At 64.5% G+C, this 57,671-nt stretch carries 36 protein-coding genes and 4 pseudogenes (1 of these 40 running past the window's edge); 20 read left to right on the top strand and 20 right to left on the bottom strand.

Annotated elements, in window-relative coordinates; genetic code table 11:
• The first annotated feature begins 281 nt into the window (after nucleotides 1–281).
• Both rhtA and M1B35_RS06595 read left to right on the top strand, forming a co-directional pair.
• A complete protein-coding gene (gene rhtA, locus M1B35_RS06590; RefSeq protein WP_268261537.1) occupies nucleotides 282–1,169 on the top strand; it encodes a threonine/homoserine exporter RhtA in 888 nt (295 codons plus the stop codon).
• A gap of 167 nt (nucleotides 1,170–1,336) precedes the next feature.
• Nucleotides 1,337–1,618, top strand: coding sequence for a hypothetical protein (locus M1B35_RS06595; protein WP_123328133.1), 282 nt, complete (start codon nucleotides 1,337–1,339; stop codon nucleotides 1,616–1,618).
• A gap of 13 nt (nucleotides 1,619–1,631) precedes the next feature.
• On the opposite strand, the gene M1B35_RS06600 is transcribed toward M1B35_RS06595, so the two are convergent.
• Complete coding sequence (locus M1B35_RS06600) at nucleotides 1,632–2,201, bottom strand: TetR/AcrR family transcriptional regulator (RefSeq protein WP_268261538.1); 570 nt, start codon at nucleotides 2,199–2,201, stop codon at nucleotides 1,632–1,634.
• A 92-nt stretch (nucleotides 2,202–2,293) separates the two neighbouring features.
• Between M1B35_RS06600 and M1B35_RS06605 the strand changes: the two genes are divergently transcribed.
• Entirely contained in the window at nucleotides 2,294–3,034 is a 741-nt protein-coding gene (locus M1B35_RS06605; RefSeq protein ID WP_268261539.1) for an SDR family oxidoreductase, read from the top strand.
• 31 nt (nucleotides 3,035–3,065) lie between these two features.
• The gene (locus M1B35_RS06610; protein WP_268261540.1) at nucleotides 3,066–3,659 is read left to right on the top strand and encodes a 2-hydroxychromene-2-carboxylate isomerase; all 594 of its coding nucleotides are present in this window, start codon (nucleotides 3,066–3,068) and stop codon (nucleotides 3,657–3,659) included.
• Nucleotides 3,660–3,707: 48 nt separating this feature from the next.
• Here the strand turns inward: M1B35_RS06610 and M1B35_RS06615 are convergent, their stop codons facing one another.
• The 4 genes from M1B35_RS06615 to M1B35_RS06630 all read right to left on the bottom strand — a co-directional run bounded on the left by M1B35_RS06615 (nucleotide 3,708) and on the right by M1B35_RS06630 (nucleotide 7,932).
• On the bottom strand, nucleotides 3,708–5,510 hold the full coding sequence (locus tag M1B35_RS06615) for an aminopeptidase P family protein (protein ID WP_268261541.1): 1,803 nt from the start codon (nucleotides 5,508–5,510) through the stop codon (nucleotides 3,708–3,710).
• A 60-nt stretch (nucleotides 5,511–5,570) separates the two neighbouring features.
• Nucleotides 5,571–6,734, bottom strand: a complete 1,164-nt coding sequence (locus M1B35_RS06620) for a cysteine desulfurase family protein (RefSeq protein WP_268261542.1) — start codon at nucleotides 6,732–6,734, stop codon at nucleotides 5,571–5,573.
• A 212-nt stretch (nucleotides 6,735–6,946) separates the two neighbouring features.
• Nucleotides 6,947–7,561 (bottom strand): LysE family translocator, encoded by a 615-nt coding sequence (locus M1B35_RS06625; RefSeq protein WP_268261543.1) that lies wholly within the window; start codon nucleotides 7,559–7,561, stop codon nucleotides 6,947–6,949.
• A 101-nt stretch (nucleotides 7,562–7,662) separates the two neighbouring features.
• Nucleotides 7,663–7,932: a hypothetical protein gene (locus tag M1B35_RS06630; RefSeq protein WP_268261544.1), complete on the bottom strand. Its 270-nt coding sequence runs from the start codon at nucleotides 7,930–7,932 to the stop codon at nucleotides 7,663–7,665.
• 389 nt (nucleotides 7,933–8,321) lie between these two features.
• On the opposite strand from M1B35_RS06630, the gene msuE reads away from it, so the two are divergent.
• From msuE to M1B35_RS06650, 4 genes are all read left to right on the top strand, one after another.
• Complete coding sequence (msuE, locus tag M1B35_RS06635) at nucleotides 8,322–8,885, top strand: FMN reductase (protein ID WP_123328140.1); 564 nt, start codon at nucleotides 8,322–8,324, stop codon at nucleotides 8,883–8,885.
• A 9-nt stretch (nucleotides 8,886–8,894) separates the two neighbouring features.
• Entirely contained in the window at nucleotides 8,895–10,043 is a 1,149-nt protein-coding gene (gene ssuD, locus M1B35_RS06640) for an FMNH2-dependent alkanesulfonate monooxygenase (protein ID WP_268261545.1), read from the top strand.
• Between the two features lie 136 nt (nucleotides 10,044–10,179).
• Nucleotides 10,180–11,367 carry an acyl-CoA dehydrogenase family protein gene (locus M1B35_RS06645; protein WP_268261546.1) on the top strand — a complete coding sequence of 396 codons (1,188 nt, stop codon included), beginning with the start codon at nucleotides 10,180–10,182 and terminating at the stop codon, nucleotides 11,365–11,367.
• Between the two features lie 23 nt (nucleotides 11,368–11,390).
• Complete coding sequence (locus tag M1B35_RS06650) at nucleotides 11,391–12,491, top strand: sigma-54 interaction domain-containing protein (RefSeq protein ID WP_123328143.1); 1,101 nt, start codon at nucleotides 11,391–11,393, stop codon at nucleotides 12,489–12,491.
• Nucleotides 12,492–12,493: 2 nt separating this feature from the next.
• Here M1B35_RS06650 and M1B35_RS06655 read toward each other — a convergent pair whose 3' ends face one another.
• Nucleotides 12,494–12,889 (bottom strand): antibiotic biosynthesis monooxygenase, encoded by a 396-nt coding sequence (locus M1B35_RS06655; RefSeq protein WP_268261547.1) that lies wholly within the window; start codon nucleotides 12,887–12,889, stop codon nucleotides 12,494–12,496.
• 106 nt (nucleotides 12,890–12,995) lie between these two features.
• Here M1B35_RS06655 and soxR point away from each other — a divergent pair, with 106 nt between their 5' ends.
• From soxR to M1B35_RS06680, 5 genes and pseudogenes are all read left to right on the top strand, one after another.
• Nucleotides 12,996–13,442: a redox-sensitive transcriptional activator SoxR gene (soxR, locus tag M1B35_RS06660; protein ID WP_268261548.1), complete on the top strand. Its 447-nt coding sequence runs from the start codon at nucleotides 12,996–12,998 to the stop codon at nucleotides 13,440–13,442.
• 179 nt (nucleotides 13,443–13,621) lie between these two features.
• Nucleotides 13,622–15,460 carry an AAA family ATPase gene (locus M1B35_RS06665; protein WP_123328146.1) on the top strand — a complete coding sequence of 613 codons (1,839 nt, stop codon included), beginning with the start codon at nucleotides 13,622–13,624 and terminating at the stop codon, nucleotides 15,458–15,460.
• Nucleotides 15,457–16,100: pseudogene (locus M1B35_RS06670) on the top strand (4Fe-4S cluster-binding domain-containing protein). The gene M1B35_RS06665 and the pseudogene M1B35_RS06670 overlap by 4 nt, the downstream one beginning before the upstream one ends.
• A gap of 15 nt (nucleotides 16,101–16,115) precedes the next feature.
• Nucleotides 16,116–22,468, top strand: a pseudogene (locus M1B35_RS06675) (AAA domain-containing protein).
• On the top strand, nucleotides 22,465–23,799 hold the full coding sequence (locus tag M1B35_RS06680; RefSeq protein WP_268261549.1) for a coiled-coil domain-containing protein: 1,335 nt from the start codon (nucleotides 22,465–22,467) through the stop codon (nucleotides 23,797–23,799). Before M1B35_RS06675 ends, M1B35_RS06680 begins: the two are co-directional and overlap by 4 nt.
• A gap of 36 nt (nucleotides 23,800–23,835) precedes the next feature.
• Here the strand turns inward: M1B35_RS06680 and M1B35_RS06685 are convergent, their stop codons facing one another.
• The 3 genes from M1B35_RS06685 to M1B35_RS06695 form a co-directional block, all read right to left on the bottom strand.
• Complete coding sequence (locus M1B35_RS06685) at nucleotides 23,836–24,606, bottom strand: MetQ/NlpA family ABC transporter substrate-binding protein (RefSeq protein ID WP_123328150.1); 771 nt, start codon at nucleotides 24,604–24,606, stop codon at nucleotides 23,836–23,838.
• Nucleotides 24,607–24,684: 78 nt separating this feature from the next.
• Entirely contained in the window at nucleotides 24,685–25,350 is a 666-nt protein-coding gene (locus M1B35_RS06690) for a methionine ABC transporter permease (protein WP_268261550.1), read from the bottom strand.
• Nucleotides 25,351–25,353: 3 nt separating this feature from the next.
• Nucleotides 25,354–26,577: an SfnB family sulfur acquisition oxidoreductase gene (locus M1B35_RS06695; RefSeq protein ID WP_123328152.1), complete on the bottom strand. Its 1,224-nt coding sequence runs from the start codon at nucleotides 26,575–26,577 to the stop codon at nucleotides 25,354–25,356.
• 242 nt (nucleotides 26,578–26,819) lie between these two features.
• Between M1B35_RS06695 and M1B35_RS06700 the strand changes: the two genes are divergently transcribed.
• Nucleotides 26,820–27,647: a class I SAM-dependent methyltransferase gene (locus tag M1B35_RS06700; protein ID WP_268261551.1), complete on the top strand. Its 828-nt coding sequence runs from the start codon at nucleotides 26,820–26,822 to the stop codon at nucleotides 27,645–27,647.
• Between the two features lie 66 nt (nucleotides 27,648–27,713).
• On the opposite strand, the gene M1B35_RS06705 is transcribed toward M1B35_RS06700, so the two are convergent.
• The 4 genes from M1B35_RS06705 to M1B35_RS06720 all read right to left on the bottom strand — a co-directional run bounded on the left by M1B35_RS06705 (nucleotide 27,714) and on the right by M1B35_RS06720 (nucleotide 31,700).
• Nucleotides 27,714–27,938: an MbtH family protein gene (locus tag M1B35_RS06705; protein WP_123328163.1), complete on the bottom strand. Its 225-nt coding sequence runs from the start codon at nucleotides 27,936–27,938 to the stop codon at nucleotides 27,714–27,716.
• 81 nt (nucleotides 27,939–28,019) lie between these two features.
• Complete coding sequence (locus M1B35_RS06710; protein ID WP_268261552.1) at nucleotides 28,020–29,432, bottom strand: aspartate aminotransferase family protein; 1,413 nt, start codon at nucleotides 29,430–29,432, stop codon at nucleotides 28,020–28,022.
• A gap of 264 nt (nucleotides 29,433–29,696) precedes the next feature.
• Nucleotides 29,697–31,022: an ATP-binding protein gene (locus tag M1B35_RS06715; protein ID WP_341870140.1), complete on the bottom strand. Its 1,326-nt coding sequence runs from the start codon at nucleotides 31,020–31,022 to the stop codon at nucleotides 29,697–29,699.
• The gene (locus tag M1B35_RS06720) at nucleotides 31,023–31,700 is read right to left on the bottom strand and encodes a response regulator (RefSeq protein ID WP_123328165.1); all 678 of its coding nucleotides are present in this window, start codon (nucleotides 31,698–31,700) and stop codon (nucleotides 31,023–31,025) included.
• Nucleotides 31,701–31,853: 153 nt separating this feature from the next.
• Here M1B35_RS06720 and dsbD point away from each other — a divergent pair, with 153 nt between their 5' ends.
• The 3 genes from dsbD to dsbG are packed head-to-tail and all read left to right on the top strand — an operon-like array spanning nucleotide 31,854 to nucleotide 35,196.
• Nucleotides 31,854–33,590, top strand: a complete 1,737-nt coding sequence (gene dsbD, locus M1B35_RS06725) for a protein-disulfide reductase DsbD (RefSeq protein WP_268261554.1) — start codon at nucleotides 31,854–31,856, stop codon at nucleotides 33,588–33,590.
• A complete protein-coding gene (locus M1B35_RS06730) occupies nucleotides 33,590–34,453 on the top strand; it encodes a TlpA disulfide reductase family protein (protein WP_268261555.1) in 864 nt (287 codons plus the stop codon). Before dsbD ends, M1B35_RS06730 begins: the two co-directional genes overlap by 1 nt.
• Nucleotides 34,429–35,196: a thiol:disulfide interchange protein DsbG gene (gene dsbG, locus M1B35_RS06735; RefSeq protein WP_123328168.1), complete on the top strand. Its 768-nt coding sequence runs from the start codon at nucleotides 34,429–34,431 to the stop codon at nucleotides 35,194–35,196. The genes M1B35_RS06730 and dsbG overlap by 25 nt, the downstream gene beginning before the upstream one ends.
• 652 nt (nucleotides 35,197–35,848) lie before the next feature.
• Here the strand turns inward: dsbG and M1B35_RS06740 are convergent.
• From M1B35_RS06740 to M1B35_RS06755, 4 genes are all read right to left on the bottom strand, one after another.
• Entirely contained in the window at nucleotides 35,849–36,898 is a 1,050-nt protein-coding gene (locus M1B35_RS06740; protein ID WP_268261556.1) for a hypothetical protein, read from the bottom strand.
• Between the two features lie 67 nt (nucleotides 36,899–36,965).
• Nucleotides 36,966–38,012 carry a hypothetical protein gene (locus M1B35_RS06745; RefSeq protein WP_268261557.1) on the bottom strand — a complete coding sequence of 349 codons (1,047 nt, stop codon included), beginning with the start codon at nucleotides 38,010–38,012 and terminating at the stop codon, nucleotides 36,966–36,968.
• A 49-nt stretch (nucleotides 38,013–38,061) separates the two neighbouring features.
• Entirely contained in the window at nucleotides 38,062–39,099 is a 1,038-nt protein-coding gene (locus tag M1B35_RS06750; RefSeq protein WP_268261558.1) for a hypothetical protein, read from the bottom strand.
• A gap of 110 nt (nucleotides 39,100–39,209) precedes the next feature.
• Nucleotides 39,210–52,238, bottom strand: a complete 13,029-nt coding sequence (locus M1B35_RS06755; protein ID WP_268261559.1) for a non-ribosomal peptide synthetase — start codon at nucleotides 52,236–52,238, stop codon at nucleotides 39,210–39,212.
• Nucleotides 52,239–52,612: 374 nt separating this feature from the next.
• On the opposite strand from M1B35_RS06755, the pseudogene M1B35_RS06760 reads away from it, so the two are divergent.
• Nucleotides 52,613–53,160, top strand: a pseudogene (locus M1B35_RS06760) (RNA polymerase factor sigma-70).
• Nucleotides 53,161–53,170: 10 nt separating this feature from the next.
• Here M1B35_RS06760 and M1B35_RS06765 read toward each other — a convergent pair.
• The 3 genes from M1B35_RS06765 to M1B35_RS06775 form a co-directional block, all read right to left on the bottom strand.
• Entirely contained in the window at nucleotides 53,171–53,524 is a 354-nt protein-coding gene (locus M1B35_RS06765) for a hypothetical protein (protein WP_268261560.1), read from the bottom strand.
• Between the two features lie 10 nt (nucleotides 53,525–53,534).
• Nucleotides 53,535–54,329, bottom strand: coding sequence for a substrate-binding periplasmic protein (locus tag M1B35_RS06770; RefSeq protein WP_123328175.1), 795 nt, complete (start codon nucleotides 54,327–54,329; stop codon nucleotides 53,535–53,537).
• A gap of 121 nt (nucleotides 54,330–54,450) precedes the next feature.
• Nucleotides 54,451–55,074 carry a TetR/AcrR family transcriptional regulator gene (locus M1B35_RS06775; protein ID WP_123328176.1) on the bottom strand — a complete coding sequence of 208 codons (624 nt, stop codon included), beginning with the start codon at nucleotides 55,072–55,074 and terminating at the stop codon, nucleotides 54,451–54,453.
• A 185-nt stretch (nucleotides 55,075–55,259) separates the two neighbouring features.
• Here M1B35_RS06775 and M1B35_RS06780 point away from each other — a divergent pair.
• Nucleotides 55,260–57,046: pseudogene (locus tag M1B35_RS06780) on the top strand (acyclic terpene utilization AtuA family protein).
• A 12-nt stretch (nucleotides 57,047–57,058) separates the two neighbouring features.
• Nucleotides 57,059–57,671 carry the 5' portion of an SDR family oxidoreductase gene (locus tag M1B35_RS06785; RefSeq protein WP_123328178.1) on the top strand. Its footprint extends 257 nt past the window's final position, so 613 of the gene's 870 nt are visible here — the first part of the coding sequence; it begins with the start codon at nucleotides 57,059–57,061; its stop codon lies beyond the right edge, outside the window.

A 57,671-nucleotide genomic window follows, 5' to 3' on the forward strand; every position in this document is an offset into this window, starting at 1 on the left:
CTTCGATGAACTGAAGCAAGTCACTGTCGAAAACTGCGTAACTCGTTGAGTTTCAAGGAGTTTTCCGTTTCGACTGCGCCGGAAGTGGGGCGAATTATAGGCCCATAGAATCTGCCGTCAACCCTTAATTCAAAATTTCTATGGCCGGGCCAAAATTCCACCTGAATCCCGGCCCTATATAGAAGAACCACAAAGAATTGAGCAATATATTGCTCAATCCGGTTTAGTTAAGCATCATATCCAGACTCACCCTCCTGACATTGCCCTGGATGACACCCTGCATGAACACCCCACCTCGCAGCCTTGCCTCGACGTTGTTCCCGGTAGGCCTGCTGCTGATTGCCATGGCCTCGATCCAGTCTGGAGCCTCCCTGGCCAAGAGCATGTTCCCAATCGTGGGGGCTCAGGGCACAACAACACTGCGCTTGATCTTCGCCAGCATCATCATGCTGCTGCTATTACGCCCTTGGCGCGCCAAGCTCAGCGCCAAGTCATTGCGCACGGTAGTCGTTTACGGGCTGGCCTTGGGCGGCATGAACTTCCTCTTCTATATGTCACTGAGAACCGTCCCCCTGGGAATCGCCGTTGCGCTGGAGTTCACAGGCCCCCTGGCAGTGGCGATCTACGCTTCTCGGCGAGCCATCGACTTTCTATGGATCGGACTGGCGATCATCGGACTCCTGCTACTCATCCCAACCGGCTCGACCAGCACGGGCATCGACCTGACCGGTGCAGCTTATGCACTCGGCGCCGGAGTCTGCTGGGCGCTGTACATTCTCTTCGGGCAAAAGGCCGGCGCCGAGAACGGTATTCAAACCGCAGCGCTGGGCGTGATGATCGCCGCCTTGTTTATCGCCCCGATCGGCATTGTCCATGCCGGCGCCGCTCTGCTGACCACCTCCTTGATTCCAATCGCCCTGGGCGTCGCTGTCTTGTCCACCGCCCTCCCTTACAGCCTGGAAATGGTCGCGTTGACCCGGATGCCAGCACGCACCTTTGGCACCCTGATGAGCATCGAGCCGGCTTTCGGTGCGCTCTCCGGCCTGTTGTTCCTCCATGAGTACCTTTCGCTTGCACAGTGGATGGCAATTGCCTGCATCATCTTCGCCTCCGTCGGCGCCACCATGACCATGGGCAACCAATCCCACCCACCGGTCGCAGCTGATTGATTAAGATTCAACTCAACTCTGGTATTTGACGCTCAATTAGGCCATGTTTAGCCGGCTACTCGACGTCGGCCATGGACATGTCGGACAGGGATATCGCAAACACTAAAGGCGACAGTTAATGCAGTCACACTCGGGCATAAGATCCGAGGTTAGCGATAAGGACGGGGATGAAACGATTTTTGATACTGTTGGCCGTACTTGCGATTGCAGGCTGCGCAGCGACCGCGGAGACCAAGGTTAAACGCGGTAAAAAAGGACTCCACATCAACTGCTCCGGCCTGTCTTCTTCCTGGGACAAGTGCTACGCCCGCGCCAACAAGTCCTGTGGCCCAGGCGGCTACAAGGTAATCGCCAAATCAGGCGATGGCACCGAGGAACCAGGGGACTACCCCTTCGGCTTGAATCCGGCGGGTTACACCAGCCGAAGCATGATCGTCATGTGCAAGTAAGCGTCCCCCGTAATCAAACTCCGGGCGGATGCTCAAGCTGTTGAACAAGCTCATCGTGACTGGCCTTCAACACCTGGCGCTGGATGCCTGGGCTCACCAGCATTCGCGCGATCACCAGGGCGCCGACACATTGCGAGAGAATCGACCAGGCCAGACTGTCGCTGCCTAGCGTCTCGGCCCAAGCCTGTTGTAAACGACAAATCCAATCCTCGGCCTGCTGGCGAACAGCCGGGCTCCCCCGGGAAATTTCCGCGCCCAACGCAGGCAATGCACACCCAGCCCCCGGCTGTTCAAGATGCGCCATGCTCAAGTACTGCTTGAGGCAACGCCGCAGTTGCGCCTGACTCTGCTCTCCCTGCCCGCCCAAACGCTCCAGGCTCTGGCTCAGCTCGCGCTCGACGATCGCGCTGAACAACTCATCCTTGGAGGCGAAGTGACTGTAGAACGCCCCACCACTGAGCCCGATCGCCTTCATCAATGCATCCACACCCACGCTGGAGAAACCTTCTTCCTTGGCGGACACCGCACTGCTTTTTAGCAAGCGCTCCCGGGTTTCCCGCTTGTGATCGGCTGAATAACGCATCCCGCTCCCCCTCGATTCATCACCTTGACGCGTGGCGGATCGTAGCATAACGTTCGTTTAGTTAACGACCGTTTACTAAAGAGCGATTCCCCATGACCCATACTGCCAACAATAAAAAAGTCGTACTGGTGGTCGGCGCCGGTGACGCCACTGGCGGCGCCATTGCCAAGCGCTTTGCCGCTGAAGGCTTTTTCGCCTGTGTTACCCGCCGCAGCGCCGAGAAGCTGCAACCCCTGGTGGACGCCATCCAGGCCGTAGGAGGTGAAGCCCAGGGCTTTGCCTGTGACGCGCGCAAGGAAGAAGAGGTGGTCGCGCTGATTGAGCAGATCGAAACCCAGATCGGCCCCATCGAAGCCATGGTGTTCAACATCGGCGCCAATGTGCCGTGCAGCATCCTTGAAGAGACCGCGCGCAAATACTTCAAGATCTGGGAAATGGCGTGCTTTTCAGGCTTCCTCAATGCCCGGGAAGTGGCCAAACGCATGGTCACCCGCCAGCGTGGCAGCATTCTGTTTACCGGTGCCACCGCTGGCCTGCGCGGTGCGGCAGGTTTCGCCGCCTTCGCCGGGGCCAAGCACGGCATCCGAGCCTTGGCGCAAAGCATGGCCAGGGAGCTGGGCCCCTTGAACATCCACGTCGCCCACGTGGTGGTCGACGGCGCCATCGATACCGACTTTATCCGCGACAATTTCCCGGAAAAGTACGCCCTCAAGGATCAGGACGGCATCCTCAACCCCGAACACATTGCCGAAAACTACTGGTACCTGCACAGCCAGCCCCGGGATGCCTGGACCTTCGAGCTCGACCTGCGGCCCTGGAACGAACGCTGGTAAGCCCCTCCCCGATCACGACAAGGAGTTTGCCATGCGCAAATCCGTGGAGTTTTTCTTCGACCTCGGCAGTCCCACCTCGTACCTGGCCTACACCCAATTGCCCGGGATCTGCGCCGCCACCGACAGCCAACTGATCTACCAGCCGATGCTGCTGGGCGGCGTCTTCAAGACCACCGGCAATGCCTCGCCGATCACCATCCCCGCCAAGGGGCGCTACATGCTCCAGGACCTGGCTCGCTACGCCAAACGCTACCGGGTGACGCTTAATTTCAACCCGCACTTCCCCATCAATACCTTGCTGCTGATGCGCGCCGTCACCGGCATGCAGATGCACCACCCGGAACGCCTGACGGCATTTTTGGACTGTCTGTTCCAGGCGCTCTGGGTCGACCAGCGCAACCTCAACGATCTGGCAGTGGTCAGCGAGGTGCTGGAGGCGGCCGGTTTCGAGCCCCATGCGGTGCTCGATCTGTGCAACAACGAGGCGGTTAAGAGCGCGCTTAAGGACAAGACCGAGCACGCCCTGCAGCGTGGCGTATTCGGTGCGCCCAGCCTGTTTGTGGGTGACCAGTTGTTTTTCGGCCAAGACCGGCTGGACTTCGTGCGCGAAGCCCTGGAGGGCTAAGCGCAGCGGCGCGCCATCCAGCCGAAAGCTAGCGGCGCGCCGTCTCCCTCAGATCGCCGACGTGCGGACCTGCAACCACTCCAGCGCGGCGCCCTGCAACAGTGGGCTCAACCGCTCCCGAACCTCGGCGTGATAGGCGTTGAACCAAGCCCGCTCATCCTCGGTCAGCAAGCTCGGCTCCAGACACCGCGTGTCAATCGGGCAGAGGGTCAAGGTTTCAAAACGCAGGAACTCACCGAACTCGGTCTGCCCCGCCTCACGGTTCAACACCAGGTTCTCGATTCGCACGCCCCAGCGCCCGGGACGATAAGTCCCTGGCTCGATGGAGGTAATCATTCCCGGCTGCATGGCCGTCTGTGGCGCCACCGCCGCCTGATAGGCGATCACCTGCGGACCCTCGTGGACATTGAGGAAATACCCCACGCCATGCCCGGTGCCATGCCCGTAATCCACACCCTCGGCCCAGATCGGCGCGCGCGCGATGGCGTCCAGCAACGGCGACAGAATGCCCCGCGGAAACTGTGCCCGGGACAAGGCAATCACGCCCTTGAGCACCCGGGTGCAATCGTGTTTCTGCTCGGCAGTCGGCGTGCCGATGGGCACCATGCGCGTGATATCGGTGGTGCCGCCCAGGTACTGGCCTCCGGAATCGATCAACAACAAACCATCACCTTCGATCAGCGCGTGCTCGGCCGGCGTGGCGTGGTAATGGGGCATGGCGCCATTGGCATTGAACGCTGCAATGGTATTGAAACTCAGCGATACAAACCCCGGGCGTCGGGCACGAGCAGCACTCAGGTGCTCATCGATGGTCAGCTCGGTGATGCGCTCCGTGCCCAGGGCCGTCTCCAGCCAGGCAAAAAACTCGCACAGCGCTGCGCCGTCCTGCTCCATGGCCTGACGGATGTGCTCAGCATCCGCCAGGCTTTTCTGCGACTTGGCCAACGTACTGGGGTTCAAGCCCTCCACCAACCGGACGCCATCCTGCACATTGTTCAGCAGCCCGGCGGTGACCCGTGCCGGGTCGATCTGCAGGCTCGCGCCCACCGGCACCGCACCCAAGGCCGCCGCCACCTCGTGGTAGTCACTCAGGGTAACGCCGTCCCGCTCCAGCACCGCGCGCAAGGCGTCATCCACTTTGCTCAGGGCCACAAACAAGGTGGCCTGCTCCTGGCTGATCAGGGCGAAGGACACAAACACCGGGTTGAACGAAACATCTGCACCCCGCAGGTTAAACAGCCAGGCGATGTCATCCAGGGTGGCGATAAAGTGCCAATCAGCTCCCCGCTCCTTGAGGCTTTCCCGAACCCGGGCCAGCTTCTCCACCCGGCTGACCGTGGCCTGGGGTGGCAAGTGTTGATAGATCGGTTGGTCCGGCAAGGCCGGGCGGTCGCTCCAAAGCTCATTCAACAGGTCCAGATCCGTGCGCAACTGCGCCCCGCGTTCCTGCAACTTGGCGCCCAGGGTCCGCGCGGCGGCCACCGCCATCACCGCTCCATCCACCGCCACCACCCCAGCGGACGGTGTGTGCTCGGCCAACCAGTCCAGCGGGCCGGGTTGGCCCGGACGCAGCTTGACCAACTCGATGCCACTGCCATCCAGCTCTTTCGCCGCCTGCTCCCAGTAACGGCTATCGGCCCAGACTCCGGCAAAGTCGCCGGTGATGATCAGGGTACCCACCGAGCCGTGGAACCCCGACAACCACTGGCGCCCCTGCCAGTAACCCGGCAAGTACTCCGACAGATGCGGGTCCGCCGACGGCACCAGCAAGGCATGAATGCCCTCGCGGCGCATCAGCTCACGGGTCTGCGCCAGGCGCTGGGGAACCACGGGCAAAGGCTGGGTAGTCATTGTTTCTCCTGCTAACCGCTTGAATCGTTCTGATAGAAGGGCGATCCGCCGCCCTCAAGGCTAAGGCTGGGCCCAGAATGCCGGCGCAGCGGCCACGGCATCCTTGAGCAGACGCGCAGCCTGGTCGATGTCCTGTTCAGTGGTAAAACGCCCCAGGCTCAAACGAATGGTGCGCCCGGCACTTCGAGCGTCGAGCCCCAGAGCCAGCAATACATGGGAAGGCGCATTGCTTGCCGAGTTACAGGCCGAAGTGGCGGAAAAAGCCATGGAAGCGCTGAGGGCCAAAGGGTCGAAATTGCCTTCATTAAAGGTCAGGCTCAAGGTGTGCGGAATACGCTGGCTAACGCTGCCATTCAAACGCACGCCTGGCACATCGGCCAACTGCTCCAACAAACGCTCGCGCAGTCGGGCAACCGTCGCCGCCTCTTCGTCGAAATGCTCCTGGGCCAAGGCAAAGGCCTCGCCCATGGCCACGATCTGATGAGTGGCCAAAGTTCCGGAACGCAAGCCGCCTTCATGGCCACCGCCATGGATCTGCGCCTGCAAGCGCTGCTGCGCCCGCGGCCCGACATACAGCGCGCCAATACCCTTGGGGCCATAGATCTTATGGGCGGAAAACGACATCAAGTCCACCGGCCACTGAGCCAGGTCGATCGCCACCTTGCCCGCCCCCTGAGCCGCATCCACATGCAGCAAGGCGCCATGCTCACGCACCACCTGGCCGATACCGGGGATGTCGTTGACCGTGCCCAGTTCGTTGTTGACCAGCATCAGCGACACCAGAAAGGTGTCTTCACGCAGGGCTTCGCTGACCGCTTGCGCCGTGATCAGCCCTTCGGCGTCCGGCACCAGATAAGTCACCGCCACCCCGGCGTCCTGCAGTTGCCGAGCGGTGTCGAGGATCGCTTTGTGTTCGATCTGGCTGGTAATCAAGTGGCCGCCGGCAATCCCGCGCGCCTGGGCGACGCCCTTGAGGGCCAGGTTGTTCGACTCGGTGGCGCCAGAGGTCCAGACAATCTGTTCGGCACGGGCGCCCAGCAAATCGGCGACCTGCTGCCGCGCACGCTCAACGCTGCGCCGGGCCTGCTGGCCGAAGGCGTGGGAACTGGAGGCCGGGTTGCCGAAATTACCGGAAAACCCCAAGCACTCCACCATCACCCGGATGACTCGCTCATCCACCGGAGTGGTGGCCGCGTAGTCGAAATAAAGAGGACGTTCATTCATGGCAAAAACCCGCAGAGCCTATTCCAGAATCGAAGTGTGCACAGAGATCACCCCGCCTGGCCGAGTCACCACGCCGGGTAACGTCATATCAGGACAGGCTCCGGGCAAGACCCGATCAAATGCAGTTAAAGAAGGACAACTTCATTTAATAGTGCGTAGGAACGCTCCTGGCGCGAGCTTAACAGGCTGCGGGCACCGGCATGAAGCCCAGATCAACCCAGGCTTTCCAGCAACAATGGATACAGGGAAATGACCAGCAAGGCCGCCATGCCCAGATTGAACAGGCGCAGCCAGCGCGGGTTACGCAGCACATTGCGCAACAAGCTGCCACAGGCCGCCCAAAGGCTGACGGTCGGGGCGTTGATCAAGGCAAAGACCGCAGAAATCACCAGCACATTGGTGAAATAACCCTGCAACGGCGTGTAGGTGCTGATGGCCCCCACCGCCATGACCCACGCCTTGGGGTTGACCCACTGGAACGCCGCTGCCCCCCAATACCCCAGGGGCTGGCCCCGGCCGTCCTGGTTCTCGGCCATGGGGCCCGAGCGGGCGATTTTCCACGCCAGGTACAGCAGGTAAGCCGCGCCGACATAGCGCAACACGCTGTACAGCAACGGGTAGGCCTCGAACACCGCGCCCAGCCCCAGCCCAACCGCCAGCACCAAGACAAAGAAACCGCAGCTGATACCGAGAATATGGGGAATGGAGCGGTTGAACCCGAAGTTCACACCGGATGCCAGGAGCATGGTGTTGTTCGGTCCGGGGGTGATGGAAGTGACCAGGGCAAACAAGGCGAAAGCCAACAACAGGTCAGGCGAGAGCGTCATAAAAGTCTATCCGGAGGCAGGGTCAGTCAGGCCTTGACCCTATCCCAGGCACCACCGGAAACCCACGGACAGTTGGGGAAAACTTTCAGCCATACAGTGCCTCAGCTGGGCCGGCCCAACAGGCTGATACCGCGCTGCACACTCATTTCGCCCTGCTGATCAAAAGCCCCGGGGCGTTGCGGCTGGCCGAGCAAACGAGCTTTTTGCTGCTGGTAGTCGTCGAACGACAACCCGCGCCGGCTCAAGGCCTCAAGCGCCAATTGGCGACTTTCCTCGGCCGTATAAGGGCGCAATTCGGGGCTGACGTGGCTCGCACAGCCGGCGAGAACGGAAACGGCAAGCAGCAAACAAACAGTGAGAAAACGGTTCATGGCTCAGTCCTGGGAAGCGGGTTGCGAACAATGGACACAGGCTACTCGCGGCCCTCGCAGGTGAAAAATCAACACGCTCGATAGTCGCTATTGACCGCCCAGCCCAGCCCTTCATATTCATTAAAGTTCTATAAATATGGAAACAAGCTCTTTTGAGGAATAACAACAACCCTTTATAACAGGGCCATCCCGTTGCCTGACTGTTGCCAGGGCAACTGTTCACCAGGCAACAGCCGATCAACAAAACACCGCTCAACCAACAGCAGCGCCGCCCCCAAAAAACCGCCACAAGCCCCGCACTACAAGGCCTTGACGGTTTGGTACAGCTCTTGCTCAAGCACTGACACTTCTCACTGCTCGTTGAGCCACTGTTTAAAAAGGAACTGATCATGTCGCGTCCATTGCAAGTCGTTGCGGTATCCGGCGGTACCTGGCGTCCATCCCGCACCCTGGTGCTGACCCAAGCCGTACTCGCCGAACTGGCGACCCAGTTGCCGATCGAAAGCAAGCTGATCGAACTGGGGGATATCGCCCGGCCATTGGGCGCCTCGCTGTCGCGCCAGGAATTGCCGGACGAGATCGAAGCCGAACTCAAGGCCATCGAAAACGCCGACCTGCTGATCGTCGCGGCACCGGTGTACCGCGGTTCCTACCCGGGCCTGCTCAAGCACCTGTTCGACCTGATCGACCTCAACGCCCTGATCGACACCCCGGTATTACTGGCCGCCACCGGTGGCAGCGAGCGCCACGCCCTGGTTCTGGATCACCAATTGCGGCCGCTGCTGAGTTTCTTCCAGGCCCTGACCCTGCCCATCGGCGTGTACGCCACCGAAGCCGACTTCACCCACTACCAAATAACCAGTGAGCCCTTGAAGGCCCGCATTCGCCTTGCTGCAGAACGCGCCGCGCCCCTGTTCGGCGTGCATCCAAAAAATCTGCTGAAAATCGCTTAAGGACCTGTCATGGATGTTTTCTGGTTTCTCCCCACCCACGGCGACGGCCATTACCTGGGCACCACCCAGGGCGCCCGCCCGGTGACCCTCAACTACCTCAAGCAAGTGGCTCAGGCCGCGGACAACCTCGGTTACCACGGCGTGCTGATTCCCACGGGTCGCTCCTGCGAAGACTCCTGGGTCATCGCCTCGGCCCTGGTGCCGCTGACTGAACGCTTGCGCTACCTGGTGGCGATTCGTCCGGGGATCATCTCCCCCACCGTCTCGGCACGCATGGCCGCGACCCTCGATCGCCTGTCCAACGGCCGCCTGCTGATCAACGTGGTCACCGGTGGCGACCCCGATGAAAACCGTGGCGACGGCAGCTTCCTCGACCACAGCGAACGCTACGAAGTCACCGACGAGTTCCTGCAAATCTGGCGCCGGGTGCTGCAAGGCGAGGCCGTGGATTTCGAAGGCAAGCACTTACGCGTGCAAAACGCCAAGGCCCTGTATCCGCCAGTGCAGAAGCCCTACCCGCCGCTGTACTTCGGTGGTTCTTCCGAAGCGGCCCACGACCTGGCTGCCGATCAGGTCGATGTCTACCTGACCTGGGGCGAACCGCCGGCCGCCGTCGCGCAAAAGCTCGCCGATGTGCGTGAGCGCGCGGCCCGCAAAGGCCGCACGGTGAAGTTCGGCATTCGCCTGCACGTGATCGTCCGCGAAACCGAAGAAGACGCCTGGAAAGCCGCGGGCAAACTGATCGAGCACATCAGCGACGAAACCATCGCCGCCGCGCAAAAATCCTTTTCACGCTTCGACTCCGAAGGCCAGCGGCGCATGGCTGCCCTGCACGACGGGCGTCGCGACAACCTGGAAATTGCCCCCAACCTCTGGGCCGGTGTCGGCCTGGTGCGCGGTGGCGCCGGCACGGCCCTGGTGGGCAACCCCGAGCAAGTGGCGGCACGCATCAAGGAATACGCGGACCTGGGCATCGAAAGCTTCATCTTCTCCGGCTACCCGCACCTGGAAGAGGCCTATCGCTTCGCCGAACTGGTGTTCCCGTTGTTGCCCGAACCCTACGCCAGCCTGGCCGGACGCGGCATCACCAACCTGACCGGGCCGTTCGGCGAAATGATCGCCAACGACGTACTGCCCAACACCACGAAGGCCGGCTAAAGCGCCCTCTGCACGCCCGCTAGCGCCGCTGCCCGGCGCCGACCCAGTACGAGGTCGCGCGCCCGGCTGGCGATCAGCGCAACGCGCTTGCCCCTATCCCCTGGTCGCCCCAACGACCACGAACGAGGAACACCGCGTGACTGCCAAGCCGCAAAGCGCCCTGTTGTCCCCCCTGCAGACCGCCCGCCAACTGGCCGCCGAGTTTGCCCTGACCGCTGCCGAACGCGACGAGCGCGGCGGCACCCCCAAAGCCCAGCGCGATGCCCTGCGCCAAAGCGGGCTGCTGGCCCTGAGCATTCCGACCCAATATGGCGGCCTCGGCGCCAGTTGGAGCGACACCCTGAACATCGTTCGCGAGTTCGCCAAGGTCGACAGTTCCATCGCCCACGTCTTCGGCTTTCATCACCTGATGCTGGCCACGGTGCGTCTGTTCGCCAAGCCCGAGCAATGGCAGCCCTGGTTCGAGCAAACCGCGCGCAAGAACTGGTTCTGGGGCAACGCCCTCAACCCGCTGGACACCCGCACCCTGGTCAAGAATCTGGGTGGCTGGCGCGAGTTCTCCGGCAAGAAGAGTTTCTGCTCCGGCGCCAGCGACTCGGAAATGCTCATCGCCTCGGCGGTGGATGAAAACAACGGCGGCAAATTGCTGATCGCCGCCATCCCCAGCGGGCGCAGCGGCATCACCCTGCACAACGACTGGAACAACATGGGCCAGCGCCAGACCGACAGCGGCAGCGCCAGCTTCGAGCGGGTGCGGGTCGAAGAATCGGAGCTGCTTCTGGACCCGGGCCCACTGAGCACGCCGTTCGCCTGCCTGCGCCCATTGATCGCCCAGCTGACCTTCACCCATATGTTCCTCGGCATCGCCGAAGGGGCCTTTGAGGAAGCCCGGCAATACACCCTCACCGAAACCCGGGCCTGGCATAAATCCAGCGCCCAGGAAGCCCACCAAGACCCTTATGTGCTCAGTCACTATGGCGATTTCTGGGTGGCCCTGGAAGGCATGCGCTTGCTGGTGGAACGGGCAGCCGACCTGCTGGACAAGGCCTGGGACAAGGGGCCGAGCCTGAGCGCCGAAGAGCGCGGGCACCTGGCCACCGCCATCGCCGCCGCCAAGGTCGCCACCAGCCGCCAGGGCCTGGACCTGTGCAGCCGCCTGTTCGAAGTCACCGGCGCCCGTTCCACCCATGCGTCCCTGCGCCTGGACCGCCACTGGCGCAACCTGCGCACGCAAACCCTGCACGACCCGCTGGATTACAAACTCCATGAACTGGGCGACTGGGCGCTGAACCAGTCGCTGCCGACGCCGACCTTCTACTCCTAGCCTTCTATTCATAGAGCGTGCCCATGCAACTTTTGACGTTACCGCCCTCGCCCGCGCTGGCCACCTCGATCCGGGCCACCGCCCAGGTCTTCGAAGACCCGAAATCCCAGGCCTTGCTCGCGCATTTGCAGCAGGTCGCGCCCAGTGAAGCCAGCGTGCTGATCATCGGCGAGACCGGCACCGGTAAAGAGCTGGTGGCGCGGCACATCCACAACCTCAGCGCCCGGCGCAACCGGCCCTTTGTCGCGGTGAACTGCGGTGCGTTCTCCGAATCCCTGGTGGAAGCCGAACTCTTCGGCCATGAAAAAGGTGCCTTCACCGGCGCCCTCAGCGCCAAGGCCGGGTGGTTCGAGGAGGCCAACGGCGGCACCCTGTTCCTCGATGAAATCGGCGACCTGCCGATGGCCATCCAGGTCAAATTGTTGCGGGTGCTGCAAGAGCGGGAAGTGGTGCGCCTGGGCTCGCGCAAAAGCATCCCCATTGATGTGCGGGTGCTGGCCGCTACTAACGTGCAACTGGAAAAAGCCATCAACGCCGGGCATTTCCGCGAGGACCTGTACTACCGCCTGGACGTGGTCAGCCTGGAACTCAGCCCGCTGCGCGATCGCCCCGGCGACATCCTGCCCCTGACCCGGCACTTTATCGAGGCCTACAGCCAGCGCCTGGGCTACGGCACCATCAGCATCAGCAAGGAGGCCGAGCACAAGCTCAAGGGCTACAGCTGGCCGGGCAATATCCGCGAGCTGGAAAACGTCATTCACCACACCCTGTTGATCTGCCGCAACGGGATCATCGAGCGCGACGACCTGCGCCTGTCAAACATGCGCATCGAACGCCAGGACGACGGCCATGGCGGCCACGACGACTCGGCGGAAGCCCTGCTCGACCGGGCCTTTCAAAAGCTCTTCGAAGAACAGGCCGGCGCCCTGCATGAAAAAGTCGAGGACGCTCTGCTGCGTGCGGCCTATCGCTTCAGCCATTACAACCAGGTGCACACCGCCAACCTGCTGGGCCTGAGCCGCAACGTCACGCGCACCCGGCTGATCAAGATCGGCGAACTGGCGGTGAATAAACGGCGGCCGATCGAGGGCCCCAGCGAACGCACCCTGCAGTTGTCGATCTAGCCTCAATTGACCCGGTGCTGGGCGTCCAGTCGCGGCTCCACCAGCAGGCAGTGCAGCGCGTTGTCCGGGCTGCGCTCGATGCTGCGCAGCACCTGGAACGAACCGAAGGTCACGGTCCTGGCCTGATGGGCGTGAATCAGGTACCAGAAGTCCTGCTCGCCGTTTTCAAAACTGCGAAAGGCCGCTTCGCCGGCCTCCCGTGATTGCCACTGCAGGTAATTGAGCACGCGCCGGCCATCATCGCTGGCCTGTACGCTGGCACTCAAAAAGCCCCGGTACGAACGGGCCAGGCGCTCGGTCTGCTCGGACAACGCCGCCACCAGCGCGGGCTGTTGATGGGGCTCGATTTCAAATTCGATCAATTGCGTAAAGCTGCGGTTCTTCTCGGGCGCGTGCATGGCTCATCCCCACTGACCAGTAAATCTCAAAGATTGCGATTCGACGGTGCGCAGGGTAAAACCTTGAGTTAACTAGAGGTCAAGCAACTTTTACCCGGGGCCGGCGATGATCAGCAAAGACAACATCCACAAGGAATTGACCGTCGGCCAGCTCGCCCAGCGCAGCGGCGTGGCGGTTACGGCCCTGCACTTCTACGAGTCCAAGGGGCTGATCAGCAGCAATCGCAACGCGGGCAACCAGCGCCGCTACCATCGAGAAGTACTGCGCCGGGTGGCCTTGATCAAAATCGCCCAGCGCCTGGGTATTCCGCTGGCCACCATCGGCGAAGCCCTGCGAGCCTTGCCCGACGGCCGCGCGCCTACCGCTGCGGACTGGAAAAACCTCTCGGCCCAATGGCGCAATGGCCTGGACAACCGCATCAACCAACTGATCTGGCTACGTGATCAACTCAACGGTTGCATCGGCTGCGGTTGCCTGTCCATGGAAGCCTGCCCGCTGCGCAACTTTGGCGACGTGCTGGGCGAGCGTGGGCCGGGGATTCATTTGGATTGAAGATGGGCAGGTGCCCTGTCGCTGCCAAGCCAGCGCCCACAACGCCCCTCCCTCCTGTAGGAGCCGGCGTGCCGGCGATAGCGCCCTCAAACCAAGACAAGAAAACTCCGAGGGCATCGTCAGCAAAATCGCCCCTATGCTAAGGTCGGCGCCTGCCTCCTACGACGAGTCTCGCCTCCATGCCACGGACTGCTTCCTTCGAAAAGCCACGCTGGCTTCGCGACCTGCTGCGTTTCCTGCCCCTGAAAAGTCAATTCGTGCTGTCCGGCAACGTCCGCGACCTGCAGGCCAGTGAAGTGGCGCCCGGGGTCATCACGCCCCAGGCCTTCAACCTCAACCTGCGCGACGAATTGCTGGCGGCCGGCTACAGCCAGGTCATCAGTTGGGACCCACTGGCCGGCTTTCGAGTGCTGCAGCCACCAGGCGCCGACCTGGCAATCGCCGACACCCTGCTGCGCGAACTCGGCCTGACCCCGGTGGAAGGCAGCGCGCCAGCCGGCACCGACCTGCTCAGCGCCACCCTACAACGGCTGGTCAATCGCACCGGCGAGCCGCTGGCGCTGATTGTCGATTTCGCCTCGCGCCTGGTCATCCGCAACGACGCCCTGACCGCCGCCGAGCACCAGCTCTTCACCCAGGCCCTGGTGCTGTCCCACCAGGCCCGTGGGCGCCCGGCCGGCGAGCAGCGCAAACCGTTTTTCAACAGCATTCTCTGGGTGGTGGAAAAAGAAGGCGACCTGCCGGACTGGATGCTGATCGACAACCCTCGGCTGCGCCATATTCCCGTCTCCAAACCCGACCAGCAGGCCCGCCTGGCCCTGGCGCCGGCGTTGTTACGTGGCCTGGCCGGCAGCCAGGACGCCAGTGAAGAAACCCAGCAAAAAGCTGCCCAGGCCTTTGCCGAGAACACCGAAGGCCTGTTGCTGCTCGACCTCAATGCCATCGCCCAACTGGCCCGGGTCGAAGGCCTGGCCCTGGAGCGCATCGGCGATGCGGTGCGGCGCTACAAGGTGGGGGTCACCGAAGACCCATGGCTGAAGATCGACCGTCAGCGGATTCGCCAGGCCGATGACTTCATCCGCCAGCGGGTCAAGGGCCAAAGCCACGCCGTGACCCACATGCTGGATATCGTCAAGCGCGCCATGACCGGGGTCGGTGCCAGCCGCAAGGGCAACCGCCCCCGGGGCGTGGCCTTCCTCGCCGGCCCGACCGGGGTGGGCAAGACCGAGCTGGCGAAAACCATCACCAGCCTGCTGTTCGGTGATGAAAGCGCGTACATCCGCTTCGATATGTCGGAATTCAGTGCCGAACACGCCGACCAGCGTCTGGTCGGTGCGCCACCCGGCTATGTCGGCTACGACGTGGGCGGCGAACTGACCAACGCCATTCGCGAAAAACCCTTCAGCGTGGTGCTGTTCGATGAAATCGAAAAAGCTCACCCGCGCATCCTCGACAAGTTTTTGCAGATCCTCGACGACGGCGTGCTCACCTCGGGCCGGGGCGACCGGGTGTATTTTTCCGAGGCGCTGATTGTCTTCACCTCCAACCTCGGTATCTACCGCCAGGGCGACAACGGCGAACGGGTGGCCAACGTGTTGCCCGGGGAAACCTTCCCGGTGGTCCAGGGCAAGGTCCTGAGCGAAATCGAGCGCTACTTCAAACTGGTGCTCAACCGCCCGGAGATCCTCAACCGGATCGGCGAAAACATCATCGTCTTCGACTTCATCCGCGAGGACGTGGCGGGGGAAATCTTCCACCAGATGGTCGGCAACACCCTGGCCGACCTCACCGCCCAGGCGCTGCACATCGAGCTGGAAGCCAGCTCCCTGCAAAGCCTGCGCGCCCTGTGCCTGCATGACCTGTCCAACGGCGGCCGGGGCATCCGCAACCAGCTCGAAGCGCACCTGATCAACCCGCTGGCCAGGGCCCTGTTCGACCAGGACGCCCAACCCGGCGAGCACTTCCTGATCAGCCAGTTGAACGCTGAAGGCCTGCTGCTGGAACGCCGTACGCTGTGAACATCAGCCTGTCGCGGGTGCATTTCCCAGTCACCACCCTCGGCCCGGGTCGGCGCCTGGGCATCTGGTTCCAGGGTTGCAGCATCCGCTGCGAGGGCTGTATTTCCGCCGACACCTGGGGCCCCGGCAAACAGCCGCTGGCCCTGGAACAGTTGCTGGAGGACATCCAGCCCTGGCTGGTCGAGGCCGAGGGCATCACCCTTTCGGGCGGCGAACCCTTCGACCAGCCCGAGGCCCTGCTGGCCTTGCTCGGCGCCCTGCGCCAACGCACCCGGGCGACATCCTGGTCTACAGCGGGCACACCCTGGAGACCCTGCAACCCCTGCTGCAACGCGCCGACGGTTTGCTCGATGCATTGATTTGCGACCCCTTCGAGCAACAACAGGCGCAAACGCGGGTCCTACGCGGCAGCGATAACCAACGCCTGATTTTTTTCACCGAGCTGGGTCGTCAACGCCTGGGCGCCTACGAGCGTCCCTTGCAGGCTGACGACCGAGCCCTGGACCTGATGTTCGATGACGATGGCAGCGTCTGGATGGCCGGCATCCCTCGCCGTGACGACTTGTTGCACCTGCGCGACCTGTTGCACGACCAGGGCCACCAACTCCAGATCAGCGCCCATACCTCACGCCGCCGTTAACCGGAATTGCCCTCGATGATACGTTTTTGCCCCAACTGCCAGACCGCACGCCCGCTGGCGGAAATCTTCTGCGAAGGCCAACTGGCGGATCACCGCCCCTGTGGCTGGGAACTGTCCGCCGAGGCCATTCACCCCGATGGCTGGCACCCGCAACCGGTGATCACCCAGGAACTGTTGGCGCAGCAACAGCAGGCCCTGGAAGCCGTCCCCATTGGCCTGCATTGCAGCGCCGGCCACCCCATGGACCCGGGCGACATGATGTGCCTGGTCTGCGGCGCCGACCCGGTCAGCGCCGAACCTGCCCCCCCGGACAGTGAGCCCGTACCGGCCAGCACCAGCCCGGAACCGGCGGCCGCCAGCGGCGAAACCGTGATCGATGGCTGGCGCCTGCTGCGCCAGATCAGCAGCACCGGGGTCCGCGAACGCTTTATGGCCGAGCACCTGGACAACGCCCACCAGGCGGTGCTGACCCTCTACCAGGCCGGTGCCGAACCCGACCCGGCGGTCTACGAAGTGCTCAAGCGCCTGCCCCGCGAGCACGTGCCGGACATCATCATCACCGGCCGTTGGGACGAACGCGCCTATGAAGTGGCCGAAGAACTCACCGGCGGCACCCTGGCCGACCTGGGGATGGTGGTCACCGACGTGAGCGCGGTGCAGCACATCGTCCGCGAACTGGGCCAGGCCCTGCATGCCTTCAGCGAAGCCGGCCTGCGCCACCGCGACCTGCGCCCGGCAACCCTGCTGGTGCGCAGCCGCGAACCGCTGGACCTGGTGATCAGCGGCTTCGGTTCGGCGCGCCTGTCAGAGTTCGACCTGGACATCGTCTCGCCCCTGGAAACCAGCCGCTACATGGCCCCCGAAGCGATTGCCGGCGGCGTGGCCGCAGCGTCGGACTGGTGGAGCCTGGGCATGATCCTGCTCGAACAGCTGACCCAGGGCGCCTGCTTTGCCGGCATCAATGCCAATGCCTACCTGATCCATATCCTCGCCAACGGCGTGCTGTTGCCCGAGACCTGGACCCGCAACTCGACCTGCTGCTGCGCGGCCTGCTGGCCCGGGACCGCCACCAACGCTGGCAATGGCCGCAGGTCCAGGCCTGGCTCAACGGCGAGGCGGTCAGCGCCCCCGCCGCCATGGCCGCCGAAGAAGACAACGCCGAAGGCGCGACCCTGGCCCTGGGCGACCGGCGCTTTCGCAAACCCCGGCTGTTTGCCCTGGCCGCCGCCGAAGCCCAGCACTGGGCCCAAGCCCTGGATCACCTGCTGCGCGGGGTGATCGTGACCTGGGCCGAGCAGGCCGGCCTGGCCCCCAAGTTGCTGGCCGGCCTGCGCCAGGTGGCCCAGCACGAAGGCCTGGAAGACGACGTGCGGCTGATGCTCGCGCTCAAGCTGCTGAACCCGGAAATGCCCTTGATCCAGCGCGGCGACATCGTCACTCCGGGCTGGCTGCTGGAACACCCCCTGGACGGTTATCGCCTGATCAGCGGCCCGGCCCCCGACCTGCTGGAACGCCTGGAAACCGAACACTGGCTGACCCGGCTCAAGGTGCGCGCCGAGCAAGTGCGTCAGCGCGCCCAGCATCAGTCCATCGAGCTGGACGAAGACCAGTTGCGCATCTACCTGCTCTCTACCTCCCGGGCACGCCTCGCGGCGCAGTGGGAAGAGCGCCAGCGCCTGCTGCCCGACAGTGAGCACCACGGCGTGCTGTCGCTGTCGGACCGCCGGTTGATCAGCGAAGAAGACCTGATCGTGCTGCTCAGCGCCGCCATCGGCCAGTTCCGCTCGGTGGACGCGATCCTCGAAGAAGCCGCGCAACTGGCCCGCGACGCCGTGGTGCTGAGCTTCGAAACCGACGCCGCACAGGCTTTGCTGGAACAGCCACGGCCGCAGATTTACCGCGATGTCGACGAGCGCATCAGTGGTTTCGCCCGCTGCGGCGTGCCGGCAATCGACGACTGGGCCGAGCAGTTCCGCTTGGAGCGGCGCATGCCATTGGCCCGGGCCCTGGTGCTGTTGGCGATCCCAGCCGAGCAATGGCTGGAGCCGCAAAAACAGCACTATGTGTCGCAGATTCTGGATTTCTTCGAGAAGAAGGTCGCCAGCGTGGTGATGCGCGGGCCCCTGGTGCGCATGAGCATCGGCAAAACCACGGCCCGGGTCGACCTGCACGAACTGCACAGCGAGCGCAGCGCCGCGCCAGCGCTGCTCGATCACTTGGTGGCGCGTAACGCCCAGCCGATTGCCCTGGACCCGGGCTGCTTCGCTGGCAACGACGGGCTGGAGGGGCGCTTGAACAGCCTGTACCGGCAAAGCTCGCTGTACAAACGCGACACCGGCATCGACGGCCTGTACCTGGGCTTCCCCTTCCTCCTGACCCGCGACCCGCGCGGCACCACCCGCACCCGCATCGCCCCGCTGCTGCTGTGGCCGGTCAAGCTGCTGCTGGAAGTCGGCAGCCGGGGCCAGGTGTCCCTGGTGTTCGACAGCGAACGCGAAGAAGTGCGGCTCAACCCCGGCCTGGAAACCCTGCTCGGCATCGACGCCAGCAAGGTCTGGCGCAAGACCGCCGACGAACTACTGGGACGTTCGGCACTCAAGGCCGCTGACGTGATGGACGCCTTCGGCATGCTCGCCACCGCCCGCTCGCGAGTCCTGGGCGCACTGCCGCCAGCGACCACCGAGGTGCTGGCCTACCAGGACCAGTTGGCCTGCGCCGCAGTGCTGTTCCACGTGGCCTTTATGGGCCAGGCCATTGGTGAAGACCTGCGCCAGCTCAAGGCCCTGCCGCCCGGTGGCACCGGCCTGGAAACCGCCCTGCGCCTGAATGAAGGCAGCACCCAGGCACCGCCCATGGAGGTGGTGCCAGAGCTGCAGCGCTTCTTTACCGTGGCCAGCGACCCGTCCCAGGAAGCCGCCGTGCTCCAGGCCCGGCAAGCCCCCGGGCTGCTGGTGGAAGGCCCGCCCGGCACCGGCAAGAGCCAGACCATCGTCAACATGGTGGCCGACGCCATCGGCCGCCAGCGCAGCCTGTTGATCGTCTGCCAGAAGCACGCTGCCCTGGAGGTGGTGCACAAGCGCCTGGTGGCCGAAGGCCTGGGCAACCGTATCGTCATGCTCAATGACATCAACCGCGACCGCGAACCGGTGATCCGCAGCGTGCGCGAACAACTGGAAGCCCTGTTCAAGGTCGAAGTGCTGGAGCAACCCTGGCTGCGCCAGCGTGAACGCCTGGCGGCGCGCATCGAAGCCCTGGAAGGCGAGCTGGACCGTTTCCACCAGAGCCTGCACCGCCTCGATGAACACACAGGCTTGAGTTACCGGACCCTGCTCGGCGAACTGATCGGCCTGGAGCAAGGGGCTCCGCCCCTGGACATGCCGGTGCTGCGCCAGCGCCTGGCAATCCTGGACATCGCCGACCTGACCCGCCTGGAAGAAGCCTGCGCCCCCCTGGCCCGGCTGTGGTTGCCGGCGCGTTATGAACACAGCGTGCTGGCCCAAGTCCAGGCCTTCCCCACCGACAAGGCCAGCCTGCAAGCCTTCGACAGCAGCCTGCGGGCGTTCCAGGCCGCCGAAAGCACGCGCCTGCAGACCCTGCAAGCGCACCCGGCAAGCTTCGAGGTCGAGGACCCGGCGCCTTACCGCGCCTGGCTCGACGGCCATGTGCAAAGCCTGCTCGGCCTTGATGACAACCATCGCCACCTGCTGGCTCGCTGGCTGCCGCTGTTTCGCAGCCATGGCGGCGAAACGCCTCAGGGCGACGGCCTGATCCAGGCACTGGAACAGCTTGACCTGCAATTGCAACAGTGCGACCCGGCCCATTACCTGGCCAACCTGTCCCCGGCCCTCAGCGCCTTGCCGGCGGCCGAACTGCGCGCACTGCAACAGCGCACCCGCAGCCTGATCCAAGGCCAGTCGTGGTGGGCCCGGCTCAACCCACTGCGCCTGCTGCGGCGGAGCAAAGTCCTGGGGTTCCTTAGCGAACACGGTGACAACGCCGGCGAACAACGGCTGCCGGCCTTGCTTAACGCCGCGTTGCTGGAAAACCAATGGCGCCCACTGCGCAACCAGCTCGGCCAGTTGCATCAACAGCTGGACCTGGCTGACGTCACCGCCGACATCGGCCTGAGCCTGCACCCGCTGGTGCGCAACGACCTGCGGCAACTGCGGGAAATCGGCGCCCTGGCCCAGGGCCTGGCCGAAGCGCCACGGGTCGACCAGGTGGACGCCGCCATCCTCACCGGTGAGCGTCAATCCCTGGACGCCCTGCTGGCCGGCTACGACGCCGCCTTTATCCGTTGCAATGTGCGCCAGCTCAGCCTCGCCGCCCTGCAACGCCTGGGCGACTGGCTGGAGCCACCGCTGCTGGCGCAACTGCACACTGCAGTGAGCCAGAACCAGAGCAACCTGCTGGTGCTGAACCGCCTGGACGATGCCCTGCCCACGCTGGCGGCCTATCAGCAATTCCGCAGCCGGGTCGGCCAACTGTCAGCCGCCGACCTTGAGCTGTTCGCCGTGCTGCGCGAACAACAGGCGTCTCTGGATGTCGTGCCGCCCGAGCAACTGGAAGCGCTGGTCCGCCGCCTGCTCAATCGCGAAGCGCGCCTGGGCTGGAAGCGTCGCATGGAACAACAACTGCCGGAGCTGATGCTGGAGCAAAGCGAAACCGCAGCGAAAATCGCCAGCCTGGCCGAAGCCGATGCGCAGATGCGCCTGCTCAACCGCCAGTTGCTCAGCGAAGGCATCGACGCCGCGCGCTTGGGCACCCGCAAACAGTGGGAAGACGTGACGCGCCTGACCGGTCGCCGCTCGCGACGCCTGCGGGAATTCATCGAGATGGGGTCGAGCCTGGGCCTGATGAGCCTGCGCCCGGTGTGGCTGATGAACCCCGATGTGGCCAGCCGGGTGCTGCCCCTCAAGCCCGGCCTGTTCGACATCGTGATCTACGACGAAGCCTCGCAGATGCCCGTGGAGTTCGCCCTGCCAACCCTGTATCGCGGGCGGGTCACGGTGGTCAGTGGCGATGAAAAGCAAATGCCGCCGACGGCGTTTTTCTCCAGCCGGGTCGAGAGCGACGAGGCCGAACTGTTCGACGGCGACCTGCCCGACGACCAGGACAACGAAGAACAACGCGAGCAATTCGAAGACACCTGGAACCGTCGCGAGATCAAGGACTGCCCGGACCTGCTGCAACTGGCCCGCAGCTCGCTGCCGGCCACCACCTTGCAGATCCACTACCGCTCGGCCTACCGCGAGCTGATTGGCTTTTCCAACGCCTCGTTCTATGGCAACCGCCTGAGCATTCCGGTGCGCCACCCAGAGGCCAACATCCTCAGCATCAAGCCCCTGGAGCTGATCCGCGTCGACGGCCTCTACCAGCAACAGACCAACGCCCTGGAAGCCGAGCGCGTGGTCGAGCACCTGGCCCAACTGTGGCTGACACCTTACGAGGCGCGGCCGTCGGTGGGCGTGGTGACCTTCAACCGCAAGCAGGCCGACCTGATCGAGGAATGCCTGGAACGCCGCGCCGAGCAAGACCCGGTGTTCCGCGCCGCCTACAGCCAGGAGCGGGAACGCAGTGAAGACGGCGAAGACATGTCGGTGTTCGTCAAAAACGTGGAAAACGTCCAGGGTGACGAGCGCGACATCATCGTCTTCTCCTCGACCTTCGGCCGTAACAGCCAGGGCAGCTTCCGCCGCAACTTCGGCGTGCTCGGGCAGACCGGCGGCGAGCGGCGGCTCAATGTGGCGGTGACCCGGGCGCGGAAAAAGGTGGTGATGATCACCTCGATGCCAATCGCCGACATCTCCGACATGCTCAGCACCCAGCGCCCGCCGGCCAGCCCCCGGGACTACCTGCAGGGCTACCTGGAATACGCAAGGGCGCTGTCCGCCGGGGAGTTCAGCACCAGCCAGAACGTGCTCGGCCGCTTGCTCACCGAGCGCCCGGAAGTGCGCCTGCAACACAGCGCCCACAGCGACGGCTTTACCCAGGCCGTAGCGGCCTTTGTGCAAAGCCTGGGCTGGACCGCCGCGCCGGCCAACGAAGGCGATGCCTTCGGCCTGGATTTCGCCATCGAGAACCCGGCCACCGGGCTCTACGCCATCGGCATCGAGTGCGACACCCCACGCCACGCCCTGCTCAGCCGCGCCCGCTCGCGGGAAATCTGGCGGCCGTCGGTGTTGCGCCGGGCCATTCCCCATATCCATCGGGTTTCGTCCCAGGGCTGGTACCAAGATGGCGACGCCGAGCGCGCACGCCTGCAAGCCGCCATCGAGCGCGCCTTGAGCCTGGCAGTGGTGACCCCGGTCACCGTCACCGAGCCCGAAACAGCGCAGCCCCTCCTCGACACGGAAGACACCCCATGAGCGGCCCCAAAGTCGTACGCATCGTCACCCGCGAAGAAATCCTCGCGATCTGCGCCGGCCACCTGCGCCGCCTGGAAACAGCCATCGCCCGCTGGGAACAGCACGCCACGCGGATCGGAGAACTCAACGCCAGCGAACAGGCCGCCACCTACGCCCGTCGCGACCAGCTACAGCGCTTGATCGACGCCGACCAACTGCGCGAGCTGCAAACCCGAGTGCCCATCGAGATCGAGTTTCTTCAGCGGGACCTGGCACAGCGTGAAGCGCGGGCGGTGCAGCGCGCCACCGAGCAGCGGCAATGGCAGCGGCGCCTGCGGGAGAATGCCGCGACCCTGCTCAAGGCCCTGCACGACAAGGACGCGCCAGCCGCACTGCTGGAGCAACTGCAAGCCCTGGCGGACGGCCAAGGCAGCGAGCAGGCCGAACGCATTCTGGCTCAGGGCTTTGCTGCCTTGAGCACGGCACCGGCGGAAAGTCGCCTGAGCGAAGCGCAACAGCAATTGGCCCGCCGCCTGCAAACCGACAGCGCACCGCTGACCCTGGCCCAATGGCGCGCGGCCCATGAACAACGTGAACCCCGCTTGCTGGACATCGACCGCCATATCGCCCACCTGCAAACCCTCGACAGCCACGCCAGCGCCGAACCGTACCTGGCCAAGCTGACGTTGATCGAAGAGGAACACCGGCCCCAGCAACGCAACCTGCTGCTCGACAGCCTGGTCCTGGAATTGGCCGCAGCCACCCGTGCCTGCAACGAGCGCCGGGCGCGCTGGGCGCAGTTGCAGGACCTGGCGGCGGAAGTCGAGACCCTGCTGGGCGAGACCGCGGAGGCCTTGCTGAAGCAGGTGCAACAGTGCACGGCCGAGGATCTGGAAACAGTCAGCGCGCTGAGCGAGCAATGCACCGCCCTGATCGCCGAGCATCTGCAACAGCAAGCCGCCCTGGCTCGCCGCCAGGCGGTATTGGAAGGCCTGAGCAGCCTGGGTTATGAAGTGCGCGAAGGCATGGCCACCGCCTGGGCGGAAAAGGGCCGGGTGGTACTGCGCAAGACCGCGACCCCGGGCTACGGCGTTGAAGTCGGCGGCAGCGCCGACAATGGCCGCCTGCAAGTGCGTGCGGTGGCCCTGACGGCCAACCACGACACCCAGCGCGACAAGGACATCGAAACCATATGGTGCAGCGAATTCCAGCGTTTGCAGGCACTGCTCGCCGCCCAGGGCGATGAACTGAGCATCGAAAAAGCCCTGGCGGTCGGCGCCGTGCCACTTAAGGAAGTGGCGCTGGACGCCGCTCTGGAACAGCAGGACGTGCGTCAGCTGCGGACCTTGTAACAGCGCCCGGCGAGCACCGGGCGCTGAGTTTCCCCATCAGAAGCCCGGTGCAATCTGCCCTTTGTAGCGGGTCAGGATGAACTGGCGCACCGCATCGGAATTCAACGCCTTGGCCAGTTTCTGAATCCGCGGATCGTTGATGTTGTCCGGACGCGCCACCAGGAATTCGATGTACAGGTCCTTGCCCTTCTCCACGATCAGCGCGCTGTTGGTGTCGATCCCGGCTTCCAGGGCGTAGTTGGCAAACACAAAGGCCAGATCCACCTGACTCACCGAACGGGCCAGCAAGGCCCCTTCCAGCTCACGGATTTTCAGGTGCTTGGGGTTCTCTGCGATATCGCGCTGGGTGGCCAGGGTGTTGCTCGGGTCTTTGAGTTTGATCAGGCCGGCTTCGTGCAGCAGCACCAGGGCGCGACCGGTGTTCACCGGGTCATTGGGGATAGACACCGTGGCGCCGTCCTTCAATTCGGCAATGTTCTTGATCCTGGTCGAGTAGGCACCGAAGGGTTCGATGTGCACGCCCACCACCGGCACCAGGTCGGTGTGCCGGGTCTTGTTGAAGTCATCGAGAAACGGCCGGTACTGGTAATAGTTGGCGTCCAGGTTCTTCAGCGCCAACTGCTGGTTGGGCTGGATAAAGTCGGTGAAGACCTTGATGTCCAGGTCAACGCCTTCCTTGGCCAACTCGGGTTTGACGAATTCAAGAATCTCCGCGTGGGGCACCGGGGTGGCACCGACGATCAGTTTTTCATTGGCGTGAGCGCTCAACGACAAGACGGCGGCCAGGATGGCCAGGGACTTTTTCATGCGGTGCTCCTAAGGCAGATACAAGTGACCGTCGTGGGGCGCACGTGGGGCCGTTGTTTGGTTTAAAAAAAGGGGGGGTCAACGTCGGCTGTAGTGCGCCACCAAACGGTCGCCGGTCATCTGCAGGGCCTGTACCAGCACCAGCAACAGCACCACGGTGACCACCATCACATCGGTCTGGAAGCGTTGATAACCGTAGCGGATCGCCAGGTCGCCCAAGCCCCCGCCGCCGATCACCCCGGCCATGGCGGTGTAGTCCACCAGCACAATGGCCGTCACGGTGACCGCCGCGAGCAAGCCACCACGGGCTTCGGGCAATAAGGTGTGGCGAATGATCTGCCAGGTGCTGCCACCCATGGCCTGGGTCGCCTCGACCACCCCGCGATCCACTTCCCGCAGGGCGGTTTCCACCAGGCGGGCGAAGAACGGCGTGCACCCCACCACCAGGGGCGGGATGGTCCCGGGCACACCGAGGGAGGTGCCCACCAGCAAGGTGGTCAGGGGGATCAGCACGATCAGCAGAATGATGAAAGGTAACGAGCGCAGCATGTTGACGATCACCGACAGCACCCGATACACGCCCAGCGCTTCGTGCAACTGGCGCTTGCCGGTGAGAAACAGCAACACGCCCAGGGGCAACCCCAGCACCACGGTAAACGCCAGCGCCGCGCCGAGCATGCTCAGGGTGTCCAGACAGGCCTGGCCGATGTCGGCCCAATAGATGTTCTTGAATAACTCGGCCATGGCTCAGGACCAGTCGTGACGTGGCGGCTTGACGCCGTTGAGCAGCCAGTTGCCGACCACGTGGTACTTCCAGCGCACCGGGTCATGCAGGGTGTGGACCCGGGCATTGCGCCAGTGGCGATCGAAATTATGCGTCTTCAGGGTCGAGCGGGTGCCGCCCAGTTCGAACAGCTTGTTGCTGGCTTCGATGGCGATTTCAGTGGTCAGCACCTTGGCCTTGGCCACCGCCAGGGAGGCCCGAGCGACGTTGTCTTCATCAGGCGCCGGACGCGCCGCATCCAGGGCCAGGCCGGCCCTTTCCAGCAAGGCTTCGGCCGCCTCCAGGCGAATCTCCAGGGCACCGACCTGGATGATGGTCAGCGGGTCCTCACTGGCCTTGTCCACCCCGGCGTCGATCCATGGCCGGGCGTGCTGCTGGACGAACGCAATGGTGTCGCGCAACGCAGCCCGGGCAATCCCGGCGTCGATAGCGGCAGTGGTCAATTGGGCAAAGGGCCCGGCCAGGGTCGGGTGCTCGTAGGAGCGGTAAGTGGGGAACAGGTTGAACGCCGGAACCTGGAGGTTTTCCGCCAGCACCGTGCCGCTTGAGGTGGTGCGCTGGCCGATGCTGTCCCAGTCGTCGATCACCACCAGCCCCGGCGTCCCCCGCGGGACAAACGCCAGTTGCGCGCGTTGCTCCTCGTCCAGGGCCAGCACCGCCAGCCAGTGGGCGTACAACGAACCGGTGCAGTAACCCTTGCGCCCGTTGACCACATACCCCTCGCCGAAGGGACGGATGCTGGCCTGGATATCTTGCACGGTCTTGCCCCCGGTCTCCGACAAGGCATTGGCAAACCGATGGCCTTGCAGGGCCAGGCCAAAGAAATGCGCCTGCTGCTGAGCGCTGCCTTGCAGGCGGATGTCCTCCAGCAAGCAGTAGTGGTTCTGCGGGATCTGCCCCAGGGACGGATCGGCCGCCGAAATGATCGCAATCACCCGGGCCAGCACCGCGTAGGACACCTGCGCCCCACCGAACTCGCGGGGCACGCTGATACCCCACAAGCCACTGTTGGAATACAAATCCACAATCGCCGCCGGCACCTCGCGCGTACGGTCACGCTCGGCGTCCTGCTCCAGCAGTACAGCGGCCACCCGCTCAGCCACGGCAATGGCTTCGGCCGCATCGCGAATGACATGGGCAGCGGGGACATGGATAGGGTAGGCGGCAGATTCAGGCAAGGCAGGCATACAACGCTCTCGGGCGAATAAAGGGGCAATCCCAGTAATTGCAGCTTCTGTGCCGACTCCCCTGCCCACGCCTTTACAAGGCCTCGCGCCTTCCTGCCCCCCCCGATGCCCGGGCTGGGCAGGCAAAATGCTGGATCACTGTTGCTGGGTGAACAGTGCCTGGCTGCTTCTGAGCCAACAGCGGCCACGCCTGAATGCTAACCTGCCGCTTGCCCTCAAGGACCGACAGGAAGCCAACCCCCATGAGCGACTACCTCAAGCTCAATCAAGCCAACTGGGACGAGCGCGCGCCGTTGCACGCGGCGTCCAAGGAATACGCGTTCCAGCGCTATATCGATGACCCCCATCACCTGTCCTGCGTGGTGCGTTTTGACTTGCCCCTGCTGGGGGATATCCGTGGGCTGCGGGCATTGCATCTGCAATGCCATATCGGCACCGACACCCTGTCCCTGGCCCGCCTGGGCGCGCAGATGAGCGGGCTGGATTTCTCCGCAGCATCCCTGGTCGAGGCGCGGCACCTGGCCGAGCGCTGCGGCACGTCGATCGACTATGTCGAATCCGATGTCTATGCCGCCGCCGAGGCCTTGCCGGCCGGCAGTTTCGACCTGGTCTACACCGGCATCGGCGCCTTGTGCTGGCTGCCCAGCATCGACCGCTGGGCGCACAACGTCAGCACCCTGCTCAAGCCCGGCGGCCGGCTGTTCCTGCGCGACGGCCATCCGATGATGATGAGCATCAATGAAGACCGTCACGACGCTTTGGTGGTGGACCGGCCCTACTTCGAACAGCCCCAGCCCATGAGCTGGGACGATGACAGCACCTACGTCGAAACCTCGGTGCGACTCAAGGCGACCCAGAGCTATGAGTGGAACCACGGCCTGGGTGAAGTCATCAGTGCGCTGCTCAAGCACGGCCTGCAGATCACCGGGCTGGTGGAGCACCAGAGCATTCCGTGGGAGGCGCTGCCTGGGCAGATGGTCTGCGACGAGCAGGAGGAATGGCACCTCAAGGACGCGCAGTGGCGCTTGCCCTTGAGCTACACGTTGCAGGCCTGCAAACCCAAGGGCTGAAACCCCGGTGACAAAAAAGCCCGCGGCACCTCAGGGTGCGGCGGGCTTTTTCATGGGCTCGACGACTCAGTTGGCGGCGGCCTGCTGGTCCATCTTCTGCCGCAGGCTCAGGGGCCGCATGTCGGTCCAGACTTCTTCGATGTAGGCCAGGCATTCCTTTTTCAGGCCGCTCTTGCCCACGGTGCGCCAGCCTTCCGGCACAGCCTTGTAATCCGGCCAGATCGAATACTGCTCCTCGTGGTTGACCACTACCTGAAAGAGGATGTCCTCGCGGTCAAATACTGAAGTCATTGCTTGTCTCCATCGCTATAGGGTTGCCTGCGCCCACGGCACAGCGCTTGTGTAGAAGGAACGGATCAGCCCGGCAAAAATTTACAGGCTGGCCACGGCGGCGGCCACGGCCTTGCTGAAGATCTCCGCCACCTGATCGATTTCGGCGGCGCTGATCACCAACGGCGGCAGGAAGCGCACCACGCTGCCGTGGCGCCCACCCAGTTCAAGGATCAGGCCGCGCTTGAGGCACTCGCGCTGCACCACAGGCGCCAGTTTGCTGAAATACGGCGGATGGCCCTGGGCATCCAGGGCGCCGCTCGGGTCCACCAGCTCGACGCCGAGCATCAGCCCGCGCCCCCGGATATCCCCCAACTGCGGGTAATCGCGCTGCAGGATCAGCAAGTGCTCGCGCAGGCGGTCACCCATGGCGGCCGCGTGCTCGGGCAGGCGCTGTTCCTTGAGGTAGCGCATCACCGCAGAACCAGTGGCCATGGCCATCTGATTGCCGCGGAAGGTGCCGGCGTGGGCGCCGGGCAGCCAGGTATCGAGCCAGTCGCGGTAGACCATCACCGCCATCGGCAGGCTGCCACCAATGGCCTTGGACATCACCACCACATCGGGAATGATCCCCGCGTGCTCAAAGGCGAACATCTTGCCGGTGCGGCCGAAACCACTCTGGATCTCGTCGAGAATCAAGGCCACCCCGGCCTCCTCGGTAATCCGCCGCAGCCCGCGCAGCCAGTCCAAGTCCGCCGGGATCACTCCGCCTTCGCCCTGCACCGCCTCGACGATCACCGCCGCTGGCAACTGCACGCCGGCTTCCGGGTCCTTGAGCAGGTTTTCCAGGTAATGCAGGTTGACCTTGACCCCTTCCGCGCCGCCGAGCCCGAAGGGGCAGCGGTAGTCGTACGGGTACGGCAGGAACTGCACCCCATTGCTCAGCAAACCGGCGATCGGCCGCTTGGCCCCCAGGTTGCCCATCAGGCTCAGGGCGCCCTGGCTCATGCCGTGGTAGCCGCCCTGGAATGACAACACCGTGCTGCGGCCAGTGGCGGTGCGCACCAGCTTCAGCGCGGCTTCCACGGCGTCGGTGCCGGTGGGGCCGCAGAACTGGATCTTGGCCTCGGCCGCCAGCTCAGCGGGCAACAGGCCGAACAGGTCCTGGACGAACTGGTCCTTGACCGGGGTGGTCAGGTCCAGGGTCAGCAGCGGTAGCTCGTCGGCCAGCACTTGCTGGATCGCCGCGATCACCACCGGGTGGTTATGCCCCAGGGCCAGGGTGCCGGCACCGGCCAGGCAGTCGATAAAACGTCGGCCTTCAACGTCTTCGACGTGAATCCCGCGCGCCCGTTTGAGGGCCAGGGGAATGCGCCGCGGGTAGCTGCGGGCATTGGACTCCTGGCGGTTCTGGCGGGCCAGCAGAGGCGACTCGGTGAACTGATACAGGGTTTCCGCCGGTGCGGGGCTAAGGCCCACGACCGGGTCTTGGATAAGGCTGGTAACGGCTGACATCTCGCGAACCCTCACGCTGCAATTGAGCAAAACGGCCACCGGCCGGATGCGCAGCCGAAGCAGGGTGCGCACTGACAGGTTTTCCTGTTCTGGAAACGCATCAGCGCAGTCAGGATTTACACCCTCAGGTCGCAAAATTGCACAAAGGCCAATCAGGCAGCGTCCCCCCTGCCGGCAACAGCGCCCTTTACAGGCGCCCGGTTGGCCGGCGATGGCGGTCCTGGGGGCCTTATCGCTGGCAAGGGGGATTTGAGTGCGTGGGGCTTAGGCGCGGTGGGCTGGCAGCGTCAGTTCAACACGCAGGCCATCGGGGCGGCTGTCGAAATGCAGGTCGCAATCGCAGCGCTGGACGATGGCCTGGACAATCGCCAAGCCGAGGCCGCAGCCGCTGCTCTGGCTGTCCCGCCAAAAGCGCTGGGTCAGGTGCTGCAAGTCTTCCGGGGGAATCCCCGCGCCATGGTCACGCACCTGGAACCGCAGGCGACCGGCGATGATCTCCAGGTTCAACTCCACCGGGCAGTCCTCCGGCGTGTGCCGCAGGGCGTTGTCCAGCAGGTTGCGCAAGGCGGCAATGGCCAGGGTCGAGGGCATGTCCACTGACGCGTCGCCCGCCTTCTCCCCCAGGTGCAACTTGACCCGCTGGCGCGCGCCTGCGGCAGCATCCTGGATCGCCAGGCGCGCCACTTGCTCGGCGCTGCACTGCACACCGTCATCAAACGACAGGCTGCCTTCCACTCGGGCCAGCAGCAGCAATTGCTCCAGGGTCCGGTGCATGCGGTCGGCGCCCTCTTCGGCGCGGGCCAGGGATTGGTCCCGGGCCGCGCCTTCGGTCATGCGCGCCACCTGCAAGTGGGTTTTGATTGCCGTCAGCGGGCTGCGCAGTTCATGGGCCGCATCGCCGGTCAGGCGCCGTTCACGCTCGATGGTCTTGCCGATGCGCTGGAACAATTGGTTCTGGGTTTCCAGCAGCGGCCGCAGTTCACTGGGCAACGGATGAATCTGCAACGGCTCTAGGGAGTCGGCGTTGCGCCGCATCAGCGCGTCACGCATGCGGTTGAGCGGCATCAGGCTTTGCCCGATGCCCAGCCACAACAGCCACAGGCAACCGAGCAAGGCCACGCCAACCGGCACCGAGGCCGCCAGCAACACCGACAGGTTCAGGGCCTCGCGCTCCACTTGGCGATCGGCCGTGGTGATGCGCAAATCGCCCCGGGCCAGGGTGAAAGTGCGCCAGGGCGCGCCGTCGATCATCTGGTCGTGGAAGCCCATCTTCTCGGCTTCGAGTTTTTCGTCCGGCGTGCTGTGGCTGCGGGCGAGGATCTCACCGCGCAGGGAACTGACCTGGCAGGCCATGCCCCCGGGGATATTCAACTGTTCGGAACTGAAGTGCGTGCCCTCGCCTTTGCTCGGCAGCGCCGGCAACTGCTCCAGCAAGCCGGCGACCATGCGCGCCGACGCCACCAGGCGCTGGTCGAGGGAGAACATCATCTGGTTGCGCAGATCGCTGAGCATCCAGGCCGCCGCCAGGGCCCAGATCAGGATGAACGCAGCGCCCAGCGTCAGGCTCAGGCGCAAACGCAGGCTCATCACTTAAGCATCCTCCCCGCCCTCGGCCGGCCCCAGGCGATAACCCAGGCCGCGCACGGTCTCGACGATGCCGTTGCCGAGTTTGCGGCGCAGGTGATGGATATGCACGTTGAGGGCATTGCTTTCCAATTCGTCATTGAAGCCATAGACGCTGTCCTTGAGCTGCTCGCTGGACAACACCCGACCGCGGTTGTGCAACAGTGCCTGGAGCAGCGCCTGCTCGCGGCGCGACAAGTCCACCGGCTGGCCGCCGAGCTGGGTTTCCCGGGTGCTCGGGTCGTAGGTCAGGCGGCCGTGTTCGATCAGGTTGACGCTGCGCCCGGCGACCCGGCGCAACAGAGTGTGCAGGCGCGCCGCCAGTTCGCGCAGGTCAAACGGCTTGAGCAGGTAATCGTCGGCCCCGGCTTGCAAACCGTCGACCCGGTCGGTCACCGAATCCCGGGCGGTGAGGATCAGCACCGGGATTTCCAGGCCGTGCTGGCGTTGCTGCTTGAGCAACTTGAGGCCGTCTTCATCGGGCAGGCCCAGGTCCAGCACCATGACATCGAACTCGGCCACGGCTAGCATGGCGCGGGCCGCCGACGCACTGGCGACATGTTCCACCGTCAGGCCCTGGGCGGTGAGACCGGCGACAATGCCACTGGCGATCAGCTCATCATCTTCACAGACAAGTACGTGCATGGTGAGACCCGTAGAAAAGCGTTGATTAAGACGGCGGCGGATTAAGCGGACATTATGCCCGCGCCGCCAAGGGAACAAGGCGTGGCGGTTTAATCGTCGGTTAATCGCCGACCGCCATTGTGCTGCACACTTACCGCGTATTAAGGCTGGGTCATGGCGCGTTTGTTTATTGTTCTGTTCATGTTGTTGTCGAGCCTGGCTCAGGCGGGGGCCAACCCGTTCGAGGTCAAGGCTGAATTCCTGCCCGTGGGCAAAGCCTTTGTCTTCACCTCCCAGCGACTGGACTCGGGGGAAACCCAGCTCTATTGGCAAATCGCCGACGGTTACTACCTCTACCAGAAGCGCCTGAAATTCGATGGCCTGCCCGAGGCGCAAAAGCCCGCCCTGCCTGAAGGCGAGGCCCACAGCGACGAATACTTTGGCGACCAGCAGGTCTATCGCCAGGGCCTGGAGCTCAAGCTCCCGGCCAACGCCAGCGGCACCCTCAAACTGGGTTGGCAGGGCTGCGCCGACGCCGGCCTGTGTTACCCGCCGCAAACCCTGGAAGTCGACCTCGGCAGCAACCCGGCCACCAGCGCCGTACCAAGCGCTGCCCAGGCCAGTGACCAGGCCCTGGCCAGCGGCCTGCAACAGCGCAGCCTGGGCTGGAACCTGTTGCTGTTCTTCGGCCTGGGCCTGTTGCTGGCTTTTGCTCCGTGTTCGTTGCCGATGCTGCCGATCCTCGCCGGCCTGGTGGTGGGCAGCGGCGCCGGCCCGCGACGCGGTTTGGCCCTGGCCGGCAGCTACGTGCTGTGCATGGCCCTGGTCTACGCGGCCATGGGGGTGCTGGCGGCCCTGCTCGGCGCCAACCTGCAGGCGGTGTTGCAACAGCCCTGGGTGCTGGGCAGCTTCGCCGGGCTGTTCGTGCTGCTGGCCCTGCCGATGTTCGGCGTCTTCGAGCTGCAATTGCCGGCGGCCCTGCGTGACCGCCTGGAAAACGCCAGCCGCCAGCGCCAGGGTGGCAGCCTGATTGGCGCGGGAGTGTTGGGCGCCCTGTCGGGCCTGCTGGTGGGCCCATGCATGACCGCGCCCCTGGCCGGCGCCCTGCTGTACATCGCACAAAGCGGCAATGCCCTGCACGGCGGGCTGATCCTGTTGGTCATGGGCCTGGGCATCGGCCTGCCGTTGCTGTTGCTGGTGACCGTGGGCAACCGCTTCCTGCCCAAGCCCGGCCCCTGGATGAACCTGCTCAAGGGGCTGTTCGGCTTCCTGTTCCTGGGCACCGCCATCTACATGCTGCGCCAGGTGCTGGCGGACCCATTGTGGATCGGCCTGTGGGGTGCCCTGGCCCTGGTCCTGGCCTATGCCGCCTGGCAGCACCGGGCGACTGCGGGCCGCGCCATGCACCTGATCGGCGCCGGGGCCTGGCTGCTTGGCCTGTGGGGCAGCCTGCTGGTGATGGGCGCCGCCGGTGGCAGCGACAACCTGTGGCAGCCGTTGAAGGTGTACAGCGGCCAGCGCCTCGAAGCCCCGGCGCTGCATGCCGACTTCACCACCTTCAAAGACCCCGTTGCCCTGCAAAGGGCCCTGGACGACGCCCAGGCCCAGGGCCAGTGGGTGTTGCTGGACTACTACGCCGACTGGTGTGTGTCGTGCAAGGTCATGGAAAAAACCGTGTTCGCCCAACCCCAGGTCCGCGACGCGTTGCAAGGTGTGCGCCTGCTGCGCCTGGACGTGACCACGGACAACGCCGACAGCCGCGAGCTGCTCAACCGGTATAAAGTGCCGGGGCCGCCGAGCCTGCTGTGGATCGGCCCGGACGGCGCAGAACGACGCAGCCAGCGGATTACCGGCGAGGTAGGCGCAGCTGAGTTCCTCCAACACTGGACCCTGACCCGGGAAGCTCGTTGATGCTGACCTTTACCATCGGCACCTTCGCCATTGCCCTCAACCACCTGCTGCTGATCAGTGCCCTGGCCCTGGCCACCCTGGTGGGCTGGCGTGTGGCCAAACGCGGCGGCGATAACCCCGAGTCGGCGCTGTTCAGCCTGTTCCTGCTGGGCATGCTCGCCGCGCGCGTGAGCTTTGTGCTGGTGTACTGGAAGCATTACCGCGACGACCTGTGGCAGATCGTCGACCTGCGGGACGGCGGTTTCCTGGCCTGGCCCGGGGTCTTGTTCATGCTGGTCGCGGCGCTGGCCTGGGGCTGGCGCCGCTCGGCCCTGCGCCGGCCCCTGGCCGCCGGGGTGGTCAGCGGCCTGGCGTTCTGGCTGCTGGCCAGCCTGTCCCTGAACCTCTATGAACAAGGCTCGCGCCTGCCGGACGTGGCCCTGCGCACCACCAATGGCGACACCGTGCAACTCACCGACTACCAGGGCGGGCCACTGGTGATCAACCTGTGGGCCACCTGGTGCCCACCGTGCCGACGGGAAATGCCGGTGCTGGAAAAGGCCCAGCAGCAACGCCCGGACCTGACCTTCCTGTTCGTCAACCAGGCGGAAAGCATGCAGAGCGTCAGCACCTACCTGGCCACCCAGGACCTGACCCTGAGCAACGTGCTGTTCGACGGCAGCGGTCGCCTGGGCAAAGCCGTGGGCTCCATGGCCTTGCCCACCACCCTGTTCTACAGCGCTGATGGCCGATTGCTGGGCAGCCACCTGGGCGAGTTGTCCGAAGCCAGCCTGGCCCGGGCCCTGGAAAGTTTCGGCCCGGTCAATCCCAGCGCGCCCACCCCCACAAGGAAATCGCCATGCCTGTCATCCGCCACCTGCTGAGCCTGTCCCTGGGCGCCGCCCTGCTGCAGGTGCCCCTGGCTCAGGCCGAGGAACTGCCGGCGCCGATCCGCCAGATCGAAGCCAAGGGGGCCAAGATCATCGGCCGCTTCGACGCCCCGGCCGGCCTCAAGGGCTACGCCGCCCAGTACCAGAACCGCGGCATGACCCTGTACCTGACCGCCGATGGCCAGCACGTGCTGCTGGGCAACTTGTACGACGCCAACGGCAAGGACCTGAGCGCCGAGCCGCTGCAGAAACTGGTCTATGCGCCGATGGCCAAAGAAGTCTGGGGCAAGATGGAAAACAGCAGCTGGATCGCCGACGGCAAAGACGATGCCCCGCGCATCGTCTACCTGTTCAGCGACCCCAACTGCCCGTACTGCAACATGTTCTGGGAACAGGCGCGGCCCTGGGTCAACGCCGGCAAGGTGCAGTTGCGACACATCATGGTGGGCATCATCCGCGAAGACAGCCCGGGCAAATCCGCCGCCCTGCTCGCCGCCAAGGACCCAAAAAAGGCCCTGGCCGATCACGAAAAAGCCGGCAAGGCCAGTTCGCTGAAAGCCCTGGCCAAGATCCCCGCGGACGTCCAGGCCAAGCTCGACGCCAATCTGAAGCTGATGCAAGAGCTGGAGCTGTCGGCCACCCCGGCGATCTTCTACTTGGACAGCAAAGGTGAGCTGCAACAACAGCAAGGCGCCCCCTCGCCAGACAAATTGACGCAGATCCTCGGCCCGAGATAAACCGCGAAAAGTTGCTTGGCTTGAGGACCCTATCGCTGGCAAGCCAGCTCCTACAAGAGCAGAACGCCTTAGGCCCACGCACGCCCTCGGTAGGAGCGGCTTGCTGGCGATGGCGCTTATCAGGCCGGCTTGAGGGCTATCGCTGGTAAGGCAGCTCCTACATGAGCAAAACGCTTCAGCTCCACGCACGCCCCTCGGTAGGAGCCGGCTTGCCGGCGATGGCGTCCATCCGGTTGGCGCCTGGCTTGAGGGCCCTATCGCTGGCAAGCCAGCTCCTACATGAGCAGAACGCCTTCAGCTCCACGCACGCCCCTGGGTAGGAGCCGGCTTGCCGGCGATCGCGTCCATCAGGTTGGCGCCTGGCTTGAGGGCCTCCGCTGGCAAGCCCGCGCCTACGACGGGGGTGTGTTTGAGTCGTCGCGCTGCAGAAACAACGGACAGAAAAACCCAGGACTGTTTATGACAACGGTGCGCCGACATGACCGGACTTGCACTTCCGAGCCATCGTTTGAGCGATGGCTCCAATACACTCGCCCGACCTTGAGGCGCACTCAAGCGGTCCGCAGTTCCTCGAAAAAACGCTACAAAAGAAAGCGAACAAGCGCCGTTTCAGACAGCCTTAAACGCCGGGACACAGGGCCAGACAGGCTCATCAGTAGTATTCGTTGGGCCCTTCGCGGGCCAGGATGTTTTCCAGCTCACAGGTGTCGGCCCGCGCTTCAAGAAGGCCGCTGACCTGATCGATCCACACCTGTTCCGACGCGATCCCCGCCCAGGACTGGCTGCCAAAACCGTGGTAAGGCCGGTCGTCAAAGGTGCTGATCAGCAATTGGTTGAGGCGCCCGGTCTCGAGTTTTTTGCGTTGGATCTGCACCTGCAGGGCACCCATCACCTTCTGCTGCTCCTGCGGGTTGGGGCGATAACGGGTGAGGCGCGGCGAGCCCAGCACCAAGAACTCCGGTGGCAGGTTTTCATCAATGGCCGCCTGCAAACGGTAATGACCGTCGAGGATCAGGTAGGTATTCAGGCCGCTGACGTACCACAGCAGCACGGGCGGCAAGGTGCCTTCGCGGGCTTTTTTGCGCCACCACTTCAGCCGCCCGGCCTGGGGGTCCACACCATGCAGGCCGACCACCGCGCCCCCTTGCTCCCCCAACTCGACCCAACGCGCCGCGCCGGACTGCTGATTGTCGAGGATCGTGTGACCGCGGAGCGACCACTGCGGCATATGGCTCAGGGCGTCTTCGCCACCCTTGAAGTACCAGGCGTCGATGCCCTCCAGCAGTGGCCGCATCGGCTTGAGGGATTCCGGGCGCAGGGCCCGCACCAGCCAGTAGCCTGGGTAAAAGAAGTCCGGCTGGTGCCGCAGCAATTGCTCGACGAAGAAGCGGCTCCAGGCCTTGAGGCGCAGAGCCGGGTCAAGGCGGGCCTGCTGTTCCACCAGGGGCGAGTCGATGGGGTCCACCAGGGTTTTCGGCAGTTGTTCCAGCAGGTCATTGCGCACCAGCCACACGCCGTAAAGGCAGCGGGACATGGTGCCCCAGAGCAGGGTGTGCTCGCCCAAAACCAGTTGCATGCGTCGGTTGTTGCCACTGAGCAGGCGCAAGGCCGGCTTGCCGCTGGCCGGGCGCTTCACGTCCACCCCCAGGCCTTGCCAGTGCCCAGCCAAATCCTCGATGTCTCGCCAAAAAATCTGTTCCACGATCGTCCCTAATGCCTAAGCTGCCCTGCGGTAAACGGGCGCGACTATAACGCCTTATCGCCGCCTTCTACAGCGGGTGCTGGCGGCCAATCACCGACTCTGCCTGATCGCCCAGCCCCTGCTCGGTGAGGCAGCGCCGTACGTCTTCGCACCACTGCGGTTCCGAATCCGTGCTGGCCCAGGCATGGGTGACGCAATTGTATTCAGGCCGGTCGTCGAAGGCCTGGATCAGCGCATCGTTAACGCTTTCGATGTAGGTCAGGCGATTACGTGCAGGGGCGTCGCCCCGTTTGAGCAATGAATCCAGCACCCGCTGCTGGTGTTCGGGGCAAGGGCTGATGGGGTCCACCTGGGTGGCGCTGAGGACGATAAAAGATGGCGGCAGGTTCTCGTCGATGGCGGCCTGCAAACGGTAATGGCCGTCGATGACCACATAGGAATCCAGGCTGGCGACGAACCACAACAGGATCGGCGGCAAGCAGCCCTCACGCGCGGTCTTGCGCCACCATTTCAAACGCCCGGCAACAGGGTCCACCGGGTGCAAGGTGATCAGTTTCAGGCCACTGGGCACCCAGTTCAGCCACTGCACGCTGCCGGGTTGCTGGGTGTCGAGAAAATTCGCGCCGTCCAGGCCGTAGCCCGGAAGGTGGTGGTGGGCATCAAGGATGGGCCTGAAAGACCAGGCCGACAGCCCATTGCGCTCGATCACTTGGCGGTTTGAGCCCACGGGGCGCAAGGCGCGGGCCAGCCAAAACCCCGGGTAGAAAAAATCGCCGAGGTGTTCGCTGAGCTGGCGCACAAAGAAGCGGCTCCAGGCCTGGAGCCGCTGTTCGGGGGCCAACTGAGCATGGCGTTGCACATCGGCCGCATTAAGGCCCGGCAACAACCTGCCCTGCTCCCAGCCATTGGGGTTTTTGACCAGCCACCAACCGCTGCAGTTGCGCGCCAGGGTGGCCCAGAATAGTGGGCTTGATCCCAGCATCAACCTGATCCGCCCGTTGCTGTACGCCTGCACATGCAAGGCCGGCCTGGCCACGGCGCCCTCGACCTGAAACCCCAGGCCGGCCCACTGGCCTTGCAGGTCTTTGAGGTCGTGCCAGTGAAGCGACTGCATAGGTCGTCCTTGATGCTGTGCGGCCCTGACGGCGGGCGGACTCGTCTGCTTACCCATGGCGAGCAATCACCGCCTCCACCTGATCGTCCAGCCCCTGCTGGGTCAGGCAGCGCCGTACTTCTTCGCACCACTGCGGTTCCGAATCCGTGCTGGCCCAGGCGTAAGTGGCGCTGCGGTACTCCGGGCGGTTGTCGAAGGCCTGGATCAGTACCCGGTTCAGGGTTTCGGTGCTGATGAGTTTGTTGCGCGGCACGGCGTCGCCACGCTTGCTCAACGAATCCAGCACCCGTTGCTGGTGCTCGGGGCACGGGGTGACTTCTCGTAGCTGGGTGGCGCTGAGGACAATAAAGGCCGGGGGAATGTTCTCGGCAATCGCCGCTTGCAGGCGGTAATGACCATCGATGACCACGTAGGACGCCAGGCCGCCGACGTACCACAACAGGATCGGCGGCAGGCTGCCTTCCCGGGCTTTCTTGCGCCACCACTTCAGGCGTCCGGCCAGGGGGTCGACGGGGTGCAGGCCGACCAGCTTGCCGCCGCCGTGCCACCAGTCGATCCACTCCAGGGTCTGGGGTTGCAGGTTGTCGAGGAAGTCTTCGCCGTACAGATACCAACGGGGCAACGGGCTCAGGGGGTCCACGACGGAGGTAAAGCGCCAGCCGTCCAGACTGAGAGGGGGTGCGCTCGCGTCCGGCAGCAAGCCCTGGGCCAACCAATGCCCGGGGGTAAGAAAGTGCGCGTTGCCTTCGCCGAGGCGAGCAACGAAATAACGGCTCCAGGCCTTGATCCGCAACTCAGGTGCCAACTGCGCGTGCTGTTCGACAGTGGGTGAGTCGATGGGCACGATCAATCGGCAATCAGGCGCATCCGGCGCCGGGTTGCGCACCAGCCAGACACCGCCGTGGTCGGTCGCCAGGGTGGCCCAGAACAGCGGGGTGTCGTCGTGCATCAGCTTGAAACGGGCATTGCTGCCGCTGCGCAGGTGCAACACCGGCCGGCCCGCCGGAGGGCGTTCGACCTCGACGCCCAGGCCGCTCCAGCGCCCCTGGGAATCTTCGATATCACGCCAATACAGTTGTTCTGCCATCGTCCCTGACCCTTGAATGAAAACGCCCGGCTCAGGTACTTGGACCTGGGCCGGGCGCGATCATAGCAGAGGGTTTGGAGCCCTTAGCACCGGCAAGCCGACGCCGGCCGTTACAAGCCCTCCAACTCGGCCATCAGGTCGCTCAGGCGGTCGACCTTTTCCTCACTGATGGCATTGTCCCCCAGGCCCTCGATGTACTCGGCCAACTCCTGCACCGTGCTGCATTCGAACATGGCCCGCAGGGGCACGTTGCGTTGCAGGGTTTTCTGCACCCGCGAGGCGATCTGCGTGGCCAACAGCGAATGCCCGCCCAACTCGAAGAAGTTGTCGTGCACCCCGACCCGCTCGACCTTGAGCACCTCGGCCCAAATGTCGGCCAGGGTCTGCTGCAGCTCGTTGCTCGGCGCCTGGTAGTCCTGGCTTTGCAACTGGCCGATCTCCAGGGCCGGCAGGGCCTTGCGGTCGAGCTTGCCGTTGGCGTTGAGGGGCAAGCGCTCCAGCCACAGCCAATGCAGCGGCACCATGTATTCCGGCAGCTCGGCGCGCAGGCGCTGCTTGATGCGCTCCAGTCGCTCGCTGGCACTCAGGCCCGATTCGCCGGCCCCTTGGCTCTCCACCAGGTACCCCACCAGGTGCTTGCCGTTGACCCCTTCCTGCACCGCCACCGCCGCATCACGGACTTCCGGTTGCTCGTGCAGGCGGGCTTCGATTTCACCCAGTTCGATGCGGTAGCCGCGAATTTTCACCTGATGGTCGATACGCCCGACGTACTCCAGCACACCGTCGCTGCGACGCCGTGCCAAGTCGCCGCTGCGGTACAGACGCTCACCCGGCGCACCGAACGGGTTCGGCACAAAGGCCTGGGCGGTGCGCAACGGGTCGCTGACATAACCGCGCCCGACCCCGGTGCCGGCCACGCAGAGTTCACCGACGGCGCCCAGGGGCACCAGGTCCAGGGCACCGTCCACCAGGTACAACAGGTTGTTGTCGGTGGGGGTGCCAATCGGCAGGTAACTGCCACGGGTCGACGCCAGGTCCACACGGTAGAAGGCCACGTCGTCCGAGCACTCCGCCGGGCCATAGGCGTTGACCAGGCCGATCTGTGGATAACGCAGCAGCCACTGATGAGCCAGTTCCGGTGGCATCGCCTCGCCGGTGGGCAACATCCAACGCAGGCCGTCGAGGGGAATCGACTCGTGTGCCAGCATGCCCTGGATCAGCGACGGCACGCTCTCCAGCACACTGATGCCCTGAGCCTGCACATGCTCCAGCAAGCCCTGGGGATCGTGGGCAATGGTGTTCGGCACGATGTCCACCCGAGCGCCAAACAGCGGTGCGGCAAGGAACTGCCAGACCGAAATATCGAAGCTCTGGGACGCGGTCTGGGCGATTACATCGGCCTCGCTCAGTTGCAGGTACGGCACCTTGCTCAATTGGTTATTGAGCATGCCGCGCTGCTCCACCATCACGCCCTTGGGCAGGCCGGTGGAACCGGAGGTGTAGATCACGTAGGCCAGGTTGTCCGGGGCGCTGTAGCGGCCAGGGTTGTCCTCGGCATAGTCGCCGTTCTGCACCTCATCCCAGACCAGCAAGCGTGGCCGGCCGGCACAGCCAAACTCGTCCAGCAGGGCCTGCGCCTGTTCACGGCAGGCTTCGGTGCACACCAGCATCGGTGTGTGGCTCAGCTCGATGATGCGCCCCAGGCGCTGGCTCGGCAGGCCCGGGTCCAGGGGCAGGTAACCGGCCCCGGCCTTGAAGCTGCCGATGATCATGCCCAGCAGGTCCAGGCCGCGCTCGGCCAGCAGGGCCACCGGCTGGTCGAAGCCCACGCCCTTGCTCAGCAAGGCATGGCCCAGGCGGTTGCTGCGCCGGTTCAACTCGGCGTAGCTGTAGTGCTGGTCCAGGCAACTGGCGGCGATGCGCTGTGGATAAGTCGCCACCTGGGCTTCGAACAGCTCCACGTAGCTGCGCTCCAACGGGTATTCATGCGCGCTCTGATTGCAGCCATGCAGCAGGAAGTCCTGCTCCTCGTCACCCAGCAGCGGCAAGTCGGCCATGTCGCCGTGGAAGCCCTGGACCAGGGCCAGCAGCAGGCGCTTGAACTCGCCGAGCATGCGTTCCACGGTGGACTCGTCGAAATAACGCTGGTCGTAGGACAGGTGCAGGCCCAGGTCGTCCCCCGGGTAGCACACCGCGGTCAGCGGGAAGTTGGTGTGGGTACGACCGGAATCCGAGGTGGCATTCAGGCTTTGCGCACGGTCCAGCACCGAGACTTCAACCGGTGCGTTCTCGAACACGAACAGGCTGTCGAACAGCGGCTGGCCCTTGGGCAGTTCGCTGGTTTCCTGGATCGCCACCAACGGCAGGTATTCGTACTCGCGCAGCTGCATGTTGCTGTCCAGCAAAGCGCTGAGCCATTGGCGCACGCTGCAACGCTGACCGTCTTCCGGCAATTGCACCCGCAGGGCGACGCTGTTGATAAACAGGCCCACAGTGCGCTGCATCTCGGGCATGTCCACCGGACGCCCGGCCACAGTGACGCCGAACAGCACGTCGCGATCACCGCTCAAGCGGCGCAATACCAAGGCCCAAGCTGCCTGGGCGAAGGTGTTGATGGTCAGTTGATGCTGCTGGGCCAGCTCGCGCAGTTGCGCGCCGTCCCGGGCATCCAGGCGAGTGTAGCGGTCGCCCACCACCATGCCGCCGCTGTCGCCGGCGTGTTCCCGCAGGAAGGGTCGGTCGCTCGGAATCGGCGTAGTACGCTCGAAGCCTTGCAGGTTGTCGCGCCACCACTGGCGCGCCTCGGCCAGGCTCTGGCGTTGCAGCCAGCCGATGTAGTCACGGTAGCGCGGCGGCACGGCCAGTTGCGCTTCGCGCCCCTCGCCCAGAGCGGTGTACAGCTCGAAGAAGTCATTCATCAGCAACGAGCGGCACCAGGCATCGATGAGGATGTGGTGGTTGCTCATCATGAACCAGTAGCGCGCCGCGCCGACCCGGATCAGCCGCAGGTGGAACGGGGCCTGGTTGAGCAAATCGAAACCGGCTTCGCGCTCGCTTTTGAGCAAGGCTTGCAGCTTGGGTTCCTGCTCGGCCTCGGCCACCGCCGTCCAGTCCAGGTACTCGATGGGCGTGCTGCCCGGCTTGTGGATAACCTGCAGCATGTCTTCGCCAACGTTCCAGCAGAACGATGCGCGCAGTGCTTCGTGACGGGCGATCACCGCTTGCCAGGCCTGGGCGAAACGCTCCGGGTCCAGCTCGCTGTTGATGCGGTAGCGGTCCTGCATGAAGTACAGGCCGGTGCCGGGTTCCAGCAAGGTGTGCAAGAGCATGCCTTCCTGCATCGGCGTCAGCGGGTAGACGTCTTCGATCTGCGCCGCCGGCACCGGCAAGGCGTCCAACTGCGGCTGGGTCAGGCGTGCCAAGGGGAAGTCCGACGGCGTCAGGCCACCGGCCTCGTCGTTCAGGCAATGACTGATCAGGCCTTGCAGCTCGCCCAGGTAGGCCTGGGCCAGATCGTCGATGGTCTGGATGTCGAAACGCTCGGCACTGAAGGTCCAGCGCAGCACCAACTCGCCGCCATACACCTGGCTGTCCACGCTGAGTTCGTTGGGCAACGGCGCGTCCGGCGAATGGGCCGCACCCACTGGCTCGTCCAGGGGCCGGAACAGCGCGTCCTGGCCGAAGCTCTGGTCGAACTGGCCCAGGTAGTTGAAGGTCACCGGCGCCGCCGGCAGGCCCGCCAGGGTCTGCCGGCACAGGTCGTCGGCCAGGTAGCGCAGCACGCCATAGCCCAGGCCCTTGTGCGGCACGCCGCGCAGTTGCTCCTTGATGGCCTTGATCGAGGCGCCCTGCCCGGCCGCTTCTTCAATCTGCAGTGGAGTCAGGCGCAGCGGATAGGCGCTGGTGAACCAGCCGACGCTGCGGGTCAGGTCGATGTCATCGAACAGGGTTTCGCGGCCGTGGCCTTCAAGCTGGATCAATGCCGACGCTTGCCCGGTCCAGCGGCACAGCACCCGGGCCAGGGCGGTCAGCAGCAGGTCATTGACCTGGGTGCGGTAAGCCGCCGGGGCCTGTTGCAGCAGTTGCCGGGTGTACTCGGCGTCCAGGGTCACGCTAAGGCTGTGGGCGTGTTTGTGTTGCCGGCCGCCCTGCGGACGCTCGCACGGCAGCACCAGGCTCGGGCCCGCCAACTGCGCCTGCCAGCCGCTCAGTTCTTCACGCAGCGACTCGCTGCCGGCATAGGCCTGCAAGCGCGCCGCCCAGTCCCGCAGGGCGCTGGTCTTGGCCGGCAGGCTCAACGGCTGCTGCGCCTGCAACTGGCGGTAAGCCGTTTGCAGGTCTTCCAGCAGCACCCGCCAGGACACGCCATCGACCACCAGGTGGTGAATCGCGATCAACAGGCGTTGCTCACCTTCAGGCCCGTCTGCCAGCACGGCACGCAACAGCGGCCCGTGTTCCAGGTCGAGGCTGCGCTGGGCATCGGCGAACAGCTCGGTGCAGTGAGCCAGGCTCGGCACCCGTACTTGCCACAACAACGGTGCATCGTTCAGCGGCTGGTGCTCGGCCCGCCAGGCACCCTGCTCTTCAGTGAAGCGCAGGCGCAGGGCGTCATGCTGTTCCAGCACCGCCAACAGTGCCTGTTCCAGGTGCTGAGCGTTCAGGGGTTGGGTCGGCTCCAGCAGCAACGCCTGGTTCCAGTGCTGGCGTTCGGGGATGGCACTGTCGAAGAACCAGTGCTGGATCGGTGTCAGGGCCGATTCGCCGCTGAGCAAGCCTTGCTCGGCGCTCACCTGCTGGCTGCGACTGGCCACGGCGGCCAGGGTTTGCACGGTCTGGTGCTGGAACAGGTCCCGCGGGCTGAAATGAATGCCCAACTGGCGTGCCCGGCTGACCACCTGGATCGACAGGATCGAGTCGCCGCCCAATTCAAAGAAGTTGTCATGCAGGCCGACCTGCTGCAGGTTCAGCACCTCGCACCAGACGCGCGCCAGGGTCTGCTCCAACTCGTTGCTCGGCGCCACGTATTGCTGGCGATTGAGGCTTGGGTCCGGCATCGGCAAGGCCCGACGGTCCAGCTTGCCGTTGGCGGTCAGCGGCATGCTGGCCAACAGCAACAGGTGCGTCGGCACCATGTAGTCCGGCAGTTGGGTCTTGAGCTGGGCCTTGAGTGCTTCACGCAGGGCGGACTGTTGTGCCTCGTCGGCCTCGGCCACGTTGCTGACCAGGTAGCCGGCCAGCTGTTTGCCCCCCGGCATGTCCAGGGCCAGCACCACCGCTTCACGCACCGCCTCATGCTCCAGCAGGCGGGTTTCGATTTCCCCCAGTTCGATGCGGAAGCCGCGGATTTTCACTTGGTGGTCAACCCGGCCGATGTATTCCACTTGGCCGTCGGCGCATTGGCGCACCAGGTCGCCGGTACGGTACAGGCGGCCGCCGTCGGCACTGAACGGGTCAGCGACAAAGCGCTCGGCACTCATGCCCGGCCGCTGGTGGTAACCCTGGGCCAGGCCCGCTCCACCGACAAACAGCTCGCCGGTGGCGCCTGGGGGAACCAGGGCCAGGTCGGCATCCAGGATGTAGGCCACCCGAGCCCCCACCACGGTGCCGATGGGCACGCTGGCCACGCCGTCCGCCAACTGCTCGGGCGCCAGGCTGGCCAGGGGCATGACCACGGTTTCGGTCGGCCCGTAGGCATTGAAGAACAGGCTCGGCGTAAAGGCCGCGCGAATCCGCTGCAGGTGCTCGCCGGTCAGGGCCTCGCCGCCGGTGATGCACATGCGCACCGGCAGGGTCTGGTTCTGGGTCGCCAGCCATTGGGCCAATTGGCTGCCATAGCTGGGGGTAAAACCGAGGATGTTGATCCCATGCTGGCGGATCAACTGGCAGATTTCCTCGGCGTCCCACTGCCCTTGAGCGCGCAGCACCACATGGGCGCCACTGAGCAGCGGCACCAGCAGGCGCTCGGTGGCGGCGTCGAAGTTGATGGAGTAGAAGTGCAGCTCACAGTCGTCCGGGCGCATGCCGAAGCGCTGGATCACCGCCTGGCAATGCATGGCGATTTCACCCTGGGACACCACCACGCCCTTGGGCTTGCCCGTGGAACCCGAGGTGTAGATCAGGTACGCCTGGTGCTGGGGCAGACTGATGAATGACGGCTCGTCGCTCGGGTAGCCGGCCAGCAGCGCGCCATCCTCTTCCAGGCACCAGCGGCCGACACCGGCCGGCAGGTCGCCCAGGGCGCTGAACATCGCCGCGTCGCTGAGCAGCAGGCCAACGCCGCTGTCTTCGATCATGTAGTGCAGGCGGTCCAGGGGGTATTCCGGGTCCAGGGGCACGTACGCGCCGCCGGCCTTGAGGATCGCCAGCAGGCCGATGACCATTTCCAGGGAGCGTTCCAGGGCCAGGCCGACCCGCACTTGCGGGCCCACGCCGCGCTCACGGAGCATCCAGGCCAGGCGATTGGCCCGACGCTCGAGTTCGGCGTAGCTCAGGGTCTGCCCTGCAAAGGTCAGGGCCGGGGCATCCTGGCGCACCCGGGCCTGCTCGCTGAACAAGCGCTGGATGCACTGGTCAAGGCGATGCTCGCCCGGCTCGCGGCCCAGGCTGTCGAGCAGGCTCTGGCGTTCGGCGTTGTCGAGCAATGGCAGTTCGCACAGGCGCTGCTGCGGATCGGCCAGCAACGCCTCCAGCAGGTTGCGCCAATGGCCGGCCATGCGGGCAATGCGTGGTTCGTCGAACAGGTCGGTGCTGTAGGTCAGGCAGCAACCCAGGCGATGATCCAGGTCGGTGACTTCCAGGTTGAGGTCGAACTTGGTGGCCCGGGCGTCGTTGACCAGGTATTCCACACGCATGCCCGCCAGTTGCCGGCTCTGCTGGAACTCCCAGCGCTGAACGTTGCACATCACTTGGAATAGCGGGTTGTACGCGGCGCTGCGCGGTGGCTGCAGGGCTTCCACCAAGTGGTCGAAGGGCAGGTCCTGGTGGGACTGGCCTTCGATCACGGTGTGGCGGACCTGGTCGAACAACTGGCCGACGCTCATCTGCCCGTCGAGCTGGCAACGCAGCACCTGGGTGTTGAGGAAGGCCCCGATCAGCCCTTCACTTTCCGGACGGATACGGTTGGCCACCGGCGCGCCGATGCGCAGGTCGGTCTGGCCACTGTAGCGGTAGAGCAAGACGGCCAGGGCCGCGGTCATGGTCATGAACAGGGTCAGGCCATGCTGGGCGTTGAAGGCCCGCACCCGGGCCGCCAAATCGTCGCTCAGATCAAAGCGGTACAGTTCGCCCTGGTGACTTTGCACCGGCGGTCGTGGGCGGTCGCTGGGCAATTCCAACAATGGGTGTTCGCGGCCCAGTTGCCCGGTCCAGTAATCGAGCTGACGCTGACGCTCGCCGGATTCCAGCCACTCACGCTGCCACACGCTGTAATCCAGGTACTGCACCGGCAGCGGTGCCAGGGGCGACTCGCGCTCATCGATAAAGGCTTCGTACAGGGCGCTGAGCTCCCGGGCGAAGATGTCCATGGCCCAACCTTCGGTGACGATGTGGTGCAAGGTCAGCACCAGGTAATGCTCTTGCTCGCCAGCCTTGACCATGCAGGCGCGCAGCAGCGGCCCGGTTTCCAGGTCGAAGGGCGTGTGCGCTTCGCTGTCCGCCAACTGCTGCAGGCGTTGTTCACGGGCCGCAACGTCCAGAGCGGAAAAATCCTTCCAGTCCATGCGCAGGCCGGTTTGCCCATGCACTTGCTGACGGGCCACGCCGTTGACGCTGGGGAACGTGGTGCGCAGGGTTTCGTGACGCATGATCAGGGCTTGCAGGGCCGCTTCGAAGCGCGCGACATCCAGTGCCCCGGTAAAGCGCGCCATGCCGCCGACGTTATAGGCCGGGCTGTCGGGCTCCATCTGCCAGAGGAACCACATGCGCTGCTGGGAATAGGACAACGGCACTGGCTGGCTGCGATCCACCTGGGCGATCGGCAGTTGGCTGTTGCGCTGACCGGCAGCCTGGATCAGCCGCACCTGCTCGGCAAAGTCGCCCAGCTCGCTGGCCTCGAACAAGGCCCGCAGCGGCAGCTCCACATCGCAAGCCTGGCGGGTGCGGGAAATAATCTGGGTGGCCAGCAAGGAGTGGCCGCCCAAGGCAAAAAAGTCGTCCCGCAGGCCGATGCGCTGCTGGCCCAGCACTTCACGCCAGATAGCCGCGATCTGCTGCTCCAGCGCGGTGACCGGCTCGACGTGCTCACGTACCTGCCATTGCGGCTCCGGCAGGGCCCGGCGATCCAGCTTGCCGCTGGGGCTCAGGGGCATTGCGTCCAGACGCAGCAATTGCGCCGGCACCATGTACTCCGGCAGTTCGGCGGCCAGGGCGGTTTTCAGGCGGCTGTTTTGCGCCTCTTCACTTTCACTCGAGTCCTGGGCGGTGTAGTAGCCGATCAACTGTGGGCCGGCCGCGCTCTCGCGCACCAATACAGCCGCCTGGGCCACGCCGTCCTGGACCAGCAGGTGCGCCTCGATTTCCTGGGGTTCGACACGAAAGCCGCGCAGTTTGACCTGCTGGTCGAGGCGGCCCAGGTACTCCAGGGCGCCGTCAGCATTCCAACGCGCACGGTCACCGGTGCGGTACAGGCGCGCGCCCTCTTCACTCAAGGGGTCCACGACAAAACGTTCGGCGGTCAGCGCCGGACGGCCCAGGTAACCCCGGGCCAGGCCCAGGCCACTGATGCACAGCTCGCCGGGCACACCGGCCGGAACCGGGTTGAGCTCGGCGTCCAGCACGCGGCAGATCACGTTGGCCAGAGGCCGGCCGATGGGCGAACGCTCGCCGTCTTCTGGGCGGCAGTGCCAATGGGTGACGTTGATCGCGGTTTCCGTCGGGCCGTAGCGGTTGTGCAATTGTACCTGGGGCAAGTGCTCCAGCAGGCGGTTGCGCAATTGCGCGGGCAAGGCTTCGCCGCCGGAGAACACCCGACGCAGGCTAGCGCACTGGGCAGCCAGGGGCTCGTCGACAAACAGCTGCAACAGCGGCGGCACAAAGTGCAGGGTGGTCACGCCATAGGCTTGCACCAACTGGGCAATGCGATGGGGGTCGCGATGTTCTCCCGGCGCCACCAGCAGCAGGCGGCAGCCGGTGATCAGCGGCCAGAAGCATTCCCACACCGACACGTCGAAGCTGATGGGCGCCTTCTGCATCAGCACATCGCTGTCATTGAGGGCGTAGCGGCTCTGCATCCATTGCAGGCGCTCACTCAAGGCGCCGTGGGTGTTGCCCACGCCCTTGGGCTGGCCGGTGGAACCGGAGGTGTAGATGACATACGCCAGGTTGTCCCCCTGCAGGTGCAGGCCCGGCGCGTGGCTCGGCCAGCTGTCGAGCTTGAGGCTGTCCATGGCGATGGCGCTGACACCTTCGGCCTGGGGCAGTTGGGGCAGCAAGTGGGTCTGGGTCAGGAGTAGTTCGACGCCGCTGTCGTTGAGCATGTAAGCCAGGCGCTCGGCGGGGTAATCCGGGTCCAGGGGCACGTAAGCGCCGCCGGCCTTGATGATCGCCAGCAAACCAATCAACAGTTGCGGCGAGCGCTCGGCGGCGATGGCCACGCACACATCAGGGCCGACGCCCTTGTCCCGCAGGTAATGGGCCAGGCGGTTGGCCTGAGCGTGCAATTCGGCAAAGCTCAGTTGCCCACCGTCCCAGACCAGCGCCGTGCGCTCCGGGGTCAGGCGCAGTTGCTCATTGAGCAACTCGGGCAGCCACTGGCTGGCAGGCGCTGCGGGTGCCACGCTCCAGCCCTGTTGCTGGGTGTGCTCGGCGGCGCTGAGCAAGGGCAGATCGCCCAGGGCCGTGTCCGGGCGTTCGCAGGCCTGTTGCAGCAGGCTGACAAAATGCTCCGCCAGGCGCTCGATGGTGGTGGCCTCGAACAGCTCGTCGGCGTAGTCGAACGCCAGGCTCAGACGGCCGTTGCGGTCTTCATCGCTATGCAGTTGCAGATCGAACTTGGCTTCGCGGCTGTGCCACGGCAGCTCTTCGGCGAGCAGGCCCGGCAGGCGGCGCAAGGCGCTGAGGTCCCGTTGCTGGTGGTTGAACATGACCTGGAACAGGCCCTGTTCACGGCCTTGGGGGAAGGCTTCCAGCAGTTGTTCGAAAGGCAGGTCCTGATGGGCCTGGGCACCCAGGGCCGCCTCACGGGTACGGCCGAGCAACTCGGCAAACGGCAGGCGCCCGTCCAGCTCGGCGCGCAGCACCAGGGTGTTGATAAAGAAGCCGATCAGGCCTTGGGTTTCCAGGCGTGGGCGGTTGGCATTGGGCACGCCAATGCGGATATCGCCCTGGCCGGTGTAGCGATGCAGTAGGCTCTGGAAGGCCGCCAGCAGCAGCATGAACGGCGTGGCGTCATGGGCCTGGGCGGTCTGGCGAACGGCCTGGCTCAAGCTCGCACTCAGGCGCAGGCTATGGCGGGCGGCGCTGCGTTGCACTTGCGCCGAACGCGGGTGATCGGTGGCCAGGTCGAGCACGGGCAGCTCATCCCCCAGTTGCTGCTGCCAATAGGCCAGTTGCCGCTGGCCTTCGCCCTGGGCCAGCCATTGGCGCTGCCAACTGCCGTAATCGGCGTATTGCAGGGCCAGGGGCGCCAGTTCCAGGGACTGGCCCTGGGAGGCTGCGGCATAGCATCGCGAGAACTCGTCGATCAGGACATTCAGCGACCAGCCGTCGGCAATGATGTGGTGCAAGGTCACCAGCAACTGATGCTCGTCCTCGTCCAGGCGCACCAGGGTCACCCACAACAGCGGGCCTTTTTCCAAGTCGAACTGGGTGCGGGCTTCCTGTTCGCGAATCTGCTGCGCCCGAGCCTCACGCTCGGCTGGCGGCAGGTCGCTGAGGTCGATGACTTGCAGGTTGAATTCCGCCGCTGCATCCACTTGCTGCAAGGCGTGGCCGTCGCGTTCGAAGAAGCGCGTGCGCAGGGATTCGTGGCGTTCGATCAGTTGCTGGAAGCTGGCACGCAGGGCCTGTTCATCCAGCTCGCCACGCAGGCGCAGGCCGCCGGGAATGTTGTAGGCGTGGCTGTGCGGGTCCAGTTGCCAGGTGATCCACAGACGGTTCTGGGCCAGGGATTGGAGCAAGGGTTGCTGGCGCGCCAGGGCCTGGATATCGCCTTGGGCCTGGCCGCCATCCTGTTGCTGACGTGCGATCTGTTCACTGAAGGCTTCAAGGGTCGGGGCCTCGAACAACAGGCGCAGGTTCAGCTCCAGGCCCAAGTCTTCACGCAGGCGCGCCAGGACCTGGGTCGCGGCAATGGAGTTGCCGCCCAGGAGGAAGAAGTGGTCGTCGGCCGCCACCTGCTCCACCTGCAATTGCTCGCACCAGATAGCCGCGATGCGCTCCTGCAAGGCCGAGCCCGAGGGCGCGGTGGCCGGCGCTGAAGAGGCCTGGCGATCGGGAAATACCGCGTAGCTGTCGAGACTGCCATCGGCCAGGCGGTTGCGGCAGGCGGAACGCTGCAACTTGCCGCTGGAGGTTTTCGGCAACGCCCCCGGGTTAAGCAGGACCACCACACTCGGCGCTTCCTGGTAGGCCTCGGCCACGGTCTGGCGCAGGGTCTTGATCAGCGCTTCGGGGGAGAGGATTTTCTGCACGCTGCGGCTGATTTCCGCGGCGATGCCGATGCCTTCATGGCCCTGCTCCTGCACGGCGAAGGCCGCGACCCGGCCCTTGCGCACCACTTCCACTTCGCGCTCGATGGTTTGCTCGATGTCCTGGGGATACAGGTTGTGGCCGCGAACGATCAGCATGTCCTTGAGGCGCCCGGTGATAAACACCTCGCCCTGGTGGATAAAGCCCAGGTCGCCGGTGCGCAACCAGGTGCGCCCGGCATACTGGACAAAGGTCTTGGCGGTGGCTTCAGGGTTGCGCCAGTAGCCCAGGGCGATGCTCGGGCCGGCGGCCCAGACTTCGCCGACCTGGCCGTCCGCCCGTTCCGTGAGGCTGGCCGGGTCCATCAACAACACCGCGTGTTCCGGCTGGCTGGTGCCGCAGCTCATCATCACCGTGCCGCTTCCCGGCTCGGCGCGGTTCTGCGCCAGGGCCTGATCGTCCAAGCCCAGGGCGGGGATGCCCTGGCCACGGGTGCCGCCGGCGACAAACAGGGTGGCTTCGGCCAGGCCGTAGGAGGCAAAGAAATTGTTCGAGGTGAAACCGCACGGGGCGAACTTCTCGGCAAAACGCTCCAGGGTGTCCTGGCGGATCGGTTCGGAGCCCGAATAGGCCACGCGCCAGCCGCTCAGGTCCAGGCGTTCCAGGGCCGACTCGCTGACCCGCTCGCTGCACAGGCGGTAGGCAAAGTCGGGACCACCGCTGATGGTGCCGCCGTATTGGCTGATCGCCTCCAGCCAGCGCACTGGCCGGGCCAGGAAGTAGGCCGGCGACATCAACACGCAAGGCACGCCGCTGAAGATCGGTTGCAGCAAGCCGCCAATCAGGCCCATGTCGTGGTACAGCGGCAGCCAGCTGACGATCACGTCGTCAGGGTTGAGATCAATGCCAAAGCCGCGGCGGATCAACAGTTCGTTGGCGACCAGGTTGCCGTGGCTGACTTGCACACCCTTGGGCAAGGCGGTGGAGCCGGAGGTGTATTGCAGGAAGGCGATGTCATCCGCTTGCAGCGTCGGCTCGACCCAGGCCTGGGCCAGGCTGGCTTCCAAGGCATCGACGCAGAGCAGTTGCGGTGCGTCCTGGGCATTGAGTTCGTCCATCTGCAACAAGGCTTCGCGCACCGCGCTGCTGGTCAGCAGCAAGCGCGGTTCGGCATCGGCCATGATCGATAGCAGGCGTTCCTGATGGTGGCGACGGGCGGACTCCGGCGGATAGGCCGGCACCGCAATCACCCCGGCGTACAGGCAGCCAAAAAACGCGGCGACATAGTCCGGCCCACTGGGGAACAGCAGCACCGCGCGATCGCCCACCTGGGCATTGGCCTGTAGGGCACTGGCGATGGTCCGCGCACGCAGATCCAGATCCCGATAGCTGAGCACCACGTTCTGTTCCTGCTCTTCGGCAAGGAAGCGCAAGGCCACTTGGTCGGGGGTTTGCGCCGCCCGGCGTTGAAGGGCTTGAGCCAGGGTGCTGGGGAGTTCGAACGCGTCCGTCATGGGGTTTCCTGCCAGGAGAGTGCATGCCATTGGTATCGGGATCCAGGGCACCACGCAGGAAATAATCCCTTAAAAAACAAAGCCTTGATTACTCACCCAAGGCTTTGTACAGGCTGCGCGGCGGGGCTTTTGGCCCGGAACCTTTCACCAATGAGAACGGATGACGTCTTGAAATAATTAGTCTGCATCCTCCCCTTCCAGGTCGCCCTCACGCACACGGACGAGCAGTGGTTCTCAATCTGCACTCGACTGGAGCATTAATTCTCTTTCTCAATTGACAATCATTATCATTCAACCTAATTTGTCGCTCGATGTGTAGGACGCTTCCGATTTTCCTGTCGTCCCACTTACCTCTTTGCAGCAAGGTGAATTCCATGACGGAACAAGTATCCACAAGCAGGTGCGACTCACCGTTACTCCAGGCCTTTGTCGACAATCGACTGATCCTGGTCAAAATCGCAGCCCGCATCACCGGCTGCGTTCCCGTGCCGAGGATGTGGTGCAGGACGCGTTCTTCCGCTTGCAATCGGCGCCGCAGATCACCTCATCCTTCAAGGCCCAGCTCAGCTATCTGTTCCAGATCGTGCGCAACCTGGCGATCGATCACTACCGCAAGCAGGCCCTGGAGCAAAAGTATTCGGGGACGGAAGAGGAGGGTTTGAACGTGGTCGTTCACGGTGCATCACCTGAAACTTCCCACATGAACTTCTCAACCCTGGAACACATCGCCGATGCGCTGACCGAGCTGCCCAGCCGCACCCGCTATGCGTTCGAGATGTACCGCCTGCACGGTGTCCCGCAAAAGGACATTGCCAAGGAACTGGGGGTCTCCCCGACCCTGGTGAACTTCATGATTCGGGATGCCCTGATTCATTGCCGCAAAGTGTCCGGCACCCGCGGCGATACCTTCGCCCGCCGCTGAAACACCCCGCTTAACCCAGAGCACACTGGTTCGCCACATCAACGATGCGGGGCGTCTGCGTTCCCGCCATCGCCCGCCCACCTTCGCGGGCGAGGATCAGCAGGGCCGCACGCTTGTGTGGAAAATCGAATTCTTTCTGGCAGTAAAGGCACTGGTTGCACGCGGCTGGCCCCACCACCGGCGGGTCAGCGGCGGGTGCTGCCGTGGCCGCCGGATCCAGGCACAACGCATGCACCATAGCCGCCAGCCAGCCGGCCATTTGCTCAGCATTGGAAGAGGACAGGACGGCGCTTGGCGACTCGGGAAGGCACATGGCGGGACTCGAGAAATCATCATCGGTACTTAATCCAATGACGTGAGCCATGGGCAAAAATTTAGCCTGGGGGAACGGGCATCACTGCAATGCGGTAAGGCTCGAAGATCTTCAGCATCTGCCCGTTATCGCGCAGCCCTTGGAGCAATTGAGCAAAGGCTGCGGCGCTGATCGGCGCCTTGGGGCGCAGCAGCGCGTAGTGGTGATAGATCTGGTCGATGCGCTCAGAGATCAGCAACTGCCGAGCCTCATCGGCGTTGGCCACGAGAAATTCGCTGAGGTAGGAACGGGTGACCAGGGCCATGTCTGCCCGCCCCCGCAGGACCATCAACAGGTTGCTGTCGTGGGAATAGGTCAGGGTGGCGTTGTAGCTGTCGGCGAGGTACTTGGGGTCGGCGTTGAAATCGGCGAACGCGTAGTGATAACCGCTGAACAGTGCCAATCGCTTGCCTTTGAGTTCGTTGAAATAGTCTTGCTGGCGACCGGGCTGGTCATGGGCGACAAAGATTTCAGCGTCTTCCAGACCCATGTCGACACTGCTGTGGGGGATGTTCTTCCAACCCCAGGCCGGGTTCTCGAAGATCGCCAGGTCGACCCGGCCCTGCTCGAAGTCGCGAAAACGTCGGGGGATGGAGGTCGGCACCAGCACAAACTGATAGTCGCTCTGCAGGGCGTTGAGCGCCTCGACCAATTGCGGCAGCAAGCCGGTGTCCGCCCCTTGCTCGGGGCGCACGGTGTAAGGCGGGAAATGTGCCGCAGCCACTCGCACCAACTGCGCTGCAGAAGCCGAACCACCCCATAGAACCGTCAGTGCCAGCATCAACAGTGGCAACGCCGTACGCCTAGGCGAAGACATCAAGGCACCGCACCTCAAACCAGGGAAAGGGGGAATGCGACTAAGCTAGGCGTTTTCGTCCACTTCGACAACTTTATGCTGAAGAATTAGCGCGTTGGCACTTTGCCTGACGCGGGCGGCCTCAGCCTTGCTTGAGCACCAGGGTCAAGGCTTCATCGGCCAACTGCTCGAGGGTCAGGCTGCCTTGGGGGCGAAACCAGGTGGTGGTCCAGGACAGGGCGCCGGTCAAGAAGCGCCGCGTGATAAACACGTCCCCCTTGATAAACCCCGCGTCCTTGGCTTCGCCCAGCACCTGCAGCCAGATCTGCTCATAGATATCCCGCAGCGCCAGCACGGCGGCCTGCCCTTCCGACGACAGCGAGCGCCATTCGTAGACCAGCACCGCCATGGCCTCGCCACTGCCGCCCATGATCGATTGCAGCTCGCAGCGAATCAGCGCCAATACCCGTTCACGCACACTGCCGGCCTCGGCCAGGTCGGCGCGCATCAGGGCCGTGTTGTAGAGGATGGTTTCCTGCATCACCGCCCGCAGGATGTCGTCCTTGCTTTTGAAGTGATGGAAGATGCTGCCCGACTGAATCCCCACCGCGCTCGCCAGGTCGCGCACCGTGGTGCGTTCATAGCCCTTGTTGCGAAACAGGTGGGCGGCGGTTTGCAGCAATTTGCCGCGGGCGCTGTCCGGATCGGTCAGTTGTCCGTTGGCGATCAGCTCGCTGACTACCTGCAAGGCTTTTTGCTCGTCCACGGCTGTTCTCCTACATTCACTCAATCAATAGTGCAGCAAAGCCCCTGAAAACAGGCGGCCGGCGCGCGCAATTTAAGCCGCTGGGGGCGACCAAGCAAGCGCTCGGGTTGAAGATAGTTTGCTCGTTTACAAACCAAGCGCTTGCTTGGTAGTCTCGCCACAGTTGTTTTTCCGAGAGCCCTGCCATGACCAAGACTCTACGCATCGGCTGCGCCAGCGCCTTCTGGGGCGACACCTCCAGCGCCGCCGCACAACTGGTAAACGGTGGCCATCTGGATTACCTGGTGTTCGACTACCTCGCCGAGATCACCCTGTCGATCATGGCCGGAGCTCGAATGAAGGACCCAGGCGCCGGTTACGCCACGGATTTCATCGAAGTGCTGGCGCCCCTGCTGGGCTCCATCGCCGAGCAGCGCATACGGGTCATCAGCAACGCCGGCGGGGTCAACCCCCTGGCCTGCGCTGCCGCCCTGCAAGCGGCCTGCGACCGCGCCGGTATCACCTTGAAGATTGCGGTGCTGCTGGGGGACGACGTGCAACCGCAACTGCCGCAACTGAGCCAGGCCGGCATCAGGGAAATGTTCAGCGGCGCGCCCCTGCCGTCGATGTGCGTCTCCAGCAACGCCTACCTGGGGGCACCGGGGATTGTCGAAGCGCTGCGCCTGGGGGCGGACATCGTCATCACCGGGCGGGTAGTGGACAGCGCCGTGGTCAGTGGTGCCCTGGTGCACGAGTTCGGCTGGTGCTGGCAAGACCACGACAAACTGGCCCAGGCCGCCCTCGCCGGGCACATCATCGAATGCGGCGCGCAATGCACCGGTGGCAACTTCACCGACTGGCGCGCCGTGCCGGACTACGAACACATCGGTTTCCCCATCGTTGAAGTCAGCGCCGACGGCCAGTTCGTCGTCAGCAAGGTCGAAGGCACCGGCGGCCTGGTGACGCCGCTGACCGTGGGTGAACAATTGCTGTATGAGATTGGCGATCCCCAGGCCTATCAGTTGCCCGATGTGATCTGCGATTTCAGCCAGGTGCAGCTGCAACAACAAGGCCCGGACCGGGTGCAGGTCCAGGGTGCCAGGGGCTTGCCGCCGACGGCGCAGTACAAGGTCAGCGCCACCTACCTCGACGGGTTCCGTTGCACCGCCAGTTGCCTGATCGCCGGCATCGATGCCGTGGCCAAGGCCGCCGGGTCAGCCAGGCGATCATCGACAAGACCAGCGAGATGTTCAGCCAGCGCGGCTGGGCGCCCTACACCGAAGTGAACATCGAACTGCTGGGCAGCGAAGCCACCTACGGCCCCCACGGCCAGCGCCAGGACAGCCGCGAAGTGGTGATCAAACTGGCGGTGCGCCACCCCAGCAAGCAGGCGCTGATTCTGTTCTCCCGGGAGATCGCCCAAGCCGCAACAGGCATGGCCCCGGGGCTGACCGGGATTGTCGGCGGGCGGCCGACGGTGTACCCGCTGATTCGCCTGTTTTCCTTTTTGCTGGATAAAAGCGCCTGCCTGCTGAGCCTCGACATCAATGGCCAGCGCCACCCTTGCCCCCTGCCGGAAAGCACCTCCCCCAGCAGCACCCTGCCCACGCCACCGCTGCCACCGACACCCAGAGGCCGGGCAGACACCCAGGTGGCGTTGGTCAAACTGGCGGTGGCGCGCTCAGGCGACAAGGGCAACCACAGCAATATCGGCGTGCTGCCCCGCGCCGCCGAATACCTGCCATGGATCGCCGAAGCCTTGACCCCGGAGGTGCTGATGGACTGGATGAGCCACGTGCTCGACCCGGTCCACGGCCGGGTCACGCGCTGGTACCTGCCCGGCACCCACAGCCTGAATTTCCTGCTGGAAAACGCCCTGGGCGGTGGCGGCGTGGCCAGCCTGCGCATCGACCCACAAGGCAAGGCCTTCGCCCAGCAATTGCTGGAAATCCCCATCCCGGTGCCGCAAAGCATCGCCGACGCCGTCAACTAGAGGAGGCTTGCCGTGGTCTATGACTCGATTTTTCGCCGCGACCTGTTCGCCGCTCAAACCCTGATCGTCACCGGTGGCGGCAGCGGTATCGGCCGCTGCACCGCCCATGAGCTGGCAGCCCTCGGCGCTCGGGTGCTGCTGGTGGGGCGCAAGGCGGAAAAACTGCAAAAGGTCGCCGCCGAGATCAGCGCCGACGGCGGTCAGGCGGCCTGGCAGGCCTGCGACATTCGTGATGAAGAGGCGGTCAAGGCCCTGGTAACGCAACTGATCGCCGAACACGGGCCGATTCACGGCCTGGTCAATAACGCCGGTGGCCAATATCCGGCGCCCCTGGCATCGATCAATCAGAAAGGCTTCGAGACCGTGCTGCGCACCAACCTGGTGGGTGGTTTCCTGATGGCCCGGGAAGTCTTCAACCAATCCATGAGCCAACACGGCGGCAGCATCGTCAACATGCTGGCCGACATGTGGGGCGGCATGCCGGGCATGGGCCACTCCGGTGCGGCGCGTGCCGGTATGGACAACTTCACCAAGACCGCGGCAGTCGAATGGGGGCACGCCGGGGTGCGGGTCAATGCGGTGGCGCCGGGCTGGATTGCGTCCAGCGGCATGGACACCTACGAAG

Source organism: Pseudomonas morbosilactucae, from assembly GCF_023241665.1.
In the GTDB taxonomy this organism is placed as follows: Bacteria; Pseudomonadota; Gammaproteobacteria; order Pseudomonadales; family Pseudomonadaceae; genus Aquipseudomonas; species Aquipseudomonas morbosilactucae.

Bases quoted from the DNA above. Each gene is read 5' to 3' on its own strand.
- rhtA (WP_268261537.1), top strand. From the start codon at position 282: ATGAACACCCCACCTCGCAGCCTTGCCTCGACGTTGTTCCCGGTAGGC.
- M1B35_RS06595 (WP_123328133.1), top strand. From the start codon at position 1,337: ATGAAACGATTTTTGATACTGTTGGCCGTACTTGCGATTGCAGGCTGC.
- M1B35_RS06600 (WP_268261538.1), bottom strand. From the start codon at position 2,201: ATGCGTTATTCAGCCGATCACAAGCGGGAAACCCGGGAGCGCTTGCTA.
- M1B35_RS06605 (WP_268261539.1), top strand. From the start codon at position 2,294: ATGACCCATACTGCCAACAATAAAAAAGTCGTACTGGTGGTCGGCGCC.
- M1B35_RS06610 (WP_268261540.1), top strand. From the start codon at position 3,066: ATGCGCAAATCCGTGGAGTTTTTCTTCGACCTCGGCAGTCCCACCTCG.
- M1B35_RS06615 (WP_268261541.1), bottom strand. From the start codon at position 5,510: ATGACTACCCAGCCTTTGCCCGTGGTTCCCCAGCGCCTGGCGCAGACC.
- M1B35_RS06620 (WP_268261542.1), bottom strand. From the start codon at position 6,734: ATGAATGAACGTCCTCTTTATTTCGACTACGCGGCCACCACTCCGGTG.
- M1B35_RS06625 (WP_268261543.1), bottom strand. From the start codon at position 7,561: ATGACGCTCTCGCCTGACCTGTTGTTGGCTTTCGCCTTGTTTGCCCTG.
- M1B35_RS06630 (WP_268261544.1), bottom strand. From the start codon at position 7,932: ATGAACCGTTTTCTCACTGTTTGTTTGCTGCTTGCCGTTTCCGTTCTC.
- msuE (WP_123328140.1), top strand. From the start codon at position 8,322: ATGTCGCGTCCATTGCAAGTCGTTGCGGTATCCGGCGGTACCTGGCGT.
- ssuD (WP_268261545.1), top strand. From the start codon at position 8,895: ATGGATGTTTTCTGGTTTCTCCCCACCCACGGCGACGGCCATTACCTG.
- M1B35_RS06650 (WP_123328143.1), top strand. From the start codon at position 11,391: ATGCAACTTTTGACGTTACCGCCCTCGCCCGCGCTGGCCACCTCGATC.
- M1B35_RS06655 (WP_268261547.1), bottom strand. From the start codon at position 12,889: ATGCACGCGCCCGAGAAGAACCGCAGCTTTACGCAATTGATCGAATTT.
- soxR (WP_268261548.1), top strand. From the start codon at position 12,996: ATGATCAGCAAAGACAACATCCACAAGGAATTGACCGTCGGCCAGCTC.
- M1B35_RS06665 (WP_123328146.1), top strand. From the start codon at position 13,622: ATGCCACGGACTGCTTCCTTCGAAAAGCCACGCTGGCTTCGCGACCTG.
- M1B35_RS06680 (WP_268261549.1), top strand. From the start codon at position 22,465: ATGAGCGGCCCCAAAGTCGTACGCATCGTCACCCGCGAAGAAATCCTC.
- M1B35_RS06685 (WP_123328150.1), bottom strand. From the start codon at position 24,606: ATGAAAAAGTCCCTGGCCATCCTGGCCGCCGTCTTGTCGTTGAGCGCT.
- M1B35_RS06690 (WP_268261550.1), bottom strand. From the start codon at position 25,350: ATGGCCGAGTTATTCAAGAACATCTATTGGGCCGACATCGGCCAGGCC.
- M1B35_RS06695 (WP_123328152.1), bottom strand. From the start codon at position 26,577: ATGCCTGCCTTGCCTGAATCTGCCGCCTACCCTATCCATGTCCCCGCT.
- M1B35_RS06700 (WP_268261551.1), top strand. From the start codon at position 26,820: ATGAGCGACTACCTCAAGCTCAATCAAGCCAACTGGGACGAGCGCGCG.
- M1B35_RS06705 (WP_123328163.1), bottom strand. From the start codon at position 27,938: ATGACTTCAGTATTTGACCGCGAGGACATCCTCTTTCAGGTAGTGGTC.
- M1B35_RS06710 (WP_268261552.1), bottom strand. From the start codon at position 29,432: ATGTCAGCCGTTACCAGCCTTATCCAAGACCCGGTCGTGGGCCTTAGC.
- M1B35_RS06720 (WP_123328165.1), bottom strand. From the start codon at position 31,700: ATGCACGTACTTGTCTGTGAAGATGATGAGCTGATCGCCAGTGGCATT.
- dsbD (WP_268261554.1), top strand. From the start codon at position 31,854: ATGGCGCGTTTGTTTATTGTTCTGTTCATGTTGTTGTCGAGCCTGGCT.
- M1B35_RS06730 (WP_268261555.1), top strand. From the start codon at position 33,590: ATGCTGACCTTTACCATCGGCACCTTCGCCATTGCCCTCAACCACCTG.
- dsbG (WP_123328168.1), top strand. From the start codon at position 34,429: ATGCCTGTCATCCGCCACCTGCTGAGCCTGTCCCTGGGCGCCGCCCTG.
- M1B35_RS06745 (WP_268261557.1), bottom strand. From the start codon at position 38,012: ATGCAGTCGCTTCACTGGCACGACCTCAAAGACCTGCAAGGCCAGTGG.
- M1B35_RS06750 (WP_268261558.1), bottom strand. From the start codon at position 39,099: ATGGCAGAACAACTGTATTGGCGTGATATCGAAGATTCCCAGGGGCGC.
- M1B35_RS06755 (WP_268261559.1), bottom strand. From the start codon at position 52,238: ATGACGGACGCGTTCGAACTCCCCAGCACCCTGGCTCAAGCCCTTCAA.
- M1B35_RS06765 (WP_268261560.1), bottom strand. From the start codon at position 53,524: ATGGCTCACGTCATTGGATTAAGTACCGATGATGATTTCTCGAGTCCC.
- M1B35_RS06770 (WP_123328175.1), bottom strand. From the start codon at position 54,329: ATGTCTTCGCCTAGGCGTACGGCGTTGCCACTGTTGATGCTGGCACTG.